This is a genomic window from Achromobacter sp. 1011791174, assembly GCF_059760925.1.
On record NZ_JCBANH010000047.1, the window covers coordinates 1 to 46774 of the forward strand.

The 46774-nt window shown below is 67.2% G+C and carries 43 protein-coding genes and 1 pseudogene; 26 read left to right on the top strand and 18 right to left on the bottom strand.

Features of this window, described 5'->3' with window-relative positions:
* Window positions 1-77 precede the first annotated feature (77 nt).
* From AC6LJ5_RS17050 to mpl, 8 genes are all read right to left on the bottom strand, one after another.
* Window positions 78-1187, bottom strand: coding sequence for an ABC transporter substrate-binding protein (locus AC6LJ5_RS17050; RefSeq protein ID WP_103272337.1), 1110 nt, complete (start codon window positions 1185-1187; stop codon window positions 78-80).
* Between the two features lie 185 nt (window positions 1188-1372).
* Window positions 1373-1654, bottom strand: a complete 282-nt coding sequence (locus AC6LJ5_RS17055; RefSeq protein ID WP_498141101.1) for a helix-turn-helix domain-containing protein — start codon at window positions 1652-1654, stop codon at window positions 1373-1375.
* Window positions 1651-1989: a type II toxin-antitoxin system RelE/ParE family toxin gene (locus AC6LJ5_RS17060; RefSeq protein ID WP_498141102.1), complete on the bottom strand. Its 339-nt coding sequence runs from the start codon at window positions 1987-1989 to the stop codon at window positions 1651-1653. The genes AC6LJ5_RS17055 and AC6LJ5_RS17060 overlap by 4 nt, the downstream gene beginning before the upstream one ends.
* A 58-nt stretch (window positions 1990-2047) precedes the next feature.
* The gene (locus tag AC6LJ5_RS17065; RefSeq protein WP_498141103.1) at window positions 2048-4534 is read right to left on the bottom strand and encodes a sensor histidine kinase; all 2487 of its coding nucleotides are present in this window, start codon (window positions 4532-4534) and stop codon (window positions 2048-2050) included.
* A gap of 3 nt (window positions 4535-4537) precedes the next feature.
* A complete protein-coding gene (locus AC6LJ5_RS17070; RefSeq protein ID WP_498141104.1) occupies window positions 4538-5251 on the bottom strand; it encodes a response regulator transcription factor in 714 nt (237 codons plus the stop codon).
* A 172-nt stretch (window positions 5252-5423) separates the two neighbouring features.
* A complete protein-coding gene (locus tag AC6LJ5_RS17075) occupies window positions 5424-7334 on the bottom strand; it encodes a ribonuclease catalytic domain-containing protein (protein ID WP_103272341.1) in 1911 nt (636 codons plus the stop codon).
* A gap of 77 nt (window positions 7335-7411) precedes the next feature.
* Window positions 7412-8023 (bottom strand): YqiA/YcfP family alpha/beta fold hydrolase, encoded by a 612-nt coding sequence (locus tag AC6LJ5_RS17080; protein WP_103276306.1) that lies wholly within the window; start codon window positions 8021-8023, stop codon window positions 7412-7414.
* Between the two features lie 19 nt (window positions 8024-8042).
* Window positions 8043-9413 carry a UDP-N-acetylmuramate:L-alanyl-gamma-D-glutamyl-meso-diaminopimelate ligase gene (mpl, locus tag AC6LJ5_RS17085; RefSeq protein ID WP_103272342.1) on the bottom strand — a complete coding sequence of 457 codons (1371 nt, stop codon included), beginning with the start codon at window positions 9411-9413 and terminating at the stop codon, window positions 8043-8045.
* Window positions 9414-9532: 119 nt separating this feature from the next.
* Between mpl and AC6LJ5_RS17090 the strand changes: the two genes are divergently transcribed.
* The 9 genes from AC6LJ5_RS17090 (at window position 9533) to AC6LJ5_RS17130 (ending at window position 16536) form a co-directional block, all read left to right on the top strand.
* On the top strand, window positions 9533-10069 hold the full coding sequence (locus AC6LJ5_RS17090; protein ID WP_103272343.1) for a TlpA family protein disulfide reductase: 537 nt from the start codon (window positions 9533-9535) through the stop codon (window positions 10067-10069).
* A gap of 96 nt (window positions 10070-10165) precedes the next feature.
* A complete protein-coding gene (aroQ, locus tag AC6LJ5_RS17095; protein WP_103272344.1) occupies window positions 10166-10600 on the top strand; it encodes a type II 3-dehydroquinate dehydratase in 435 nt (144 codons plus the stop codon).
* An 87-nt stretch (window positions 10601-10687) separates the two neighbouring features.
* Window positions 10688-11146, top strand: a complete 459-nt coding sequence (accB, locus tag AC6LJ5_RS17100) for an acetyl-CoA carboxylase biotin carboxyl carrier protein (protein ID WP_103272345.1) — start codon at window positions 10688-10690, stop codon at window positions 11144-11146.
* 8 nt (window positions 11147-11154) lie between these two features.
* On the top strand, window positions 11155-12501 hold the full coding sequence (gene accC, locus AC6LJ5_RS17105) for an acetyl-CoA carboxylase biotin carboxylase subunit (RefSeq protein ID WP_103272346.1): 1347 nt from the start codon (window positions 11155-11157) through the stop codon (window positions 12499-12501).
* Window positions 12502-12597: 96 nt separating this feature from the next.
* On the top strand, window positions 12598-13521 hold the full coding sequence (gene prmA / locus AC6LJ5_RS17110) for a 50S ribosomal protein L11 methyltransferase (protein ID WP_103272347.1): 924 nt from the start codon (window positions 12598-12600) through the stop codon (window positions 13519-13521).
* A gap of 23 nt (window positions 13522-13544) precedes the next feature.
* Window positions 13545-13973 (top strand): MJ0042-type zinc finger domain-containing protein, encoded by a 429-nt coding sequence (locus tag AC6LJ5_RS17115; RefSeq protein ID WP_498141105.1) that lies wholly within the window; start codon window positions 13545-13547, stop codon window positions 13971-13973.
* Window positions 13903-14922 carry a DUF3426 domain-containing protein gene (locus AC6LJ5_RS17120; protein WP_498141106.1) on the top strand — a complete coding sequence of 340 codons (1020 nt, stop codon included), beginning with the start codon at window positions 13903-13905 and terminating at the stop codon, window positions 14920-14922. The genes AC6LJ5_RS17115 and AC6LJ5_RS17120 overlap by 71 nt, the downstream gene beginning before the upstream one ends.
* 23 nt (window positions 14923-14945) lie before the next feature.
* Window positions 14946-15887, top strand: a complete 942-nt coding sequence (locus AC6LJ5_RS17125; RefSeq protein WP_498141107.1) for a carbohydrate kinase family protein — start codon at window positions 14946-14948, stop codon at window positions 15885-15887.
* A 145-nt stretch (window positions 15888-16032) separates the two neighbouring features.
* A complete protein-coding gene (locus tag AC6LJ5_RS17130; protein WP_212316854.1) occupies window positions 16033-16536 on the top strand; it encodes an outer membrane lipoprotein in 504 nt (167 codons plus the stop codon).
* Here the strand turns inward: AC6LJ5_RS17130 and AC6LJ5_RS17135 are convergent.
* On the bottom strand, window positions 16523-16753 hold the full coding sequence (locus AC6LJ5_RS17135; protein ID WP_498141108.1) for a hypothetical protein: 231 nt from the start codon (window positions 16751-16753) through the stop codon (window positions 16523-16525). The genes AC6LJ5_RS17130 and AC6LJ5_RS17135 overlap by 14 nt on opposite strands.
* A 203-nt stretch (window positions 16754-16956) precedes the next feature.
* Here AC6LJ5_RS17135 and AC6LJ5_RS17140 point away from each other — a divergent pair, with 203 nt between their 5' ends.
* Genes AC6LJ5_RS17140 through AC6LJ5_RS17160 form a run of 5 tightly spaced genes read left to right on the top strand, consistent with a single transcriptional unit; the run spans window position 16957 to window position 21170 of the window.
* On the top strand, window positions 16957-17196 hold the full coding sequence (locus AC6LJ5_RS17140; protein ID WP_103272351.1) for an acyl carrier protein: 240 nt from the start codon (window positions 16957-16959) through the stop codon (window positions 17194-17196).
* Window positions 17174-18352: a D-alanyl-lipoteichoic acid biosynthesis protein DltD gene (locus tag AC6LJ5_RS17145; RefSeq protein WP_392410440.1), complete on the top strand. Its 1179-nt coding sequence runs from the start codon at window positions 17174-17176 to the stop codon at window positions 18350-18352. The genes AC6LJ5_RS17140 and AC6LJ5_RS17145 overlap by 23 nt, the downstream gene beginning before the upstream one ends.
* Window positions 18349-18552 carry a hypothetical protein gene (locus AC6LJ5_RS17150; protein ID WP_199771082.1) on the top strand — a complete coding sequence of 68 codons (204 nt, stop codon included), beginning with the start codon at window positions 18349-18351 and terminating at the stop codon, window positions 18550-18552. The genes AC6LJ5_RS17145 and AC6LJ5_RS17150 overlap by 4 nt, the downstream gene beginning before the upstream one ends.
* A 13-nt stretch (window positions 18553-18565) precedes the next feature.
* Window positions 18566-19693 (top strand): MBOAT family O-acyltransferase, encoded by a 1128-nt coding sequence (locus tag AC6LJ5_RS17155; RefSeq protein ID WP_103272353.1) that lies wholly within the window; start codon window positions 18566-18568, stop codon window positions 19691-19693.
* Window positions 19694-19721: 28 nt separating this feature from the next.
* The gene (locus AC6LJ5_RS17160; protein WP_498141109.1) at window positions 19722-21170 is read left to right on the top strand and encodes a D-alanine--poly(phosphoribitol) ligase; all 1449 of its coding nucleotides are present in this window, start codon (window positions 19722-19724) and stop codon (window positions 21168-21170) included.
* Between the two features lie 285 nt (window positions 21171-21455).
* On the opposite strand, the gene AC6LJ5_RS17165 is transcribed toward AC6LJ5_RS17160, so the two are convergent.
* Complete coding sequence (locus tag AC6LJ5_RS17165) at window positions 21456-22016, bottom strand: YggT family protein (protein ID WP_103272355.1); 561 nt, start codon at window positions 22014-22016, stop codon at window positions 21456-21458.
* Between AC6LJ5_RS17165 and AC6LJ5_RS17170 the strand changes: the two genes are divergently transcribed.
* Window positions 22015-22182, top strand: a complete 168-nt coding sequence (locus tag AC6LJ5_RS17170; RefSeq protein WP_392410438.1) for a hypothetical protein — start codon at window positions 22015-22017, stop codon at window positions 22180-22182. The two genes, AC6LJ5_RS17165 and AC6LJ5_RS17170, sit on opposite strands and share 2 nt — an antisense overlap.
* Before the next feature lie 7 nt (window positions 22183-22189).
* On the opposite strand, the gene AC6LJ5_RS17175 is transcribed toward AC6LJ5_RS17170, so the two are convergent.
* The 4 genes from AC6LJ5_RS17175 to AC6LJ5_RS17190 all read right to left on the bottom strand — a co-directional run bounded on the left by AC6LJ5_RS17175 (window position 22190) and on the right by AC6LJ5_RS17190 (window position 31091).
* The gene (locus tag AC6LJ5_RS17175; RefSeq protein ID WP_498141110.1) at window positions 22190-22789 is read right to left on the bottom strand and encodes a histone H1-like DNA-binding protein; all 600 of its coding nucleotides are present in this window, start codon (window positions 22787-22789) and stop codon (window positions 22190-22192) included.
* 346 nt (window positions 22790-23135) lie between these two features.
* Entirely contained in the window at window positions 23136-24335 is a 1200-nt protein-coding gene (locus AC6LJ5_RS17180) for a ribonucleotide-diphosphate reductase subunit beta (RefSeq protein WP_212316840.1), read from the bottom strand.
* A gap of 20 nt (window positions 24336-24355) precedes the next feature.
* Entirely contained in the window at window positions 24356-27286 is a 2931-nt protein-coding gene (locus AC6LJ5_RS17185; protein WP_498141111.1) for a ribonucleoside-diphosphate reductase subunit alpha, read from the bottom strand.
* Between the two features lie 304 nt (window positions 27287-27590).
* Entirely contained in the window at window positions 27591-31091 is a 3501-nt protein-coding gene (locus AC6LJ5_RS17190; protein ID WP_392410436.1) for an indolepyruvate ferredoxin oxidoreductase family protein, read from the bottom strand.
* Window positions 31092-31230: 139 nt separating this feature from the next.
* On the opposite strand from AC6LJ5_RS17190, the gene AC6LJ5_RS17195 reads away from it, so the two are divergent.
* The 3 genes from AC6LJ5_RS17195 to AC6LJ5_RS17205 all read left to right on the top strand — a co-directional run bounded on the left by AC6LJ5_RS17195 (window position 31231) and on the right by AC6LJ5_RS17205 (window position 33793).
* On the top strand, window positions 31231-31680 hold the full coding sequence (locus AC6LJ5_RS17195; RefSeq protein WP_103272360.1) for an Lrp/AsnC family transcriptional regulator: 450 nt from the start codon (window positions 31231-31233) through the stop codon (window positions 31678-31680).
* Between the two features lie 310 nt (window positions 31681-31990).
* Entirely contained in the window at window positions 31991-32497 is a 507-nt protein-coding gene (locus AC6LJ5_RS17200) for a hypothetical protein (RefSeq protein ID WP_103272361.1), read from the top strand.
* A gap of 96 nt (window positions 32498-32593) precedes the next feature.
* Window positions 32594-33793: an MFS transporter gene (locus tag AC6LJ5_RS17205; protein ID WP_498141112.1), complete on the top strand. Its 1200-nt coding sequence runs from the start codon at window positions 32594-32596 to the stop codon at window positions 33791-33793.
* Between the two features lie 41 nt (window positions 33794-33834).
* Here AC6LJ5_RS17205 and AC6LJ5_RS17210 read toward each other — a convergent pair whose 3' ends face one another.
* Together AC6LJ5_RS17210 and gltX are read right to left on the bottom strand one after the other, a co-directional pair.
* The gene (locus tag AC6LJ5_RS17210; RefSeq protein WP_392410434.1) at window positions 33835-34389 is read right to left on the bottom strand and encodes a hypothetical protein; all 555 of its coding nucleotides are present in this window, start codon (window positions 34387-34389) and stop codon (window positions 33835-33837) included.
* 15 nt (window positions 34390-34404) lie between these two features.
* Window positions 34405-35811 (bottom strand): glutamate--tRNA ligase, encoded by a 1407-nt coding sequence (gene gltX / locus AC6LJ5_RS17215; RefSeq protein WP_498141113.1) that lies wholly within the window; start codon window positions 35809-35811, stop codon window positions 34405-34407.
* Window positions 35812-35943: 132 nt separating this feature from the next.
* Here gltX and AC6LJ5_RS17220 point away from each other — a divergent pair, with 132 nt between their 5' ends.
* The gene (locus AC6LJ5_RS17220; RefSeq protein WP_498141114.1) at window positions 35944-38382 is read left to right on the top strand and encodes a bifunctional acetate--CoA ligase family protein/GNAT family N-acetyltransferase; all 2439 of its coding nucleotides are present in this window, start codon (window positions 35944-35946) and stop codon (window positions 38380-38382) included.
* A gap of 135 nt (window positions 38383-38517) precedes the next feature.
* Here AC6LJ5_RS17220 and AC6LJ5_RS17225 read toward each other — a convergent pair whose 3' ends face one another.
* Together AC6LJ5_RS17225 and yjgA are read right to left on the bottom strand one after the other, a co-directional pair.
* Entirely contained in the window at window positions 38518-39195 is a 678-nt protein-coding gene (locus AC6LJ5_RS17225) for an alpha/beta hydrolase (protein ID WP_103272366.1), read from the bottom strand.
* Window positions 39196-39203: 8 nt separating this feature from the next.
* The gene (gene yjgA / locus AC6LJ5_RS17230; RefSeq protein ID WP_103272367.1) at window positions 39204-39755 is read right to left on the bottom strand and encodes a ribosome biogenesis factor YjgA; all 552 of its coding nucleotides are present in this window, start codon (window positions 39753-39755) and stop codon (window positions 39204-39206) included.
* 58 nt (window positions 39756-39813) lie between these two features.
* On the opposite strand from yjgA, the gene pmbA reads away from it, so the two are divergent.
* The 7 genes and pseudogenes from pmbA to AC6LJ5_RS17265 form a co-directional block, all read left to right on the top strand.
* Window positions 39814-41178: a metalloprotease PmbA gene (gene pmbA / locus AC6LJ5_RS17235; protein WP_103272368.1), complete on the top strand. Its 1365-nt coding sequence runs from the start codon at window positions 39814-39816 to the stop codon at window positions 41176-41178.
* A gap of 194 nt (window positions 41179-41372) precedes the next feature.
* Window positions 41373-42470 carry a TRAP transporter substrate-binding protein gene (locus tag AC6LJ5_RS17240; protein ID WP_498141115.1) on the top strand — a complete coding sequence of 366 codons (1098 nt, stop codon included), beginning with the start codon at window positions 41373-41375 and terminating at the stop codon, window positions 42468-42470.
* A 257-nt stretch (window positions 42471-42727) separates the two neighbouring features.
* Window positions 42728-43882: an ABC transporter substrate-binding protein gene (locus AC6LJ5_RS17245; protein WP_103272370.1), complete on the top strand. Its 1155-nt coding sequence runs from the start codon at window positions 42728-42730 to the stop codon at window positions 43880-43882.
* 253 nt (window positions 43883-44135) lie between these two features.
* Window positions 44136-45017 (top strand): branched-chain amino acid ABC transporter permease, encoded by an 882-nt coding sequence (locus tag AC6LJ5_RS17250; protein WP_103276307.1) that lies wholly within the window; start codon window positions 44136-44138, stop codon window positions 45015-45017.
* Window positions 45018-45022: 5 nt separating this feature from the next.
* Complete coding sequence (locus AC6LJ5_RS17255; protein ID WP_103272371.1) at window positions 45023-45889, top strand: branched-chain amino acid ABC transporter permease; 867 nt, start codon at window positions 45023-45025, stop codon at window positions 45887-45889.
* Entirely contained in the window at window positions 45882-46670 is a 789-nt protein-coding gene (locus AC6LJ5_RS17260; protein WP_103272372.1) for an ABC transporter ATP-binding protein, read from the top strand. Before AC6LJ5_RS17255 ends, AC6LJ5_RS17260 begins: the two co-directional genes overlap by 8 nt.
* Window positions 46667-46774: pseudogene (locus AC6LJ5_RS17265) on the top strand (ABC transporter ATP-binding protein); the annotation flags it as partial. The gene AC6LJ5_RS17260 and the pseudogene AC6LJ5_RS17265, both read left to right, overlap by 4 nt.

Here is a 46774-nt window from a genome sequence, read left to right on the forward strand (position 1 = left end):
GGGCAGGGGCGGCGGGTCGCCGCCCGACGCGTGTCAGGCGCTGCCGGAACGGCGCTCGCGTCCCGGCGGCGGCGGGCTTATTTGCCGGCCGCGGCGCGCCACTGCTTGATGAATTCCAGGCGCTTGTTCTGCTCCAGGTAGTCCAGCAGCGTTTCGTTGACCGGGATCGGCTTGAGCGAGGCGCCCAGCTTCTTGGTCATGCCGTCGACGTCGTTGTCGCCGGGGATGTCGTCGCGCACCGAGGCCAGGTCGGCCTGGTTGGCGATGATGTCCTGGCCCTTCTGCGACAGCATGTAGTCCATCCACAGCTTGGCGGCGTTGCGGTTCTTGGCCTTCTTGCTGATGAAGGCCACGCGCGACAGCACCAGCGCGTAGTCGGTCGGGTAGGCGATGCCCAGCGACGGATCGTTCTTGGCGCGGGTCTCGGCGTATGAACCCAGGATGTTGTAGCCGATCAGGTTCTCGCCCGAGGACACGCGTTCCATCATGGTGCCGGTGGACGACTGCACGATCAGGCCGCCCTTGGCGATGTCCTTGAGCGTGTCGAAGTACTTGGGATCATTGGCCTTGTCCTGCACGGCCAGCATGAAGCCCACGGCCGACTTCTCGATGTCGTAGGTGGTGACCTTGTTCTTGAACTTGTCCGGCTGGCTCGCGATCAGCTTGGCCAGCGCGCCGTGCGTGGTGGGCACTTCGGCGGCCGGGATCAGGCGCTTGTTGTAGATGAACACGGCCGGCTCGAAGGTCGTGCCGTAGGCCGAATCCTTCCACACGGCCCAGGCCGGCAGCTTGCCGATCTCGGGCGACTTGTACTGCATCGCGTAGTCGGTGGCCAGCTTCAGCGCCGAGTCCATCGACGAGCTCCAGACGATGTCGCCGCTGCTGCCGCCGGCGGCCTGCTCGCTGATGTAGCGGTTGTACAGCTCGGTGCTGTTCATGTCGTTGTATTCGACCTTCACGTCCGGGTACAGCGCCTCGAAGCCCTTGATGATGGGGCCGGCGGCCTTGGTGTCGGTGGTCGAATAGATGATGACCTTGCCTTCCTTCTTCGCGCCGTCCAGGATCTTCTGGTAGTCGGCGGGATACCCGGCCGGCACCTGTTGCGCGTAGGCGCTGCCGGCGGCGAGGACGAAGGTGGCGGCGAGCAGGGCGGCGCGCGGCGCCGCCAGTTTGGACTGGGCAAGCATGGGTGTCGTCTCCAGAGGGATGTTGTACGAGCGGACTCTCGGTCCGGCTTGCGGGCATCTTAGGAGGCGGCGTCTGTCGGCGTCCTGTCATGGGACGATGGGGGGGGTCGGGGGAAACCCTGAGAGTGTGACCGTTGCGCGCCTGTCCGCCGCGTCGTGCGTGCGGCCTGGCCGCCCGCGGGCTTCTAGGCCGCTTCCTGTACCCGCATTTCGATGTGCATGCCAGCGGCGGCAATCATGTTCACCAGGGCATCCAGCCCGAACAGGTTGATCTTGCCGCGCATCAGGTCGGAGACGCGAGGCTGCGTGACGCCGAAAATCTGCGCAGCCTGCGCCTGGCTCAGTGCGTTGCGCTCGATGTGACGCTTCAGCGCCATCATCAGGACCGAGCGCAGTTTCATGTTCTCGGCGACTTCAGCGGTGTCTTCGAGCGCATCCCAGATGCTGTCGAATCGTTGGTTGCTCATGATCCTGGTTCCTTCAGTAGATCGCGATAGCGGCGCGCCGCGAGATCCTGGTCAGCCTGGCCGGTCTTCTGGGTTTTCTTTTGGAAGCAATGCAGCACGTATATGGCGGCTGGCAGGCGCGCGAGGTAAATGATGCGGAACGCGCCAGAAGCGTCACGTATCCGGATTTCTTGCACGCCCGGGCCGATGATGGTGAACGGCTTCCAGTCGTCAGGGTTCAAGCCATGTTGTATCCGGTCGAGCTGATAACCCGCCTGGCGCTTTGCTGGCAGGGGAAAGGCGCGTAGGTCTTCAAGGGCGCTGCCGCAGAACACGATGGGCTTGGGATCGGTCACATTGAAAATATATAAAATCTTATATATTTTCGCAAGCGCGGTCCGTGCTTGATGAGTCCTATTTGTGCGGCGGCGTATCCGTCACCAACCGGATCCAGTTCTGCACGAAGCGCGAATGGCGGCGCTGGTCCAGGCCCACCAGCAGGGCGGGGCTGAGCACCACGGGCTGCACGATGCCGCGCGAGCGCGCCAGCACGGCTTCGGAAGTCCAGCGACCCGGCGTGTCTTCCATGATGGAGCCGAGCGCGGCGTGGCTGGAGGCGACCTGCTGGCCGGCCGGCGACAGCAGCCAGTCGACCAGCTGGCGGGCCAGGTCGGGGTTGGGCGCGCGCCGCGCGATCAGCACCGAGCGCGCCAGCACCAGTACATAGTCCTGCGGGAAGACCACGCCGATGTCGCTGCCGGCGGCCTGGCGCGACAGCGCGTAGGAGCCCAGCATGTTGTAGCCCAGGTCCAGTTCGTCGCGTTCGATGGCGTCCAGGATCTCGGCGCTGGTGGCGGCCAGGCGCACGCCCACCTGGCCGAAGGCGTTGGCCAGGCCCCAGAAGTTGGACGAGACCAGTTCGTCCTGCTCGGCCATCAGGTAGCCCACGCTGCTGGCCGAGATGTCGTAGGTGCCGACGCGGCCGTGCAGCTTGTCCTTGTCGCGCTCCAGCGCGCGCAGCAGGTCCTGGCGCGATCGCGGCACCGTGGCCTCGGTGTAGCGTCTGGGGTTGTAGACGATGACGGCGGGCTCGAAGGTGAAGCCGTAGACCTCGTTGCGCCAGACCGCCCACGACGGCAGCTTGGCGGCGTAGGGCGAGGCATAGCGCTGCGCGTAGCCGTCGTTGGCCAGGCGGATCTGCAGGTCGGCGGCCGAACTCATCAGCACGTCCACGTCCTTCAGCTCGCCCGCGATCATGGCTTCGTACAGTTCGCGGCTGCCCATTTCCCGGTAGACCACGTTCACGTCCGGCCGCTGCGACTGGAAGCCCTGGATCAGCGGCGCCACTACTGGCGTGTCGGTCGGGCCGGCGATGGTGAGCACGCGCGCCGACGGCTGCGGCGCGGGATAGCGGGTCACGGTCTCCGGGATGCCGGCGGCCCGCGCGTCGCCGGGCGCGCCGGCCAGCATCAGGCCGGCGACGCAGGCGGCGCCAAGCCAGGCCGCGAGCCTGCGGCCCGCGTGATGGCGCGCCAGCGGCAGGATGACGCGCGCGCTCAGGCCGCCGCCGGGACGGTCCTGCAGCCACAGCGAGCCGCCGTGGGCGACGGCCACGGAACGCACGATCGCCAGGCCCAGGCCCGAGCCCGGCAGGGATTCGCCGGCGCGGCCGCGGGTGAAGCGCTGTTGCACGGCCTCCTTTTCATCGTCGGCGATGCCGGGGCCGCGGTCGGACACGGTCAGCGCCACCCGGTAGCCGGCCACCGGCGTGGCCTGGATGTCCACCGGACCGTCGGGAGCGTAGCGCAGCGCGTTGTCGACCAGATTGCGCAGCATTTCGCGCAGCGCCACGCGGTCGCCGGCGATGCGGGCGCGCCGCACCTCGGGCGCGATGTCGATGCGCAGCCGCCGCGCTTCCAGCGGACCGATGCGGCGGCGCGTTTCATTGACCGCCTCGGCCACGCCGACCGGCGCGCGCGCGCCCTTGCCGAGCCGGTGCGTGATGGTGGCGTCCATCAGCAGCTGGTTGATCAGCTGACTGGCATGCGTGGCGTTCTGGTGGATGCGCTGGATGCGGGCGTGCAGGCGCTCGGGGTCGGGTTCTTCCAGCGCGACCTCGGCCTGCGCGCGCAGCGAGGCCAGCGGCGTGCGGACCTGGTGGGCGGCATCGGCCACCAGCGTGTTCAGTGTGTTCATCAGGCCGGACAGGCGGTGCATGAAGGCGTTCAGCGCCTCGACCAGACGGCTGACTTCCTGTGGCACCGGCGCGGAGACGGGTTGCAGATCGTCCGGCGCGCGGCGTCGCAGTTCGCGCTCGACCACGGCCAGGGGCGCGAAGGCGCGCTGCACGCCGAACCACAAGAGGCCCAGCGCCACCAGCGCCACCGCCACCAGCGGCAGCACGCTGCGGCCCAGGATCTCGTCGGCCAAGGCTTCGCGCGAGCCCAGCGTCTCGGCCACGCGCACCGTCACCCAGCCGGCGTGCTGGCTGGCGGATACCAGCCTGCCCACGGTGGCCACGCGCACCGGTTCATCGTGATAGTTCAGATAGTCGTAGACCGGCGTGGCCGATTGCGCCAGCGGCAGGCCGGGCGCCAGGTCGCCGTAGCCGGTGATCAGCCGGCCGTTCGAGGCCAGTGCCTCGTAGAACACCCGTTCGCTGCCGGAGAGCATGGCCAGCGAGGAAACGGGCGGCTCCACGGTCACGCCGTCATCCTCGATCTGGACCGAGCCTGCGATGGTCAGCGCCGACGCCGCCAGCAGGCGGTCGAAGGCCTGCTCGGCGGCGCGCTGGGCGTAGCCGCGCAGGAAGAAGAACAGACCGATGAGGGCGCAGGCCAGCAGCGCCACGCCCAGCGCGAACACCCGGCGGCGGATCGAGAAGCCTGCGGCCGGCTTCATCGCCTAGCCCGGGGTCGACGGGCCGGCGCCGGCGTCGTTCCGCGCGGCCGGCGTCTCGTGCAGGCGGGCCAGGTAGCCGACGCCGCGCACGGTGACGATATCCACCGAGGCGCCCGCCAGCTTCTTGCGCAGGCGCGAGATCAGCAGTTCCAGCGCATTGAGCGAGCCGTCGTCCAGGTCGAAGAGCTGGTTCATCAGGCGTTCCTTGGCCACGGTCTGGCCGAATTTGCCCAGCAGGATCTCCAGCAGGCGGAATTCGCGCCGGCCCAGTTCCACCGGCGCGCCGTCCACGCTGACGCCCCGGGCGGCCAGATCCAGGCCCAGGTTGCCGTAGGTCGTGACGCTGCTGGTCTGGCCGGCGGGGCGGCGCATCAATGCGCGCAGGCGGGCTTCGAGTTCGCGCAGGTCGAAAGGCTTGACCAGGTAGTCATCGGCGCCCAGGTCCAGCATGTCGATCTTGTCCTCGATCTCGGCGCGCGCGGTCATGACCAGCACGGGCGCTTCCAGTCCGGCCGCGCGCAGTTCGCGGATGACCGAGAAACCGTCCTTGCCGGGCAGGTTGATGTCCAGCACCAGCGCGTCCCAGGTTTCGTCCAGCCCGCGCCGCAACGCCGTCAGGCCGTCGCGCGCCCATTGGACGCTGTGGCCGGCCAGGCGCAGCTTGCTTTCCACGGCATCGCCCAGGTCGAGGTTGTCCTCGACCAGCAGAATGCGCATGTCGTTCCTCCATCTGATGATTGTTCTGTGCCGCGGGCGGCAAGGCGGCCGCCGCCCGGGGCGGGCAGCGGTCCGCGTCGCGCGGGGCTTTTTGGGAGGAAGTGTACCGGCAGCGCGGCGGCTGCGGGCAGTCGCGGGCCGCCGTCCCGCCGGAGCGGGATGGCGGGCGCGGTCAGGCTTGCGGTTCCGCCTGGGCGGCGGGCGCCAGCTGGCCGAGATAGCGGCAGTCCAGTTCGAGCGAGAGCTCGTCCATGCCGAGGATGTCGATCTCCACGGCGGTGCCTCGTTCCAGCTCGGGCATGCCGCCCACGCGGGTGACCAGCGGCGCGTTGCCGAAGCGCACCAGATCGTCGCGCAGCACATGGGCCACGGTGCGGGTGATGTTGTGCTGCTTGAGCCAGCGCAGGCACCAGTAGCGCTCCATCGCGCTCTGGAATTCGGCCCAGGTCGCGTATTGCGCGTCGAAGGCGCCGATGATGGCGAACAGGTCGGCGTCGCGCGGCTTGAAGGGCGCGACCAGGCGCGCCGACACGCCGTGCTCGACCGCCGCGATCAGCTGCCACTGGTTGACCAGGTCCACGTAGCGGCGCAGCGGTGACGTGCTCCAGGCGTACTGAGGCACGCCGATGGCCTCATGCGGCAGCGCCTGCGTGCTCATGCGCACGCGGCCGGCCTGCTGGGAACGGTAGATGCCGGGCACGCCGTGCTGGTGCAGCAGTCCGCCCCAGAGGTTGTTGGCCAGGATCATGTACTCGGCCACCATGCGGTCCAGCGGCGCGTTGCGCTGGCGCGGCACCAGCCGCACCGGGGTGTCCGGGTCGTCGGGGTTGCCGTCCAGGTAGAAGCTGTATTCGACGCGCGAGTTGTTTTCGGGCTTGCCGCGCACGTTCTCGCGCTGCGCCGACAGCGCCTGCGCCAGCTTCCAGAGCGGGCGCAGCCAATGGCCATAAGGCAGTTCGGCGGCGGGATCGGCCAGGCTGGCTTCGGTGACCTGCGCGTCCAGCATGTTGTGGCGCAGGTTCTCGCGCACCATCACGCGTTCGAGGCGGGTTTCCGATTCGAGGACCTCGCCGGTCTCGGGGTCGGCCGTCACGTACAGCGACAGGGCCGGCACCGCGCGCCCGGCGTCCAGCGAGAAGGCGCTGATGATGCTGTCCGGCTGCATGGGGATTTTGTCGCCCGGCATGTAGACCGTGGACAGGCGCGCGCGCGCCAGCTTGTCGAACTCGCTGTCGCGCGTGACCAGGAGGCCCGGCGCCGCCACGTGCACGCCGACGCGCAGCTTGCCGTCGGGCAGCGTGGTGACGGAGAGCGCGTCGTCGATTTCGGTGGTGGTGATGTCGTCCACCGAATAGATCTCGGCGTCCGCCAGCGGCAGCTCGCGCTCGATGGCGGGCAACGGCAGGTCGGGGAAGGCCAGCCCGCGCGGGAAGTTCACCGCCAGGAAGCGGCGCTTGTGCAGCGCCAGTGCGTGCGGCCAGGCGCCCAGGTCCAGCAGCAGGCGGTCGGGCGTCTTGCCCAGCTTGGCGCAGGCCGCGTCCAGCGCCTTCCACTGCTGGGAATTCTTGTCGGGGCGCACCAGCAGCGATTCCGCCGCCTGGGCGATTTCCTCGGGCAGGCGGCCGGCGGCCATTTCATCGACCCATTCCTGCTGCTGCTCGGCCTGACGCTGCTTTTTCTCCAGCGCGGCCAGCGCGGCGGCCAGGATGTCGGGCGGGGCGGGGCGATAGCGGCCCTTGCCGCGGCGGTGGAAATAGGCGGGCGCGCCGTGCAGCCGCATCAGCAGCGCGGCCTGTTCGACCGGCGTGGGGGCGTGGCCGAAATAATCGGCGGCCAGGGCGGGGGAATCGAATTCCTCCTGGGGCGCGCATTCCCACAGGAACTGCAGGTCCAGCGCCTCGGCGGCGGCGGCCGCCTGGCTCATCAGCGCGGCGGGTTCCGGCGCGGCGAATGTGAACAGCGTGTTGGCGCGCTTGATCTTGCTGCGCTTGCCGGATTCCGATTCCACCTGCAGGCTGGCGTCGGTTTCGGACAGGATGTTGCCGGCCTTGAAGCTGCCGTCGTCTTCGTAAAACACATACATGGTGGTGGATCGTCCTGGACGGCGCGCACGCGCCGCCGTGGTGCAGCTGTCGTTATGGAGTTCGGGGCACAGATGGATTATTGGGGGCGAACGGGCTCCGCGCCAAGCGCGAATTCGAGAACCTCGGGCATCCAGCGGGCGAAGTCGGACAGGCCGTGGTCGCTGCCCTGCACGATGCGCTGGCGGCAGCCCGCGTAGCGGTCGCGCATTTCGCGCCAGTCCAGCACTTCGTCCCCCGTGGCCGCCACCAGGAAGTAGCGCTCGGGTCGCGTGATGGCGGGCGCGTGGATCGCCGTCAACTCGTCCACGTATTCCGGCAGGAAAACGAAGGGTTCGTCCGAATGATACATGCGGTGTTCGCCGACCTGGGTGGCCAGGTCGCGCGGGGCCTGGACGGCCGGATTGAGCAGCACGGCCTGGCAGCCCAGCTGCTCGGCCAGCCAGGTGGCGTAGAAACCGCCCAGCGATGAGCCGATGACCGTCAGCGCCCGCGGATCGGGCGCGCCTTCCAGCTGGCGGCGGGCGATATCCATGGCCAGGTCGATGGCCTGGCGCGGGCTGGCGGGTAGTTGAGGGCAGGCCCAGGCGCCGGCCAGGCCGCGTTCGGCCATGGCGTCGGCCATCAGGCGGGCCTTGAACGAGGTCGGCGACGAGCGAAAGCCATGCAGGTAGAGGATCGAGCTGCTCATCGCGTCGTCCTTGCGCGCCTCAAGCGCGTCGCTCCAGCGCATCCAGCAGCTTGCCGTGGATGCCGCCGAAGCCGCCGTTGCTCATGACCAGCACATGGTCGCCGGGTCGGGCAGCCTGGACCACCGCGTCCACCAGCGCGTCGATGTCGTCGCGATGGCTGGCGCGCGCGCCCAGCGGCGCCAGCACCTCGGCCGGGTCCCAGCCCAGCGCGTGCTTGCCGGACTTGGCGCCGAAGCAGAACACCAGGTCGGCGCCAGCCAGCGCATCGGGCAGGCGGGCGGCCATGGTGCCGAGTTTCATGGTGTTGGAGCGGGGCTCCAGCACGGCCAGGATGCGGGCCTGCCCCACCTGACGGCGCAGGCCGGCGATGGTGGTGGCGATGGCGGTGGGATGGTGCGCGAAGTCGTCATAGACCTTCACGCCCTGGACCGTGCCGCGCAATTCCATGCGGCGTTTGACGCCGCCGAAGCGGCTCAGCGCCTCGATGCCCTGGGCCGCCGGCACGCCGGCATGGTCGGCGGCGGCCAGCGCGGCCAGCGCGTTCATGCGGTTGTGTTCGCCGCCGAGCGACCAGCGCACCGTGCCGATGTCCTGACCGTCGCGGCGGACGATAAAGGCGCCCTCTGCGTCGGGTTCGGACGCCTGCCAGCGGCCATCGTCGCCGAACGTGACCGTTTCCGACCAGCAGCCGCGCGCCAGTACGCGGTCGAGCGCGTCGGAATGCGTCGGGCGCAGGATGCGGCCCGAGCCGGGAATGGTGCGGACCAGGTGATGGAATTGGGTTTCGATGGCGGCCAGATCGGGAAAGATGTCGGCGTGATCGTATTCGAGGTTGTTCAGGATCGCGGTGCGGGGGCGGTAGTGCACGAACTTCGAGCGCTTGTCGAAGAAGGCCGTGTCGTACTCGTCCGCCTCGATCACGAAATGTCGCTGCGTGGGGCTGTACCGGGCCGAGACGTGCAGGTCGGGCGCCACGCCGCCGATCAGGAAGTTGGGCGCCAGGCCCGCCGCTTCCAGGATCCAGGTCAGCATGGAGCTGGTGGTGGTCTTGCCGTGGGTGCCGGCCACCGCCAGCACATGGGCGCCGGGCAGGATGTTGTCGCCCAGCCATTGCGGGCCGGAGACATAGCGCGCGCCCGATTCCAGGATGGCTTCCATCAGCGGGTTGCCGCGGCTGACCACGTTGCCGATCACGTACAGGTCGGGCTTGAGCGCCAGTTGCTCGGGGCCGAACCCTTCGATCAGCTCGATGCCTTGTTCGGCCAGCTGCGTGCTCATGGGCGGATAGACGCCCGCGTCGCAGCCGGTGACCTTGTGTCCGGCGGCACGCGCGATCAGCGCCAGCCCGCCCATGAACGTACCGCAGATGCCAAGAATATGCAGATGCATTGAAAAACTCTCCTGTGCTGCATTGTATATATAGAGGCGGGCCAGGCTGCGCCGCATGGCGGTGGGCCGGACTGTGCCGGCGCAAGGCGCAAACCCACGGCAGCGGTTATGATCGCGCCATGAATCGACGTCTCATTCTTTCCGCCGGCGTGGCCGTCGCCGCCACCGCGGCCGGCGTGTTCACCTGGCTGGGTCGCGGCAAGTCGCAAGCGCCGCAGGCCGCCGACGCGCAGGTCGATCCCGTCGCCTCGCTGATGGCGCTGCGCCTGCCCGACCTGAGCGGCGCCTCGCATTCGCTGGACGCCTGGAAAGGGCAGCCCATGCTGGTGAATTTCTGGGCGACCTGGTGCGCGCCTTGCGTCAAGGAGATGCCCGAGCTGGATGCCTTGCAGAAAAAATATCCGAAAGTGCGCTTTGTGGGTATCGGCGTTGATTCAGCCGCCAATATGCAGAAATTTGTCGAGAAAGTGCAGGTTTCGTATCCGCTGTGGGTGTTGGGCGCCGGTGGCATCGATGTGTTGCGCAAGCTGGGCAATCCTAGCGGCGGCTTGCCTTTTACGGTTGTTTTCAATGCAGATGGTGGAATTAACCGGAAGATCCTGGGTGAAATTCAGCCCCAGGACCTGGATCAGACTTTGGCCGGTTTGAAGGCGTAAGTCTGTTGGACAAATGGTGGGAATTGGCGTAAAAAGCTGGTTTATCGGCTGTTTTGCCAACAAATCAAGATTGGCAATCCACTCATTGGCAAGCGCATGGCGCAAAACATACTGGTATTGCATGGCCCGAATCTGAACCTGCTAGGCACCCGGGAACCTCATATCTACGGCAGTCTGACGCTGCAGCAGATCAATGAAAACCTGGAACGGCTTGCAGGGGAACTGGGCGCCACGCTCACGGCGTGGCAGAGCAATCACGAGGGCGCACTGGTCGATCGCATCCAGGCGGCGCGGCAAGACGGCACGGACTTCATCATCATCAACGCGGCGGCTTACACGCACACCAGCGTCGCGGTTCGCGATGCGCTGGCCGGGGTCGCGATCCCATTTATTGAAGTACATTTGTCCAACCTGTATAAGCGGGAGCCCTTCAGGCATCACTCGTATCTGTCCGATCTGGCGGTAGGCCTCATCAGCGGCCTGGGCGCGGACGGCTACGAGGCGGCCCTGCGCTACGCGGTGCGGCACTGATCTCGCTCCAACACATCGCTTTTACATCTTAAACGGCGCGGTCCCGACGCAGGGACGTTGCCGACACTATTTCGGGAAGCAGCTTCTATGGACCTTCGAAAACTCAAAACCCTGATCGACCTGGTGGCTGAATCGGGCATCGCCGAGCTGGAAATCACCGAAGGCGAAGGCAAGGTTCGCATCGTCAAGTTCTCGCAGACCCTGCAGCCGGTCGCGTACCATCAGCCCGAGGCCGGCGTGGCCGCTGCGCCGGTGGCCGCGCCTGCGCCCGCCGCTGCCGCGCCCGCCGCGCCGGCGCCGGCCGCGATCCAGGGCCATGTGGTCAAGGCGCCGATGGTCGGCACGTTCTACCGCTCGCCGAACCCGGGCGCCGCGCCGTTCATCGACGTCGGCCAGAGCGTCAAGGAAGGCGATCCCCTCTGCATCATTGAAGCCATGAAGCTGCTCAATGAGATCGAAGCCGACAAGTCCGGCGTGATCAAGGAAATCCTGGTCGAGAACGGCGAACCCGTCGAGTACGGCCAGCCCCTGTTCGTCATTGGCTGATCGCTGATATGTTCGAAAAAATCCTGATCGCCAACCGGGGCGAGATCGCCCTGCGCATTCAGCGCGCTTGCCGCGAGCTGGGCATCAAGACCGTGGTGGTGCACTCCGAGGCCGATCGCGAAGCCAAGTACGTGCGCCTGGCCGATGAGTCCGTGTGCATCGGGCCCGCGCCCTCGCGTGAAAGCTACCTGAACATGCCGGCCATCATCTCGGCCGCCGAAGTCACCGATTCCGAGGCGATCCACCCCGGCTATGGTTTCCTGTCGGAAAACGCCGATTTCGCCGAGCGCGTCGAGAAAAGCGGCTTCGTGTTCATCGGTCCGCGTCCCGACACCATTCGCCTGATGGGCGACAAGGTCAGCGCCAAGCGCGCCATGATCGAGGCCGGCGTGCCGGTGGTGCCCGGTTCCGAGGGCGCGTTGCCCGACGATCCGCAGGAAATCGTGCGCATTGGGCGCGAAGTCGGCTACCCGGTCATCATCAAGGCCGCGGGCGGCGGCGGCGGCCGCGGCATGCGGGTGGTGTACACGGAAGCCGCGCTGCTGAACGCCGTCACGATGACGCGTTCCGAGGCCGGCGCCGCGTTCAACAATCCCGAAGTCTATATGGAGAAGTTCCTGGAGAATCCGCGCCACGTGGAAATCCAGGTGCTGGCCGACGGCGGCCGCAACGCGGTCTGGCTGGGCGAGCGCGACTGCTCCATGCAGCGCCGCCACCAGAAGGTCATCGAGGAAGCGCCGGCCCCCGGCATCGCGCGCCGGCTGATCGAGCGCATCGGCGACCGCTGCGCCGACGCCTGCCGCAAGATGGGCTATCGCGGCGCGGGCACGTTCGAGTTCCTGTATGAAAACGGCGAGTTCTATTTCATCGAAATGAACACCCGCATCCAGGTCGAGCATCCCGTCACCGAGCTGATCACCGGCGTGGACCTGGTCCAGCAGCAGATCCTGATCGCCGCCGGCGAGAAGTTCACGCTGCGCCAGCGCGACATCGGCTTCAAGGGTCATGCGATCGAATGCCGCATCAACGCCGAGGATCCGTTCCGCTTCGTGCCCAGCCCCGGCCGCATCACCAACTGGCACACCCCGGGCGGCCCTGGCGTTCGTATCGATTCGCACGCGTTCAACGGTTATTTCGTGCCGCCGAACTATGATTCCATGATCGCCAAGGTCATTACCTACGGCGATACGCGCGACCAGGCGCTGGCCCGCATGCGCACGGCCCTGTCGGAAATGGTGGTGGAAGGCATTTCGACCAACATCCCGCTGCATCGCGAGCTGTTGCAGGACGCCCGCTTCATCGAAGGCGGCACCAGCATCCATTATCTGGAAAACAAGCTGGCCCAGCGGCCTTGATCCGCTTTTTCCGGGGCCGCGAGGCCCCTTTTGTGTTTTTACGGTCGAACGGGCCGCGGCGCATGCCGCGGCCCGTCGTCCAGATGGAAGAATCTCATGCGTGAACTCGTGCTCCATTGCCTGGAAGCCCAGGCCGAAGCCCTGTCCGACGCGCTGCTGGAAGCCGGCGTGCTGTCGGTGTCGGTCGAGGACGCCGATTTCGGCACCGACGACGAGCGTCCTTTGTTCGGCGAACCGGGCACCGAGCCCGACGTGCAGGCCTGGGACCGCAACCGCGTCGTGGCCTTGCTGCCCGACGGCGCCGACCCTGCCCAGATCATGGCAGAGGCGGCCGAGGCCGGCGAGCTGGACCCCGCGCTGTTCCAGGACTGGAGCCTGCGCGACGTGCCGGACGCCGACTGGGTGCGGCTGACGCAATCGCAGTTCGGCCCCATCCAGGTCGCCGAGCGGCTGTGGATCGTGCCCAGCTGGCACCGTGACAATCCGGACGTGCCGGGGCTGGACCTGGATGCCGCCGACGGCGCCATCCACATCGAACTCGATCCGGGCCTGGCTTTCGGCACCGGCAGCCATCCCACGACCCACCTGTGCCTGGCCTGGCTCGAAGCCGAGCTGCCGGCCGGCGCGACGCTGCTGGACTACGGCTGCGGCTCGGGCATCCTGGCCATCGCCGCGCGCAAGCTGGGCGCGGGGCCGACCCAGGCGGTGGACATCGATCCGCAAGCCGTGCAGAGCACCGTGTTCAACGCCCAGGTCAACGGCGTCGAGCTGGACGCCATGCTGCCCGACGGCCTGAAGGACGGCACGTTCCAGGTCGTGGTCGCCAATATCCTGTCGAACCCGTTGAAGGTGCTGGCGCCCATGCTGGCCGGCCGCGTCGCGCCCGGCGGGCAACTGGTGCTCTCGGGCGTGCTGGAACGGCAGGCCGAGGAAGTCGCCGCCGCCTATGCGCCGTGGATCGCCATGTCGGTCTGGCGCGCGCGCGACGGCTGGGTCTGCCTGCACGGCCGCAAGGCCTGAACGCATAGCTGCCGCGCAACGCCATGGCTTTGACCACCCGCTGCCCGCATTGCGGCACCGCCTTCAAGGTGGTGCCGGACCAGTTGCGGATCCGCAATGGCCTGGTGCGCTGCGGCGCCTGCTCCACGGTGTTCGACGGCCGGGCCAGTCTGGTGCCGCCCGCGGACGTTCCCGGGCGGCAGGCCGAGACGCCGGTCGCCATGCCGGCCGCGACTGCGGCCCCGGGCCGCCGAGCCGGCCCATGCGGTTCCTCCCTTGGTTCGGCCCGAGACTCCGACTGCCCGGGCGTCCGAGCCGGTGCCGCCGTGGGAAGACGAGCCTGCTTTCTCGCAATCCCCGGCGCGGCCTTGGGCGCAGCCGCCATCCGCGACGCCGCCCGCCGTGCTGCGCAGCCGCGAACAGATCCGCCGGCAGGCGCAGGACCAGGACGCGCGCGCCGACGAGCTGGATGACGATGAGCTGCATGATGACGAATCGCAGGACGATGAACCACGGGGCGGTCGTCGTCACGGCGAGGACGGGCATGATGATGCGAGCGGCTGGCGCGACCGTGCTGATGAGCGCTATCCGCACTCGCGCCCCGCGGCTCCACGATTCGAGGAGCGTCGCGGCGAGGCGTTCGTAGCCGACGACCGGCGCGGCGAGCCGTCGCTGTCCTGGAGTGCGCCGGTGCGCGCCGAGGCGGTGCGTGAGCCGGCATTGCGGGCGCGCGTAGAGGACGACGGCGCCCTCGACGACGGCCGCGGCCATGCCGATGAAGACGCCACTGACTTTGAAGACGCCGACGGCGACGCGCTACAGGATGGCGCGCCGGTGCTGGGCGAGTCTCGCACCCGCTATTCCAGCGCCACCGACGTGGGACGCGCTCCGCCGGAATTCCTGGACCAGGACCGGCAGGCGCGCCGGGGCCTGCTGCGCCGGCTCTGGGGCTACGGATGCCTGCTGGGCCTGATCGCGCTGGGCCTGCAACTGCTTTATGCCTACCGCGTGGATATCGCCAATTCCGTGCCGGCGCTGCGTCCGGCGCTGGAAGCCGCCTGCCGCTCCATGGGCTGCACGGTGGGCTACGCGCGCCGCCTGGAGCGCATCGCGATTTCCGCTTCTTCGCTGCAGCCGCCGCCGGGCGCTGCCGCCATCGATGACGGCCGCAGCCGCCTGGTGCTGAACCTGATGCTGCGCAACCGCTATGACAAGCCGCAGCATTGGCCCGCGCTGGTGCTGGATCTGACCGACCTGTCGGATACCGTGGTCGTGCGCAAGGTGCTGCGGCCCGAGGATTACCTGACGCCGGAGCAACTGCGCGGCCCCTTCGGCCCGGCCGGCGAGCTCAATATCTCGGTGCCCATCGAAGTGGCGGGCGTCCAGGTCAACGGCTATCAGCTCGACAAATTCTTTCCCTAAATTTTTCTTCAAGGATGACAGGCATGACGAATTCGGTCCTGGTCTGCGGTTCGATGGCTTTCGACACCATCGCGGTATTCGAGGGGCGCTTCAGGGAGCACATCCTTGCTGACCGCATCCATGCGCTGAGCGTCTCGTTCCTGGTGCCCAGCATGCGCAAGGAATACGGCGGTTGCTCGGGCAATATCGCCTACAGCATGCAGTTGCTGGGCGGCAAGCCCGTGCCGGTCGCCACCGTCGGCGAGGACGCTGGCGAATACCTGGAGCGGCTGCAGGGCCTGGGCATCGACGTCAGCCGGATCAAGACGATTCCCGAGACCTTCACCGCCCAGTGCTTCATCACGACCGACCTGGACGACAATCAGATCACCGCGTTCCATCCCGGCGCCATGGCTTTTGCCGCGCAGAACGACGTGACCGGCGCCAAGGCGGCCTGGGCCATCGTGGCGCCCGACGCCAAGGAAGGCATGTTCGCCCACGCGGAACGGCTGAACAAGAGCGGCATTCCGTTCATCTTCGATCTGGGCCAGGCCATGCCCCTGTTCGACCGCGATGACCTGGAGCGCATGCTCAAGATGACGCAGGCGCTGACGGTCAATGACTACGAGGCCAGCGTGGTCGAGCAGCGCACCGGCCGCAGCATCGAGGACATCGCGCGCGACCTGACCGCCGTGGTCGTCACCCGCGGCGCCGAAGGCGCCACGCTGTATACCGAAGGCAAGACGGTCCAGATCGCGCCCGTGCGCGCGGCCCAGGTCGTGGACCCCACCGGCTGCGGCGATTCGCAGCGCGGCGGTCTACTCTACGGCCTGACCTGCGGCTGGAGCTGGGAAGACAGCTGCCGCCTGGGCAATGTCATGGGCGCCCTCAAGATCGCCTCGCGCGGTCCGCAGAACTATGCGCCGTCGCGCGCCGAGATCGACGCGGTGCTGCATGCCACCTACGGCATTCATCTGCCTGCCTGAACCCGCGTACAGGGTGGGGAACCGGCGCCCGTGGCGCCGGTCGAAATGGACGATCGCGTTTCACTGTGTTGCAGGCTGCTCCATCACCGTTTTCGGGCTGGAGTATGATCAAAATTCGTCGGCGATGCCCGATCGAGGAGTCCAAATGAACCAAACCAAATCCATTTCCCTGGTCTCGCCGCGCGCCGGCCGCTGGCTGGCCGTCGCCGCCGTCGTCACGTCGATGGCCGTGCTGGGTGGCTGCGCCAACCGCAGCGCCTCCAGCGGCGTGTACAGCTATGACCAGGCTCAGCGCGAGCAGATCGTCCGCACGGGCACAGTCACCGGCGTGCGTCCCATCGTGATCCAGAACGACAAGTCCAGCGGCGCAGGCATGCTGGCCGGTGGCGCGCTGGGCGGCGTTGCGGGCAACGCGGTCGGCGGCGGCACGGGCCGCACCATCGCCACGGTTGGCGGCGCCATCCTGGGCGCGCTGGCGGGCAATGCCATCGAGAACTCGGTTGGCAAGTCGTCCGGCTACGAAATCACGGTGCGCCTGGACAACGGCGAAACCCGCGTCGTGGCCCAGGAAGCCGATGTGCCCATCAGCGTCGGCCAACGCGTCCAGGTGATCAGCGGGGCAGGCCCCACGCGCGTCACCCCGATGTAAATCGTCGTCGCCAGAGAAAAGCCCGCGCAAGCGGGCTTTTTTCATTGGCGCGGGCCGCGCAGGAAAGCCGCTGGAACACCGCGGCGTCGTGCTGTGGGTGCCGCTGGCGCAGGGTTCCTCGCGCAGTCTGTCGTTCCGCCGCAACGTGGTGCACCGTGATTACCCTCGAAATGCCGTACTTTTTGTGTTTTTCCGCGATTTCGGCCGGAAGTTTCATGGCGATTCAACGGTTGAAGTGCCATGATTCGCCTGCCACGCCGACAAGGGCCGGAATGATGTTGTAACGGCTTGCATCGGCGCCACCCGGGAAGCCGGTCGGCATCGTCAGTTAATTTTCAGGTTTTTTCTGTAGACTCGCCGTCCTGAATCTCGGGGCGGGGGATGTTGTGCCTTTCGAGGCGACATAACGCTGCACTATCTATGCATACCGAGCAAGAACTCCACACCAAGATCGGCGAGATCGTCGAGTCGATCGTCCTCAAGAAAGTCACTCCCGACACGCAGTTGATCGCTACCGGCCTGGTGGATTCGCTCGCCGCCGTGGACATCACGCTGGCTGTCGAGTCCGAGTACGGCTGCAGCATACCGGCTCCGGAGATCGCGGAGCATTTACAGTCGGTTCGCACGCTTGCCGGCTATGTCGCTGCCCATACTTCGTAATTCCCGGCTGCTGTCGCACGTCGCGGCCGCCACCACGGCGGTTGCGCTGGCCATCGGCGCGTACCTGGGCGCGGACGACGTGCTCAGCCGCATCGTCCTGCCGGTCGCCGCGCCCGCCGCGGACAAGAGCAACTACCTGCCCAATCTGGGGCCGGATTGGGGCACCCAGCACGTCAACCTGAACCGCCTGGGCAATGCGCTCAGCGACGGCACGCTGGTGGTGCTGGGCTCGTCCGAGCTGTCCAGCCACGATTTGCGCTTCGTGCCGTACCGCTTCTTTCCCGAAGAGCTGAAGGTGCCGACGCTGGCCTATGGCCACGCCATGTTCCAGTCCTACGGCATGGTCAGCGTGCTGGAGTCCGTGGCCGATTCGCTCACGCCGAACACGCGCCTGGTCATCATGGTGTCGCCCGCCTGGTTCGCTTCTGGCGGGCAACTGCCGCGCAGCGCCTTCGCCGAGCATGTCACGGGGCCGGTCTGGAACCGCCTTTGGGACAAGCCCAGCACGCGCGAGCAACTGCAGACCTGGATCAGCGACAACGCGAACTGGGGCCTGCTCTGGCTCATCGCGAACGGCCAGGTGGCCGAGCTGAAGGACAAGGTCTCGTTGTGGTGGAACGCGCGCCAGGAACCCGCGCCGGACAAGCCGCGCAGCAAGCTGTCCGTGCCGGCGCACCGCTATGTGGTCTGGCCCTCGGCTGCCCGCCTGAACGCCGGGCACTGGAGCCGCCTGACCCAGGAGGCGCGCGAAGTCGAGCACAAGCTGGGCGGCAATAATCCCTACGATGTGCGCGACGACTACTACAAGCAGTACCTGGCATCCCTGTACTCGCCGGCGCGCAACGAATTCGCCAATGTCGACCCGCTTACCCGCACCGAACTGGGCGACCTGTCGCGCCTGATGGCGCTGCTGCAAAAGCGCAAGGTCAAGGCGTACTTCGTAATCCAGCCTTTCAATCCCAAGCTCATCCTGGACATGGAGCGCTTCGATCCGGTGGTGGCCGCCATCACCGGCATGTGCACGCGCTACCAGATGGGCTGCCTGGACCTCTACAGCATTCCCTTCGAGCCCGGCATGGTGCGCGACGACATGCACCTGGCCGAACTGGGCTGGGCCATGGCCGACCAGGGCATTGCGGAGTATTTTTCCCGATGAAGCAATTTTTTTGCAGGGCATTCGCCAAGCCGGATGACGCGGCGGCGCCTGACCGGGATGCCGGCAAGGGCTGGGGCCGGCGGTTCCTGTGGCACCTGTGCCTGTACCTTGGCGTGATCCTGGTGTTCGTGCTGCAGGCCCAGCCCACCACGGGTAGCGGCGGACCGATCAAGGTCGAATTCCAGTACCAGCAATTCTGAGCGCGGCCACAGCATGGAATTGTTCGCAAGCTTGAGTTTTTTTGGCGGCGCCCTGTTCGGCGGACTGGGCCTGTTGGCCTATCGCGCCTTCGGCATGCCGTTGCGCATTGGTTATCGCCACGTCATCGCCGCGATCTGCCTGGCGGTGTGGATGGCGGTGTTCTGGCACCGGCCCTGGCAGCCACTGGCGCTGCTGGCCATTTCCGGCGCCGCGCTGTGGGCGGTGCGCCGCAAGTACATTCCGACCTGGCTCGCGGTCATCATCACGATGACGCCCTTGCTGCTGGTCAAGACCGGCGTATCGCACCTGGCGGCGATGCTGGGCCTGTCCTTCGCGACCTTCCGCGCCATCGATGTGCTGCTGTTCGCGCCGCGCAACGAACGCATCTCGCTGCTGGACTACTGCATCTACGTGTTTTTCCCGCTGACGCTGCTGGCCGGTCCCATGTACCGCTGGCGCAACTTCCAGGCCGACCTGAAGCGCGGCTATGAAGGCGTGAGCCTGAACACCTGGCTTTCGGGCCTGGAACTGATCATGGTCGGCGTGATCCAGAAGTTCGGCCTGGCCGAGTTGATCTGGCGCTACGGCCTGTCGACGCTGGACGCGCACGATTATTCGTTCACCGGCGTGGCGCTCAATGCCTCGCTGTACAGCGCCTACCTGTTCTTCGATTTCGCCGGCTATTCGACGATGGCGATCGGCATCGGCATGCTGTTCGGCTTCAATCTGCCGATCAACTTCCGCAATCCGCTGGCCACGCTGAATCCGCAGGATTTCTGGCGGCGCTGGCACATCAGTCTGTCCGAATGGCTGCGCGACGTGGTGTTCATGCCCATCTACAAGGCGCTGAGCAAGACGGCGTTCTTCGGGCGGCACCGGATGGCAGCGCAGAACATCGGCATCTTCGCCACGCTGCTGGCCATGGGCGTGTGGAACGGCCTGTCGCCGCACTACATCGTCAGCGGCCTGATGTTCGGCGCCTATTCGGTGGGCCACAACCTGCTGGTCAATGCCGCCCGCACGCGACCGGGGCTGCAGGCCGCGCTGGCCCGGCCCCTGATGCGCTTCGCCGGGCGCGTGTTCACCCTGATCCTGGCCGCGCTGGCGCTGTACGTGTTCAGCGGCCGCAGCCCGATCTGATCCATTTTCATACGCCGGGAGCATCGGCATGCGTTTCGACCTGAAATCCTTCGACTTCGTGGAATGCGAGCGCGCGCCCGATGCGCTGGCGGTGGCCGCGGCCGACCGGAACCTGAGCTGGGCGCAGCTGCGCGCCGAGGCGCTGGCCTGGGCCGACGCCGCGCGCGCGCATGGCGCGGCGCCGGATGTGCCGGTGGCCATCTATGGCCACAAGCAGGCTTCGTTCTTCGTGGCCATGGTCGGCGCGCTGCTGGTCGGCGCGCCGTTCGTGCCGGTCGACACGATCTATCCGCCCGAGCGCCTGCGCCGCATCGTTGAGATCGTGCGGCCGGCGGCGGTTTTCGATGCGGCCGCTGGCCGTTTTGAACCCGGCCACGGCGCGCCGCTGGCCGAACGCGGCCTGGCCTATGTCATGTTCACTTCGGGCAGCACCGGCGATCCGAAGGGCGTGCAGATCGGACGCGAGAGCGTGGGCTTGCTGGGCGACTGGATGCTGGGCAGTTTCGGACTGGGCGATGCGCCGGTGTTTATGAACCAAGCGCCGTTCAGCTTCGACCTGTCGATGTACGAAGTCTTCGCCACGCTGGCGTCCGGCGGCGCCTGCGTGCTGAACTCGCGTGAACTGATCGCCACGCCCGCCGCGTGGATAGCCAGGCTGGCCGAACAAGGCATCACGGTATGGGTATCGACGCCGTCCTTCGCGCATCAGCAGCTGGCCAACCGGGATTTCTCGCCCGCGACGCTGCCTACCTTGCGCACGTTCCTGTTCTGCGGCGAACCCTTGCCGGCCGCCCTGGCCAAGAAGTTGCGCCAGCGTTTCCCGGATGCGGCCATCCTGAATACCTACGGTCCGACCGAGGCCACTGTTGCCACGACCTGGATCGAGATCACGGACGCGGTGCTGGCGCAGCACGATCCGCTGCCGGTCGGCCACGCCAAGCCGGATTGCGAGCTGCTGGTGACGGACGGCGAGATCTGCATCGTCGGCGACCATGTCATGCGCGGCTATCTGAACCGTGCGGACCTGAATGAGCAGAAGCTTTTCGTCCACGCTGACGGCCGCCGGGGCTTTCGCACCGGCGACCTGGGCCAGATGGAGGAGGGCGGCCTGCTGTTCTGCCGTGGCCGCATGGACGATCAGATCAAGCTCAACGGTTATCGCATCGAACTGGCGGAAATCGACGAGGCGCTGCACGGGCTGCCCGGCGCGGAGGGCGGCGCCTGCGCCGTGCTGCGTCGTCCGGATGGCACGGCGGTGCGCCTGATCGGCTTCGTCACGGGGGCGGCGGTGGCAGGCGAGCAGCCCGCCTTCCTGGACGCGCAGGCGCTATCGAACTGGAAAGATCTGCTGGCCCAACGCCTGCCGCCCTACATGGTGCCGTCCGAGCTGGTGGCCTGCCCGGCCCTGCCCATGTCGAACAACCACAAGATCGACCGCAAGAAGCTGATCGATATCTATGCCGGGATACCCGCGTAGGGGCAGCGTGGCCGCATGCGCCGATGAGGGGTGGCCGCAAGTAAGGGTGAGAGGGGCGCGATATGTGCCGTCAGCTCGTCGGGGACCGCTTGATGTGGGCGGCTTGGTGTGGGCGCCGAGCAGCTGGCGCTGAAGCGATCCGCATGGCATCTACGCCGTCGTTTCTCTTTGAGGAAGTGGCTTCCCAAGCAGCACTGCCTCCCCAAGCCGGGCAGCGCGGATCCGGCTCCGCCGGTCAGCAGCTGCGCCCCTGGGGGAAGGCGCGCAGCGCCTCGGGGGGGCCTTCTACACCCCCATCAGCGAATAACTGAGGCGGGCCAGGACCATCAGCACGATCTGCGCGACCACCAGCAGGACCAGCGGCGAGAAATCGATCGAGCTGCGCGGCAGGATGCGGCGGATGGGATCGAGCAGCGGCGCGGTCAGGGTCGAGAGCAGCGGCATGAGCGGCGCCATGGGGTTGACCCAGGACAGCACGGCCTGGATCAGCGTCAGCCAGACGATCAGGTTGAGCGCCCACTTGATCGCCATGATCAGCGCCGAACCCATGGCGGCGGGCAGCAGGGCTGCGGGGATCAGCGCGCCGATGGCCACCAGCCAGATCAGCACCAGATAGACCAGCGCCGACAGCCAGGTCGCCACCAGGCTGGTCCAGTCGATCTTGTTGCCGGCGGGAATGATCTTGCGCAGCGGCAGCACGAGCCAGTTGGTGGCTTGGTAGATCGCGCGCGCCAGCGGATTGAACGGCGGCAGCCGAATCGCGTGCATCCATGCCCGTGCGATCAAGGCGGCGCCGAATAGCGTGAAGACGATTTCGAGCAGGAAGCGAAGGATTTCACCGAGCATGGACGGGATCTACCAGAAAAAGACGGATTCCATTGTCGCACGGGCAGATGAAAAAGTGCCTCCGCGCGGTGACGGTCAGCGCCAGGGATGGTCCGGCTTGCGAGACGGCCTCAATGAAAAAGCCGCCTGGCCAGGCCAGGCGGCTTCAGTACCGCTAGACGGCTGAGTCCGGATTAGGGACGGCCACCGGTCGGGAAGGGCCACGACGCGGCGGGGTTCAGCGCGGTCTTCGCACCCGGGGCAGCAGCCGTGGACGGCGGCGTGGCGGGCTTCTTCGGAGCGGCTTTCTTCGCAGCGGGCTTCTTGGCGGCCGGGGCCTTCTTGGCAGCCGGGGCAGCCTTCTTGGCTACGGCCTTCTTGGCAGCAGGCGCCTTCTTGGCTACGGCCTTCTTGGCTGTCGGTTTCTTGGCGACAGCCTTCTTGGCAACCGCCTTCTTGGCGACGACCTTCTTGGCTACCGCTTTCTTGGCGACGGCCTTTTTGGCGACGGCCTTCTTGGCTGCGGGCTTCTTGGCCGCGACCTTCTTGGCGACGGCCTTCTTGGCTACCGCTTTCTTGGCGACCTTCTTGGCTGCCGGCTTCTTGGCGGCGACCTTCTTGACTGCCGGCTTCTTGGCGGCAACCTTCTTCACCGCCGGCTTCTTGGCGGCGACCTTCTTCACTGCAACCTTCTTGGCGGCAGCTTTCTTGGCCGGGGCGGCCTTCTTCGCTACTGCCTTCTTGGCGGCGGGCTTCTTCACCGCTTTCTTTACGGCTTTCTTGGCTGTTGCCATGGTCATGCTCCTTAGGTTCAGGGGTCCCAGAACTTAAACCCGTGCCCCGACCCGCCAACAAAGCGGACCGTGCCCGGGCTATTCATCGGCGCATGCCGCTGTTCTGTGCGAGCAACAGCTACTACGGTTTGCGCTAATGAATTCGGCACAGCCATTTGATATGGCCCCCGCTCCTTTGGCGCGAGCCATTTCAAATGGCGCCGGCAGGTCAGCCTGAAACAGGCCGCCTACCGCTAGTCTTGCGTGTTCGAAGCACCCTGACCGGGGAGCGCGCCGCCATGGCCTGTCGCGAACGCGACGCCTCGTGCTTGAGGCGTGCCCGCGCCGGGCCTGGCGGCGTACGGCTTTACTCCCAGCTCAGCGTGCCACCGGTTTGGTATTCGATCACGCGAGTTTCAAAAAAGTTGCGTTCCTTCTTAAGGTCGATCATCTCCGCCATCCACGGGAAGGGATTCTCTTCCTGGGGGAACAGCGGTTCGATGCCGATCTGTTGGCAGCGACGGTTGGCGATGAAGCGCAGGTAGGACTTGAACATCGGAGCGTTCAGGCCCAACACGCCGCGCGGCATCGTGTCTTCGGCGTAAGCGTATTCGAGTTCGACCGCTTTGCGGAAGAGTTCTCTGATTTCTTCGCGGAATTCCGGCGTCCAGAGATGCGGATTCTCAAGTTTGATGGTGTTGATCAGGTCGATGCCGAAATTGCAGTGCATGGATTCATCGCGCAGGATGTACATGTACTGCTCGGCCGCGCCGGTCATCTTGTTCTGGCGACCCAGCGCCAGGATCTGCGTGAACCCGACGTAGAAGAACAGGCCTTCCATCAGGCACGCGAAGACGATCAGCGACTTCAGCAGCGTCTGGTCGGCTTCCGGCGTGCCGGTCTTGAAGTTCGGGTCGGCGATCGCGTCGATGAACGGGATCAGGAATTCGTCCTTGGCGCGGATGGATGGGACTTCGTTGTAGGCGTTGAAGATCTCCGCCTCGTCCAGGTCCAGGCTCTCGACGATGTATTGGTAGGCGTGCGTGTGGATCGCTTCCTCGAACGCCTGGCGCAGCAGGAACTGGCGGCATTCGGGCGCCGTGATGTGGCGGTAGGTACCCAGCACGATGTTGTTCGCGGCCAGCGAGTCGGCCGTGACGAAGAAACCCAGGTTGCGCTTGACGATGCGGCGCTCGTCCTCGGTGAGCCCGTTCGGGTTCTTCCAGAGGGCGATGTCGCGCGACATGTTGATTTCTTGCGGCATCCAGTGGTTGGCGCAAGTGGCCAGGTACTTTTCCCAGGCCCACTTGTACTTGAACGGCACCAGCTGGTTGACGTCGGTCTGGCCGTTGATGATGCGCTTGTCGGCAACCTTCACGCGGTGCGAGACGGCATCGCCGCTGGCCGCCAGGCCGGCCGCGTGTTCAGGCGCGGCGGGCGTGGGCAGGGCGGAGTCGCCGAACACACCGGTCGCCGCCCGGACTGCGGGCGCGCCCTGCGAGCCCGCCGCGGGCGCGGGGGCTTGTGCAGGTTGCGTGGCGAGGTTGTCGTCTTCCCAATTAATCATGGTTCATTCTCCGGAGGCGGTTATTGGCAGGCTTCGCACTCTTCGAAGCCGGGATCGCCCGGCCGCATGGTGCAAACCGCCCCGAGAACTTCGGGTTCCGGCAAAACAGGTGCAGCGGCCACAGGCGAGGCGGCGGATTGGCCGCCGGCGCTGACGGCGTTCAGTTCGCCGCCGCGGCCCGTGGATTTCTCGGCGCTGGTCGCGCCCAGGGTACGCAGGTAGTACGTGGTCTTCAGGCCACGCTTCCACGCCAGCTTGTAGGTGTCGTCGAGTTTCTTGCCCGATGCGCCGGCCATGTAGATGTTCAGCGACTGGGCCTGATCGATCCACTTCTGGCGACGCGACGCGCATTCCACCAGCCAGCTCGGTTCGACTTCGAACGCGGTGGCGTAGAGTTCGCGGAGTTCGGAAGGTACGCGATCGATGCGGGACAGGCTGCCGTCGAAGTACTTGAGGTCGGCGACCATGACTTCGTCCCAGAGACCGAGTTTCTTCAGGTCACGCACGAGGTAATCGTTTACGACCGTGAACTCGCCGGAGAGATTCGATTTGACGTACAAGTTCTGGAAAGTGGGTTCGATGCATGCAGATACGCCAATGATATTGGAAATAGTGGCGGTTGGGGCAATTGCGATGCAATTGGAGTTGCGCATGCCATGTTGTTTGATGCGCGCGCGCAACGTATCCCAATCGAGCGTGCTCGATTCATCGACCTCGACATGACCACCGCGTTCATCGCGCAGCATCTTCAACGTGTCTTGCGGCAGGATGCCGCGCGACCACAGCGAGCCTTCATACGATTGATAGCGGCCGCGTTCCTCGGCCAGCAGGCTCGAGGCCCAGTATGCGTGATAGCACACCGCTTCCATCGACGTGTCGGCGAATTCGACGGCGGCTTGCGAGGCGTAAGGCACTCGCATCATTTGCAGGCAGTCCTGGAAGCCCATGATGCCCATGCCCACCGGACGGTGGCGCAGGTTGGAATTGCGCGCCTTGTCGACCGCGTAGTAGTTGATGTCGATCACGTTGTCGAGCATGCGCATGGCGATGCTGACCGTGCGCTTGATCTTCTCGTGGTCGAGTTCGAAACCGCCGCCGGCGGCCGGCTTCATGTGCGCGACCAGGTTCACCGAACCCAGGTTGCACACCGCGATTTCGGAGTCGTTGGTGTTCAGCGTGATCTCGGTGCACAGGTTCGAGCTGTGGACCACGCCGACGTGCTGCTGCGGCGAACGGATGTTGCACGGATCCTTGAACGTGATCCAGGGGTGGCCGGTTTCGAACAGCATCGACAGCATCTTGCGCCACAGCGTCAGCGCCGGCATCTTCTTGAACAGCTTGAGGTCGCCGCTGGCCACGCGGGCTTCGTAGCCCAGGTAGGCTTTTTCGAACTCATGGCCGTACTTGTCGTGCAGGTCGGGGCAGTCGGAGGGCGAGAACAGGGTCCATTCGCCGTTTTCCATGACGCGCTTCATGAACAGGTCGGGAATCCAGTTCGCCGTGTTCATGTCGTGCGTGCGGCGGCGTTCGTCGCCGGTGTTCTTGCGCAGTTCGAGGAATTCCTCGATGTCCAGGTGCCAGGTTTCCAGGTACGTGCAGACCGCGCCCTTGCGCTTGCCGCCCTGGTTCACCGCCACGGCGGTGTCGTTGACCACCTTCAGGAACGGGACCACGCCCTGGCTTTCGCCGTTGGTGCCCTTGATGTGGCTGCGCAGCGCGCGCACCGGGGTCCAGTCGTTGCCCAGGCCGCCGGCGTACTTGGCCAGCAGCGCGTTTTCCTTGATGGCGTCGTAGATGCCTTCCAGGTCGTCTGATACCGTGGTCAGGTAGCACGACGACAGCTGCGAGTGCAGCGTGCCCGAGTTGAACAGCGTGGGCGTGGAGCTCATGAAGTCGAACGAGGACAGGATCTCGTAGAACTCGATGGCGCGCGCTTCGCGGTTGGTCTCTTTCAGCGCCAGGCCCATGGCCACGCGCATGAAGAAGACCTGCGGCAGTTCGATGCGGGTGCCGCGGATGTGCAGGAAGTAGCGGTCGTACAGAGTTTGCAGGCCGAGGTAGCCGAACTGCAGGTCGCGGCTGGCGTCCAGCGCCTGGCCCAGCTTGGCCAGGTCGTATTGGGACAGGTCGGGCGACAGCAGGCCGCCTTCGATCCCGCGCGAGATGAAGGTGGGGAAGTAGTCGGCGTAGCGCTGGCTCATGTCGGCCTGCGAGACTTCCTGGCCCAGCACTTCCTTGCGGATCGTGTGCAGCAGCAGGCGGGCGGTGACCTGGCTGTAGGCCGGGTCTTTCTCGACCAGCGCGCGGGCGGACAGGATGGCGGACTTGAACACTTCGTCCACGGGGATGCCGTCGTACAGATTCTTGACGGTTTCCTTCAGGATCGCTTCGGTGTCGATGAACTCGGTCAGGCCCACGCCGGCGGCTTCGATGGTGGCGCGCAGGCCGGCGATATCGAGCGGACGGCGCACGCCGTTGTCGGTCACGTTCAGCGACGGGCCGGCTGCGGGGGTGGCGGCCTGCTGCTGCGCGTCGGCCGCGGCGGCCGCCGCGCGTTCCTGGGTGCGCTTCTCGCGGTACAGCACGTAGGAGCGGGCCACGTCATGCTCGCCCGAGCGCATCAGCGCCAGTTCGACCTGGTCCTGCACGTCTTCGATATGGAAGGTGCCGCCGCCGGGACGGTTGCGCACCAGCGCGTTGACGACCTGCTTGGTCAGCGATTCGACCAGCTCGCGCACGCGGGCCGAAGCCGCGCCCTGGCCGCCATTGACGGCCAGGAAGGCCTTGGTCATGGCGATGGCGATCTTGCTGGGCTCGAAACCGACCACCGAGCCATTGCGGCGGATCAGGTTGTAGCTGCCCCACTGACCGCCGTTGGCGTCGGTCGAAGCATCGGTTTGGGAGGGCGGCACGGCCGTGGGCCGGGTCACAGAGGCGATCGTAGTCTGCATGGAAGCTCCTGTGTGGAAAGCGCGTAGATAGGGCGCGACGGCATCGCGCCGGATACGGAATGGGTTCTGTTTTGAGGGGGATCGCGACGCTGGGACGGTGTCGTCCGGATGGCGTGGCCGACGGGAATCAGCGCTTGGGCGACCACAACATGTAGTGTAGCACCCCTCATTTCGCACTAATTCTAGTGATCGACTAAGACAGCTACAAGAAGAAGATGTGACCATGCCTCCAAAAGATTGTTACGAAATGCACTGGGCGCGCCCAGCAAGGCGCGCCCAGGATCGGACTCGTGAGAGCGAGTGTTTACGCGGTTTTGCGCAGGGGCATGTCGCGAGGCGCAGGCGCCGTATAGCTTTGCATCAAGCGCGCCAACTCGGTCCGGTACTTCTCGACGTTCGCGGCCTTCACGTGGCCGAAGCCGCGTACCGTTTCCGCGAGGGCGGCGATGGTGGCCGCCTGTCCGAGCTTGTCCGCGTTCAAGCCGTCGAGCAACTGATCCACGGTCTGGCGGTACTCGGCGATCAGGGCGCGTTCCATCTTGCGTTCGGCGGTCCGGCCGAACGGGTCGAGCCAGGTGCCGCGCACACGCTTGAAGCGGGCCAGCAGCTTGAGCGCGGTCATGGTGCGCGGACCCAGCGTCATCTTGCGCGGCACGCCGGTGCGCGGATCCTTGCGCGCGAAGATCGGCGGCGCCATGTGGAAGCGCAGGCTGTATTCGCCTTCGAACTGGTCCTGGAGCTGGGCCCGGAACGCGTCGCCGGTGTAGAGCCGCGCCACTTCATACTCGTCCTTGTAGGCCATGAGCTTGAACAGGCTGCGCGCCACCGCCAGCGCCAGCCGCGGCTTGGCGTCGGGCGCCAGTTCGCGTTCGCGCGCCGCGACCCGCTCGACCACGTCCTGATATTGACGGGCGTAGTCGGCGTCCTGGTAGGCGGTCAGGTCGGCCAGGCGGCGCGCGACGGCGTGCTCGAACGATTCCGGCACATGCAGTTGCACGACTTGGGCGCGCGGACGCAGCGCGGTCGAGAGCGCGTCGGGCTGGTGCGCCGCCAGGCGGCCGCTGTCGAAGGCGGCCCGGTTCGCGGCCACGGCCACGCCGTTCAGCTCGATGGCGCGGTTGATGGCGGCGTGCGACAGCGGCACGCCGCCGCGCTGCCAGGCATAGCCCAGCATGAACATGTTCGACAGGATGCTGTCGCCGAACAGGGCCAGCGCGGCCGCGTGCGCGTCGATCGCGGCGGTATGCGCATCGCCGGCGGCGTGGCGGATCTTGGCCAGCAGCGCCTCGGGGCGCATGGCCGCGTCCGGATTGCGGGTGAACTCCGACACCGGAGCCACATAGGTGTTCACGGTGACCTGGGTGTGGCCGTGGCGCAGCGCGCCCAGCGAGTCCGGCGCCACCGAGGCCACCGGGTCGCACAGGATGGCGGCGTCGGCCTGCTGCCAGTCCAGCCGCACGGGGCCGGGCTGGGCGCCGGCCGGCGCCAGCCGGATGTGGCTGACCACGGTGCCGCCTTTCTGCGCCAGGCCGGTCAGGTCGAGCACGGCGGCCGACAGGCCTTCCAGGTGCGCGGCCATGGAAATGATCGCGCCGATGGTGATGACGCCGGTGCCGCCCATGCCCGCCACCAGCAGGCGGTACGGCCGGTCCAGCGCGGCCGGCGCGGGCGCCGGCAGTTGCGCGATGAGCTGCTGCAGCCGCTCCTGGTCGGCCTTGGGCGCGGCGCTTTTCCTCGGCTTGCCGCCCATGACGGACACGAAGCTGGGACAGAAACCCTCGGCGCAGGAGTAGTCCTTGTTGCAGCTGGATTGGTCGATGGCGCGCTTGCGGCCGTAGGGCGTTTCCAGCGGCACCACCGACAGGCAGTTCGATTGCACGCCGCAGTCACCGCAGCCTTCGCAGACCGCGCTGTTGATCAGCATGCGGCGGGCCGGGTCGGGGAACTGGTTCTTCTTGCGGCGGCGGCGCTTTTCGGCGGCGCAGGTCTGGTCGTGGATCAGCACGGTGACGCCGGGAATCTCGCGCAGTTCGCGCTGCAGCGCGTCCAGCTCGCGGCGGTGGTGCACGCGGATGCCGCCCAGGTCCACGCCCTGGTATTTCTCGGGTTCGTCGGAGGTGACGACGATGCGGGCCACGTTCTCGCCGCGCAGTTGCTGGCAGATCTGCGGCACCGAGATCGGGCCGTCCACCGGCTGTCCGCCGGTCATGGCCACGGCGTCGTTGAACAGGATCTTGTAGGTGATGTTGGCGCGCGCCGCGACCGCCTGGCGGATGGCCAGGTAGCCGGAGTGGTAGTACGTGCCTTCGCCCATGTTCTGGAACACGTGCGGCATCTTGGTGTAGCGGGACAGACCGATCCAGTCCACGCCTTCGCCGCCCATCTGGGTCAGGCCGCCGGTGTCGCGGTCCATCCAGGCTGCCATGTAGTGGCAGCCCACGCCCGACAGGGCCTGGCTGCCCTCGGGCACCTTGGTCGAGGTGCTGTGCGGACAGCCCGAACAGAAGTAGGGGCGGCGGCGCATGCCGTCGGCCTCGTTGGACAGCGGCGCCTGGCACTCGAAACCGGCCAGGTCGCCGGCGGCGGGCAGGCCGGCCGCGCGGGCCAGCCAGGCTGCCAGCGGCCGCGCCAGCAGCGACGGGCGCAGCTGCCCGGCCGAGGGCACCAGCGCTTCGCCGTCAAAGCCTTTCTTGCCGATGACGGTGGGGCGGTCTGGCTGGTTGAACAGCAGGTCCTTGATCTGGCTTTCGACCACCGCGCCCTTTTCCTCGATCACCAGGATGTGCGAGAGGCCGCGCGCGAATTCCAGCAGGCGCCCGGCGTCCAGCGGCCAGGTCAGGCCGGGCTTGTAGATGCGTACAGGCGCGTTGGCGGTGACGGTGTCCACGCCCAGCCGCGCCAGCGCTTCCATGGTGTCCAGGTGCGCCTTGCCGACCGTGACGATGCCGGCCACGGCCTTGGGCGCCGGACAGGCGAGCTTGTCGATGCTGTGGCGGCGCGCGAAGGCGGCCACCGCCTTCATGCGCAGGTTCATGCGCGTCTCGACCGCCAGCGACAGGAAGTCGCGGGCCGAGTACTCCAGCATTTCGGGCGGCAGGTCCGGATCCGCCGGCATGTCGTAGTGTTGCGGCGGCGCGGGCGTGAAGGAATGGCCGCATTCGATGGTCTCGGACACGGCCTTGAACGCCACCCAGGCGCCCGAGTGGCGCGACAGCGCCCAGCCCCATAGCGCGAAGGTCTCGTATTCGTCGATGGACGAGGGATGCACGATGGGCATCTGCCAGCCGATCAGCGAGGCCTCGCTGGCGTGCGGGATCGAGGACGAGACGGCGGTATGGTCATCGCCCACCACCACCAGCACGCCGCCGTTGCGCGAGGCGCCCGCGGCATTGCCGTGGTGCAGGGCGTCGCCGGCGCGGTCCACGCCCGGACCCTTGCCGTACCACATGGCGAACACGCCATCGACCTTGCGGTCCGCGCGCATGCCGGCCTGCTGCGTGCCCATGACGGCCGTGGCCGCCAGGTCTTCATTGATGCCGGGCAGGAAGCTGATCTGGTTGGCGTCCAGCGCCTTCTGCGCCTTCCACATGGCCATGTCCACGCCGCCCAGCGGCGATCCGCGGTAGCCGGACACGAAGCCGGCCGTGTTCAGGCCGCGCTCCTTATCCATCCGGCGCTGCGTCAGCATGATGCGCACCAGCGCCTGGGTGCCGGTCAGGAAAATGCGGCCGGTGCTGCGCGTGAGGTTGTCGCCCAGCTGGTAGTCCAGATCCAGCTGAGGTTCGGGGGCGGGGGTGCCGTCCATGGTTGATGCTCCTAGTTTGGCACCATGATAGGTTCGCGGAGCATCGGGTTTATTGCGTTATCGGATCGTGCTATCCCTATAATTCGCAATGAATATTTCGTTTTACCGATAATCAGATCAAAACAGGAGACAAGCCCATATGGACAAGACCGACATCAACATCCTCAAGGCCCTGCAGGAGGACGGCCGGGCCTCGGCGCAGCAGCTGTCGGACAAGGTCGGCCTGTCGGCCGCTCCGGTGTGGCGGCGGGTCAAGGCGCTGGAAGCCAGCGGCGTGATCCAGGGCTACAGCGCGCAGGTGGACCGGGCCAAGGTCGGATTGGGTTGCATGTTCGCGCAGATCAGCCTGGAGCGGCATTCCGCCAACACGGTCGAGAACTTCGAGCGCTCGGTGCGCGACGCGCCCGAGATCCTTGAATGTTATGCGGTCACGGGCGACTCGGATTTCCTGTTGAAGATACTGGTGGAAAGCCCCGAAGCCTACGACCGCTTCCTGCACCGCTTCCTGTTCAACATGCCGGGCATCCGCCAGACCCGCACCATCGTGGCGCTGCGCGAGATCAAGCACGAGCAGCGCCTGCCGTTGTGAGGCGTGGATGTCGCGGCGCTCTTCCGCTCTATTTAAAGAGCACCGCGACGTGGCAGGGCGGCGCATGCAGCGCGTCGACATCGTGCGCGCCCCGAGGCCGTGTCGCTTGAAACCAACGCATTTTTGCGGGTTCCAGCGCTAAAACTGGCGCCGCGCCAGCTCGACTGTTGCGCAATTGCACTAGGCGCGCGCGGTCGCAGCAATCGTCGTTGATTCTTCATCTTGCCCTCTTTAGAGTGCCTGATGTTTGTCGCGCGAGGGGCGCGCCGGGGGATCGGCGCGGCGCGTCGGCGGACGTGTTGAGGAATTCATGAGCAGTCTGTATTTGCGTATGGCCGGCGCGTTTGGCGTCGCCCTGATCCTGGCCGGCTGCGCCGCCAGGAAGCCCGCCGCCATCACGGAGGCCAAGCCCGAGGGACCGCCCAAGCCGCCGGCCTGCGTGCCCGTCAAGAGCGGTGATCCGATGGTCGGCACCTGGTATTCGAGTTCCAAGCCGCGTGGCGTGAGCGGCGACTTCCAGTCGCTGACCGTGCTGCGCGCCGACGGCACCATGGCATACGAGACCCAGCTCAAGATCGGCCGCAAGACGCGTCCGGCCTTGCGCGAGAGCGGCTGTTGGACCGTGGCCGACGGCGTCTACACCATGCGCACCACCGTCTCGAACGGCGAGATCGTGGACTTCGACGATCCCATCTACCTGAACCGCTACCGCGTCGAGAAGGTCGAACAGGCCAAGCTGACGTTGCGCGAGCTGAAGTCCGGCGGGCAGGTCGTGACCGCCCGCCGCATGCCGCAGGGCTACCGCCTGCCGTATTGAGCGTTGCGCCGGGCGGACATTTCGCCCGGCGGCCGGGTCGGCCGCGGCGGGCTGCGGTAAGGTGCGGGTTTCGCCTGCCACCACGTCCCGGCCATCATGCCCGCCCTGTCCTCCGAAGCGCGCGCCATCGCGCTGCTCGCCCTGGCTGCCTTCGTCAGCGCCAGCGCCTTCCGCATCTGTGATCCCATGCTGCCGCAGCTCGCGGCCGAGTTCGGCACCACCACCGGGCAGGCCGCGCGCGCCGTCACGGCCTTCGCCGTGGCCTATGGCGTGCTGCAGATGTTCTTCGGTCCCGTGGGCGACCGCTATGGCAAGTACCGCGTGGTCAGCGTCGCCACCTTCGCCTGCGCGCTGGGCAGCGCGGGCGCCGTCATGGCCCAGTCGCTCGATATGCTGGTGCTGTGCCGGGCCCTGTCGGGCGCGGCCGGGGCCGGCATCGTGCCGCTGTCCATGGCCTGGATCGGCGACACCGTTCCTTATGAGCGCCGGCAGGCCACGCTGGCGCGTTTCCTGACCGGCACCATCCTCGGCATGTCCGCCGGCCAGCTCGCCGGCGGCCTGTTCGCGGACACGGTGGGCTGGCGCTGGGCCTTCGCGGCGCTGGTTTGCGGCTATCTGATCGTCGGCCTGTTGTTGCGCCAGGAAGTCCGGCGCCAGCAGGCGGCCGGCCTGGGCGCGGGCCTGGCCGCCGGCGCGCGCCAGGGCTTTGTCGCGCAGGCGCGGTTGGTGCTGGCCGCGCCCTGGCCGCGCGTGGTGCTGGCGACCGTATTCATCGAGGGGCTGCTGGTGTTCGGCGCGCTGGCCTTCGCTCCGTCCTATCTGCACGAGCGCTTCGATATTTCGCTGACCGCCGCCGGCGCGCTGGTGGCGGTCTATGCGGTGGGCGGATTGCTATACACCGTGGTGGCCGGTCGCATCCTCAAGCGGCTCGGCGAGCGCGGACTGGCGGTGGCGGGCGGGCTGGTGCTGGGCGTGGCCTTCTTGTCCTATCTGCTGGGGCCGGCCTGGGTGTGGAGCCTGCCGGCGAGCGTGCTGGCGGGCTTCGGCTATTACCTGCTGCACGCTACCTTGCAGACCAATGCCACCCAGATGGTGCCGTCCGCGCGCGGCACGGCAGTGGCCTGGTTCGCGTCCTGCCTGTTCATGGGGCAGGCCGCCGGCGTGGCGCTGGCCGGCGCGGTGGTGGACGAGATCGGGGCGGCCGCGCTGTTCGGCGGTTCGGCCGTGATGCTGCCCGTGCTGGGCGCGGGCTTCGCCTGGGCTCTCAAGCGCCGCGCGGCGCCGGCCACGGCCTGAGGCGGCGGGCGCGCCCAAGCGCGGCCTGCTGGCCGCGCGTTTCAGTCTTCCCAGTGGAACAAGGCGTCGAACACGGCGTAGGGCGGATCGGACAGTATCGTGGGGATGCTCAGATCCGGCGGCAGCGGCGCTTCCAGTTCGGCACGCCTGGCGCGCGCCAATCCGTGTCGCTCCAGCACGGGCTGGGCGCGCTCGGCCAGGGCCGCGACCGCCGGCGAGTCCAGCCGGTCGACCATGTCCAGCGCGGGCAGGTAGCTGCTGCCGCCCGTGGCATGGCGCCATTTCTCGCCCTGCATGAAGACGAAGCAGGGCGCCAGCCGGCACAGCAGGATCACCAGGCCGATATGCTGGTCGCCCTTGCCCGTCTTGAAATCACGCTCCTCGCGGTAGAACCAGGCGTCGACGAAGGACGCGTAGCCCGATCCATAGTGTCCCCAGGCGATACGCGAGGCCGCGGGCAGCGTCCGCTCCAGTTCGGCGCAGACGCGGCGGTAGAAACCATCGACCTGGGCTTCGTCGTTGCTGTCCCAGGGATGGCGGCCGCCGATCGGGCGTTGTGACGCCAGATTGGTCAGGTCGTCCAGGGACAGTTGCATGGCCGGGCGCGCGCCTCAGACCGAGGCCAGGCGCGCCAGCACCGTTTCCTTGCCCAGCAGCGCCAGCACGGCGTCCACCGCCGGCGTCTGCGTCTGGCCCACCACCGCCACGCGCAGAGGAATGGCCAGCTGCGGCATCTTCAGGCCACGGTCGGCCAGCACGGCCTTGATCAGCGCGGACAGCGCCTCGCGGGTCCATTCGGTGCCCTGGGCGCGTTGCGCGAAGTCCGCCAGCGCCTCGCGCGCGGCCGGCGTCAGGTGCTGTTCGGCCAGCTCGGCGGAGGCCGGCTTGAATTCGCCGCAGAACAGCATGGCGCCGTCGGCGAGCTGTTCCAGCGTTTCGGCGCGGTCCTTAAGCAGGCCCATGATGCCGGGCAGGTTGGTCTTTTCCGGGTGGCCGCCGCGCTTGGCCACGCGCGGGGCGACGCGCTCGGCCAGCTCGGCGTCGTCCATCTGCTTGATGTAGTGGGCGTTGACCCAGTTCAGCTTCTTCGGGTCCCACTGCGAGGCGGACTTGGACAGGTGGCGGGTGTCGAACCAGCTCACCAGCTGCTCGCGGCTGAACAGCTCGTCGTCGCCGTGGCTCCAGCCCAGGCGGGCCAGGTAGTTGATCATGGCCTCGGGCAGGTAGCCCTCGTTGTCGTATTCCATGACGTTGACCGCGCCGTGGCGCTTGGACAGCTTCTCGCCGTCCGGGCCCAGGATCATGGGCACGTGGCCGTATTCGGGCAGCGCGGCGCCCAGCGCGCGCAGGATATTGATCTGGCGCGGGGTGTTGTTGACGTGGTCGTCGCCGCGCAGCACGTGGGTGATGCCCATGTCCCAGTCATCCACCACCACGCAGAAGTTATAGGTGGGCGTGCCGTCGGGACGGGCGATGATCAGGTCGTCCAGCTCGGTATTGTCGAAGCTGATCACGCCCTTGACCATGTCGTTCCACGAGGTGGCGCCGTCCTGCGGGTTCTTGAAGCGGACCACGGGCTGGCGGCCGGCGGGCACCGGCGGCAGGGTCTTGCCCGGCTCGGGTCGCCAGGTGCCGTCGTAGCGCGGCTTGTCGCCACGGGCGCGGGCGGCCTCGCGCATGGCTTCCACTTCCTCGGGCGAGCTGTAGCAATGGTAGGCGGTGCCGGCGGCCAGCATCTGCGCGACCACTTCACGGTAGCGGTCCATGCGCTGCATCTGGTAGAACGGGCCTTCGTCGGGCTGCATGCCAAGCCAGTCCATGCTGTCCAGGATCGCCTGCACCGCCTCGGGCGTGGAGCGCTCGACATCGGTGTCCTCGATGCGCAGCACGAAGGTGCCCTGGTGGTGGCGGGCGAAGGCCCACGAGAACAGCGCGGTGCGCGCGCCGCCCAGGTGCAGGAAGCCGGTGGGCGAGGGCGCGAAGCGGGTGCGGATGGGGGAGGAAGCGTTGGCGGTCATAGGAAGCGTAGCGGTGATGGCGGCGACGCCACAAAGCGGCGTCCGGCAGGGGCCACATCAAACATGCGGCGGGCTGGTCTTGTTACGATGGACGCTATTTTAGATTAGCGCCCGAATCGCGCCCGCCACCCCATGCTGCGACACGCCCTGGCCCCGATGTTCGAACCCGGTTCGCTGGTGATCGTGGCCGACCGGCCCCTGCCGGCGGCGGGATCCCTGTCGCCGGCGCTCAAGGCCCGCTGCACGGTGGTCGATTGCGCCGTGGGCGAGGCGCCCGAGCTGCCCGCCAGCCTGAACGGCCTGGCGCCGGGCGAGCGTCCCGACCTGGCCCTGGTCTGCGTGTCGCCGGCAGTGCTGCCGGAAACGCTGCGCCGGCTGGCGGCGCTGTCGCCCCGCTCCGTCATCCTGCTGCCGCACGAACTGCCCGATCCGTATCCGCGCGGCACGCTGGCGCTGTGCCGCGCCTGGGCCGAGGAAAACCGCTGCGAGCTGCTGGGGCCGCGCTCCTTCGGCGCGCAGCGCCCGCACGCCGGCCTGAACCTCAGCCAGCACCCGGTGCTGGCGCGCCCGGGCCGGGTGGCCCTGCTGGCCCAGTCGCGCTCCATCATGGCGGCGGTCATGGACTGGGCCGAGGACGTGCACATCGGCTTTTCCGTCGCCGTCTCGCTGGGCGACGAGGCCGTGGTCGGCCTGTCCAAGGTGCTGGACTACCTGGCCAGCGACCCGCGCACCGACAGCATCGTGCTCTATCTGGAGGACGTCGGGCCGGCGCGCGAGTTCATGAGCGTGCTGCGCGCCGCCGCCAGCGTGAAGCCGGTCATCGTGCTCAAGGCCGGCCAGCACGGCGCCGACAGCAGCGATGCTGTGTTCGACGCCGCGCTGCGGCGCGCCGGCGCGGTGCGGGTGCGCTACTTCGTGCAGCTGTTCTCGGCGGTCAAGGTGCTGGGCTATACCCGGCGGCCGAAGGGGCGGCGCGTGGCGCTGATCTCCAACGGCAACGGACCGCCGCAGCTGGCCCTGGACCTGATCGGCCCCGACGCCGCCGTGCTCAAGGCCGAGCTGACGCCCGCGACACAGCGGGCGCTGGCGGCCATGCTGGAGCCGGACGCGGCCATCGCCAATCCCGTCATCACCTATGTGCCGCTGACGCCCGAGCGCATCCGCGCGATCCTCGACGCCGTGCTGGACGATGCAGGCGTGGACGGCGTGCTGGTGCTGCTGGCGCCGGACGCGCTGGCCGACATGCCGGCCGTGGCGCGCGAGCTGGCTCAGGTCGCGCCCAAGGCCAGGAAGCCCGTGGTGACCTGTTTCATGGGCGACGCCGGCATGCGGCCGCTGCGGCGCATGCTGGACGATGCCGGCACTTCGGCGTTTCGCACGCCAGAATCCGCCGCTGACGCCTTCGGCGTGCTGGCCACGCATCACTACAACCAGCAGCTGCTGTTGCAGACCCAGCCGCCCGAGCCCGCCAGCCATGTTCCTGACCTGGTCGCGGCCCGGGACCTGCTGGCGCGGGTGCGCGCCGAATGCCGGCGCGAGCTGAACACGTCCGAGATCCGCTCCCTGCTGGCGCTGTTCTACGTGCCCTTGCGCGATGCGCCGCTGGAGGTGGCCTCGGCCGAACCCGAGTCGCGTCCCATGGCGGTGCGCGTGCGTCGCGATCCGCAATTTGGCCCCGTGATCCGCTTTGGCGCGGGCGGCCCGGACGCCTTCCTGTCGCAGTCCGATCGTGGCATGGACCTGCCGCCGCTCAACGGCTTCCTGGCGCGCCAGCTGATCGAGCGCAGCCGGCTATGGCGCCGCGTGCTGGCGCCGCGCGTCGGCCATCTGGCGGCCGAGGCGCTGCAGCAGGCGCTGGTGCAGGTGTCCGAACTGGTCTCGGAATTGCCGGACATCGAATCGCTCGACATCGATCCGCTCTACGCGGGCGAAACCCAGCTGCGCGCGGGCGGACTGCGCATGACGCTGACCGAGACGCCCGGCTGCGCCACGCCGCAGACCGCCGGCTACCCGCACATGGCGATCCACCCGTATCCGGCGCGGCTGGTGCAGGTGCGACGCTTCAACGACGGCATCCCGTGGGTGCTGCGGCCGATCCGTCCCGAGGACGCCGAGTCGTTGCAGGAGTTCATCCGTGGCCTGTCCGAGCGCTCGCGCTACATGCGTTTCGTGTCGATGATGCGCGAGCTGACGCCGCGCATGGTGTCGCGCTATACCCAGGTGGACTATCACCGCGAGCTGGCGCTGGTCGCCGCCACGCTGGTGCCCAATCCCGCCAATCGCGGCCATCCGAGAGAGGTGCTGGTGGGCTTCGCGCACTATCTGCGCAACCCGGACGGGCGCGGCGCCGAGTACGCGCTGGTGATCGGCGACGACTGGCAGCGCCGCGGCCTGGGGCGTCAGCTGATGTCGGCGCTGATCGACGCGGCGCGCGAGCAGGGGCTGGAATACATCGACGGGCTGGTGCTGTCGACCAACCGGCCCATGCTGGCGCTGATGACCAGCCTGGGTTTCACCAATGATCCCGACCCGGAAGACCCGACCATGCGGCGGGTCTGGCTAGAGGTTTAGTCCCCCCCCCGAAGCGCTGCGCGCTTCCCCCCCAGGGGGGCGCCGCTACGGACCGGCGAAGCCGGCTCCGTGCGGCCCCGATGGGGCGGCGTTTATAGGCTCTGATGGCGTATCAGGGGGCTGCCGTTGACTTGCTCAGCTAAGCACTTCGCGCAGGAAGCGCGAGATGTCGGCCACTTCCTCGGCGCACACGGAATGCGGCATGCCATAGGTGTGCCAGCGCACGTCGCAGCCCAGGCGCTGCAGCTCGGCCAGCGTGGCCTTGGCGCGCGCCAGCGGCACGACCGGATCGAAAGTGCCGTGGGCCAGGAAGATCGGAGTGCGCGCATTGGCGCCGTGGCGCTCGGCCTCGGCGGTGTCCAGCAGCGGCAGGTAGCCCGACAGGCCCATCATGCCGGCCAGCTTCTCGGGCAGGCGCAGGCCGGTGTGCAGCGTCATGGCGCAGCCCTGCGAGAAGCCGGCCAGCACGATGTTGGACGTGGGGATGCCGCGGGCGTTCTCGCGCGCGATCAGCTTGTGGATCTCGGCTTCCGAGCGGCGGATGCCGGCGCCGTCCTCGACGCGCACCAGGTCCATCACCAGGATGTCGTACCAGGAACGCATGGCCATGCCATTGTTGATGGTCACCGGCTGCACCGGCGCGTTCGGGAACACGAAGCGCACCTTGCTGCCGGCCGGCAGGTCCAGCTCCGGCACGATGGGCGCGAAGTCGTTGCCGTCGGCGCCCAGCCCGTGCAGCCAGATCACGGCGTGCGTGGGATTGGGGGCGGTTTCGATCTCGATGCAGTCGAGCAGGTCGGTCGTGGCGGTCATGGATGGAATCAGTGGATGAGGGCCTTGAGCGCCTGGAACAGCGCCCGGTACTGCTTCTTTTGCGGCTCCTGGCCTTGCAGCAGGGCGGCGTTGGCCTGTTTTTCCTTGCGCGCGGCCCGGATCACGGCGCGCAGGTGCTGCACGTCGGCCTGCGGATTGTTCTCCAGCAGGCGGGTCAGGGCCTCGTCGTCGTCGAGCAGGCGGTCGCGCAGGGTCTCCAGCCGGTGCATGGCGGCGGTTTCCTCGCGCGAGCCGTTTTCCCAGACGTCGAGCTGGGCGCGGATTTCCTCGGCGGGGGCGTCGCGCATCAATTTGCCCACGAAATGGGTCTGGCGGCGCAGGCCCTCGCGGCTGGTGGTGCGCTGGGCCATGCGGATGGCTTCGTACAGGCGTTCCGCCAGCGGCAGCTGTTTCAGGCGTTCGGGCGACAGGGCGATCAGCTGCTTGCCCAGGTCCAGCAGCGCGTGCATCTCGCGCTTGACCTGGGATTTGCTGGGACGGTCGTAGCCGTTCTCGTCGTAGCCTTCGTCGACGGATTCTTCTTCGGGATGGGAATTCATGGAAAACTGCGCAATGACAGACTTGGCTATGATAACCGTCTCTGCAAATTGGACAGCAATGGTCAAACCCTCCTCATCCCTGCCGCTGGCGGCAAATCACGCGCGTTTTTCCGAACTCGTCGAGCAAACCCTCGCCTACGCGCGCCAGATCGGCGCCTCGGACGCGGCGGCTGAAGTCTCCGAGAGCCTGGGGCTGTCGGTCTCCGTGCGCAAGAACGACATCGAAACCGTCGAGCAGACCCGCGACCGCTCGCTGGACCTGACGGTCTACGCCGGCCAGAGCCGAGGCTCGGCCTCGACCTCCGATTTTTCCGAGGCGGCGCTGCGCCAGACCGTGGAAGCGGCCTGGCACATTGCCCGCCATACCGCCGCCGACCCGGCGGCCGGCCTGCCCGACGCCGATCAGCTGGCCACCGAATTCCCCGACCTGGACCTGCACCACGCCTGGCCGGTGTCCACCGAAGAGGCGGCCGAGCTGGCCCTGCGCGCCGAGCGCGCCGCCCGCGAGGTCGATTCCCGCATCACCAATACCGATGGCGCCTCGGTGGGCACCTACGAAGGCCAGTTCGTCATGGGCAATACCCGTGGCTTCCTGGGTGGCTACGCCTATTCGCGCCACAGCCTGTCGGTGGCGCCGATCGCCGGCCGCGGCAACGGCATGCAGCGCGATTACTGGTACACGTCCGAGCGCGATCCGGCCAGCCTGGCCTCGCCCGAGGCCGTGGGTCGCTATGCCGCCGGGCGCACGCTGTCGCGCCTGTCGGCGCGCCGCATCCGCACCGGCAAGTTCCCGGTGCTGTTCGAGGCGCCGCTGGCCCTGGGCCTGGTCGGCGCCCTGACGCAGGCGGCCAACGGTGGCGCGCTGTACCGCAAGGCCAGCTTCCTGCTCGACGCCCTGGGCAAGCCGATCTTCCCGTCGCACATCAACCTGACCGAGGATCCGCACGTGCGTGGCGCCATGGGCAGCTCGCCGTTCGACGACGAAGGCGTGCGCACGCGCAAGCGCAGCGTGGTGACGGCCGGCGTGCTGGAAGGCTATTTCCTGTCCTCGTACACCGCCCGCAAGCTCGGCATGACCACCACCGGCAACGCCGGCGGCTCGCACAACCTGACCTTCAGCTCCACCCAGACCCAGGCCGGCGACGATTTCGAAGCCATGCTGCGCAAGATGGGCACGGGCTTCCTGGTCACCGAGCTGATCGGGCAGGGCGTGAACTACGTCTCCGGCGACTATTCGCGCGGCGCGTTCGGCTATTGGGTCGAGAACGGCAAGATCCAGCACGCCGTGCAGGAAGTGACCATCGCCGGCAACCTGAACGACATGTTCCGCCAGATCGTGGCGGTGGGCGCCGACGTCATCTCGCGCGGCACCAAGACCACGGGCTCGATCCTGATCGAGCAGATGGCCATCGCCGGCGTCTGATCCCGTTGGCCGGGGCGCGGCCCCGGCCAACGCCGCCTTGCCCGGCCGCCCGCGCCGTCGCGTCTTTGCAATCCCGCCTTTGCAATCCCTTACCTGCTCGGGAATTCCTCTAGCAATCCCTGACCGCGCCAGCGTGTAATATCCGGCGGGTATTGCTGGAAGTCCCTGGTGTTGCTGTAAAGAAGGAGCAAGAGATGCAACGACGTTCATTCTTGAAACAGGCGGGGCTCGGCGCCGTGGCAACGGGCGCGGCCATCGCCGCGCCGGCATATGCCCAGGATTCGCCGTCGTTGAAGTGGCGCCTGGCCTCCGGTTTCCCCAGCGCCCTGGACCTGCGCTTCGGCGCGGGCGAGACCTTCTGCAAGTTCGTTTCCGAATCCACCGGCGGCAAGTTCAGCATCCGCCACCTGCCCGAGGGCGAGGTCGCGCCCGCGGCCGAGCTGGTCGACGCTGTCGGCGCCGGCAAGGTCGAATGCGCCCACGCCTCTTCCGCGCTGCTGCACGCGCGCAATCCCGCCTTTTGCTTCGATGCCGGCATGCCTTTCGGCCTGACCGCGCGCCAGATGGACGCCTGGATGATGGAAGGCGAGGGCCTGCGCCTGACCCGCGAGCTGTTCAAGCCCCTGAAGGCCGTCAACTTCCCGTTGGGCAATACCGGCGGCCAGATGGGCGGCTGGTTCAGGAAGGAGGTCAAGCGCGTGGGCGACCTGAAGGGCCTGAAGATGCGCGTGGACGGCCTGGCCGCCGACGTGCTGGCCCGCCTGGGCGTGGCGCCGCAGCAGGCGGCGCTGGCCGAGCTGGGGCAGGCGGCCGAGAAGGACGGCCTGGAGGCCGTGGCCGGATCCGGCGCCTACGATGACAGCAAGCTAGGGCTGAACAAGTTCGCCAAGTTCTATTACGGGCCGGGCTGGTGGGCCGGCAGCGGCCAGCTGTCGCTCTATATCAATGACGAGGCCTGGAGCAAGCTGCCCAAGAACTACCAATCGGTGGTCGAGGCCGCCGCCCGTGCCGCGCACGCCGCCGCCTCGGCCCGCTATGACGCGCGCAATCCCGGCGCCCTGGCGCAGTTGACGGCCAATGGCGCGCAGTTGCGCGCCTTTTCCCGCTCGATCATGGACGCGGCCTTCGAGGCCACGCAGCAGCTCTACAAGGAACTGGGCGACAAGGACCCGGCCTTCAAGGCGCTGCACAGCAGCTATATGGGTTTTCGCGACAGCGAGATGCCCTGGTTCCGCCTGACCGAGGGCGCCTACGGCCAGTACCTGGGCGTGGCGCTGTCGGCCAGGAGCTGAGCAGGAAGCCGATGCCGAATGGCATTCGGCAAGGAGTGGGGTTTTCACTGATTTCCCCTGGTTTTTGACTAGAAATCGGGCGGTTTGGCGCCTTTTGTTGAACGGCATTCAAGTTTCGGCCTGATACAAAAGGAGTAATATGCCGGGTCTTGACGCGCGAACGCGCCGCCTTCGAGCGGCAACCGCTGTCAATCCGGCAGGCCTGGCCGACCCGGATTACCAAACATTCCGAGACAGACTTTAGGGTGGTATCAACCATGCAATCGAAGACCAAGAAGCTGCTGGCCGCGCTGATCGCGGCCGGTGTCGTTCCGGCTGCCCACGCGGCCGACCTCAAGCTGGGCGTGGCCGAGGCCCTGTCGGGCGGCGCCGCCCAGTACGGCGCGTCGATCCGCAACGGCTTCCAGCTGGCTGCCGATGAAATCAACGCCGCCGGCGGCATCAACGGCAACAAGGTCGTGCTGGTGATCGAGGACGAACAGGGCAAGAAGGAAGAAGCCATCAACGTCTTCAAGAAGCTGATCTTCAAGGACAACGTCCTGATGGTCTTCGGCCCGACGCTGTCGAACTCGGCCCAGGCCGCCGACCCGATCGCCCAGGCCGCCAAGACGGTCGTCTTCGGCACCTCCAACACCGCCGATGGCATCACCTCCATCGGCAACTACGTGTTCCGCAACTCGGTCACCGAAGCCGACGTGCTGCCGGCCACCATCTCCACCGTCAAGGCCAAGACCGGCCTGAAGAACGTGGCGGTGCTCTACGGCAACGACGACGTCTTCACCAAGAGCGGCTACGACAACTTCAAGAAGGCCCTGGAAGACCAGAAGATCCCGGTCACCACGACCGAGACCTTCGCCAAGGGCGACGTGGACTTCAAGGCCCAGCTGACCAAGATCAAGGGCACCAACCCCGACGCCATCGTGCTGTCGGCCCTGCTGGCCGAAGGCGCCCCGATCATGGTGCAGGCCCGCCAGCTCGGCATCAACCTGCCGGTCATCGGCGGCAACGGCATGAACTCGGTCAAGATCTTCGATCTGGCTCCCGGCGGCGCGTCGAACAACCTGTGGATCGGCAGCCCCTGGTCCATCGAGAACAAGTCGGCCGAGAACGTGAAGTTCATCGACGCCTACAAGGCCAAGTTCAACGGCGCGCCCGACCAGTTCGCGGCCCAGTCGTACGACGCCATGTACATCGTCGCCCAGGCCCTGAAGAACACCAAGATCAGCGGCGACCTGCCCAAGGACCGCACGGCACTGCGCGACGCGCTGCCGTCGGTGCAGTGGACCGGCGCCACCGGCGCCTTCAAGTTCCGCCAGGCCAACGACCGCGCCGGCAAGCCCGCCGGCTACGACGCCGACCAGGCGCCGATCGTCAGCGTGACCAAGGACGGCAAGTACGTCATCGAGAAGTAATCGGCACGCGTCCCCCTGATGGGGGATGCGCCTGGCGCGCGGCCTGGACGGGGCGTGCGCCAGGCGCTTTTCATAGCAGGGCCGCCCCAAGACAAGAACATCCCCCGGGGGCAGCAGGCCCGCGCGGCGCAAGCGGCGCGGGAGCATTTCCTTGTCGCGGGAGCGCTTCAAGCAGAAGCGCATCCGCGGGGCGCAGGCCCGCGCCATCAGCGCGGCGCGGCGGTCCTTTCGGTTTTATCTGGAACGTCCAATCATGTTGGAACAACAATTCGTCAACGCCTTGTCGCTGGGCTGCGTCTACGCCCTGTTCGCGCTGGGCTTCACGCTGGTCTTCGGCGTGCTCGGGGTCATCAATCTGGCGCATGGCGCGGTTTTCATGGTGGGGGCCTACGCGGCGCTGACCGTGGTGCAGAACCTGGCCCTGCCGCTGTGGGCGGGACTGGTGGCGGCCTTCGTCGTCGCGGGCCTGACCGGCGTCATCATCGACTACCTGGTGCTCAAGCCGCTGCGCAAGCGCAACGCGCCTCACCTGATTCCCATGATCGCCACCATCGGCGTGGGCATCATCCTGAACAACGCCGCGCAGGGCATTTTCGGCGCCAGCAACCTGCGCTTCCCGCACGGCACCGTGCCCGAGGAAGTGATCGAGGTCGCCGGTCTGCACCTGACCGTGATCGAGCTGGGCATCATCTTCATGTCCTTCGCGCTGATGGCCGTGCTGATGTTCGTCATGCGCCGCACGCAGTTCGGCCGCGCGCTGCGCGCCATCGCCGAATCGCCCAAGGCCGCCTGGCTGCTGGGCATCAATGTTGAAAAACTGTTCATCACCACTTCGTTCGCCGCCGCGGCGCTGGGCGGCGTGGCCGGCGTGCTGATCGGGCTGTACTCGAACGCGCTCTTCCCGCTCATGGGCCAGCCCATGCTGCACAAGGGCATCGCGGTCATCATCCTGGGCGGCATGGGCGACATCCGCGGCGCCATGCTGGGCGGCCTGTTCCTGGGCTTCGCCGAGGTGCTGTCGGTGGCCTATATCGGCTCCACCATGCGCGATGCGGTGGCATTCGGCCTGCTGTTCCTGATCCTGCTGGTGCGTCCGCAGGGCCTGTTCGGCAAAGTGGTTCAACGCAAGGCGTGAGTGTGATGAGCGGATTCGAAAATTTCTGGGCCATTTATGGCAACCTGGTGCTGACGCTGGGCACCAATGCCCTGCTGGCCCTGTCCATCTGGCTGACGCTGGCCTGCGGCATGCTGGCCATGGCCAATGCGGCCTTCATGGGCATCGGCGCCTACGCCGCCGCCTTGCTCACCATGAACTACGACGCCTCCTTCCCGGTGGCGCTGGCCGGCGGCATGCTGGCGCCGGCCCTGGTGGCGGCGCTGATCGGCCTGCCCACGCTGCGCTTGTCCGGGGTCTACCTGGCCATGGCGACGCTGGGTTTCGGTGAGGTGGTGCGCGTGACCGTGCTGAACACCGAGTCCATCACCGGCGGCGCGCTGGGCCTTAACGGCATTCCGCAGCTGACCCAGTGGTGGCACGTGATCCTGGCGGTCGTCATCGTGCTGTTCGTGCTGTGGCGCGTGCGTGTGTCCAAGATCGGCCGCGCCTTCGACGCCATCCGCGGCGACGAAACCGCCGCCGGCCTGATGGGCATCGACGTGCGCGCCAACAAGATGCTGGCATTCGTGGCGGGCGCCATGATCGCCGGCCTGGCGGGCGCGCTGAACGCTCACCTGACCTTTTTCATCGGACCCAACGAATACGGCTTCGACCGTGGCGTGGAAATCCTGACCATGGCGATCCTGGGCGGCATCGGCGGCCTGGCGGGCCCGGTGCTGGGCAGCTTCATCATCACGGTGCTGCCCGAGATGCTGCGCGGCTTCGCGGATTTCCGCCTGGTCGTCAATGGAGTGATCCTGGTGGTGATCGTGTTGTTCCTGCCGCAAGGCATCTGGGATCCGGCGCGCTTCAAGCGCTGGATGCGTCAGGGAGGCAAGCGCCATGCTTGAGCTTTCCTCCGTCTCCAAGAGCTTTGGCGGCCTGCATGTGCTGCATGACGTCAATCTGTCCGTGCCCCAGGGCAGCATCTACGGCCTGATCGGCCCGAACGGCGCCGGCAAGACCACGGTGTTCAACCTGATCACCGGCCTGCTGCCGCCCAGCGGCGGCGCCATCACGTTCAACGGCGACAGCCTGCTGCGGCGCGCGCCGCACCAGATCACGCGCATGGGCATCGCCCGCACGTTCCAGAACATTCGCCTGTTCAAGGAGATGACGCTGCTGGAAAACGTGGTGGTCGGCGCCTACCGCCACATGAACTACGGCTTCCCCAGCCTGCTGCTGGGCCTGCCGGGATTCCGCGAGCACGAGAAGCGGGCCCGCGAACGCGCCCACGAGCTGCTGACCTGGATGCGCCTGGACCACAAGGCCAATGACCTGGCCGACAACCTGTCCTACGGCGAACAGCGCCGGCTGGAGCTGGCGCGCGCGCTGGCCACCGAGCCCAAGCTGCTGTTGCTGGACGAGCCGGTCGCGGGCATGAACACCGGCGAGCGCGCCGAGCTCATGCGCGAGATCCTGGCGATCCGCGAACGCGGCTACACCATTCTCATGATCGAGCACGACATGCGCTTCGTCATGGGCCTGTGCGAACAGATCGCGGTGCTGAACTTCGGCAAGATCATCGCCTGCGGCGGGCCTGAAGAGATCCGCAACAACGAGCAGGTCATCGAGGCCTACCTGGGCCGCGAAGACGATGAAGACGCCGAACACGCGGAGGCCGCAAAATGAGCGCAATGCTGGAAGTCCGCGGACTCGAGGTCAACTACGGCCATATCGAAGCCGTCCGCGGCATCGACCTGGACCTGAACGCCAAGGAAATCACCGCCCTGGTC

Coding starts and splice junctions, on each gene's coding strand:
- AC6LJ5_RS17050 (WP_103272337.1), bottom strand. CDS start 1,187: ATGCTTGCCCAGTCCAAACTGGCGGCGCCGCGCGCCGCCCTGCTCGCC.
- AC6LJ5_RS17055 (WP_498141101.1), bottom strand. CDS start 1,654: ATGAGCAACCAACGATTCGACAGCATCTGGGATGCGCTCGAAGACACC.
- AC6LJ5_RS17065 (WP_498141103.1), bottom strand. CDS start 4,534: ATGAAGCCGGCCGCAGGCTTCTCGATCCGCCGCCGGGTGTTCGCGCTG.
- AC6LJ5_RS17070 (WP_498141104.1), bottom strand. CDS start 5,251: ATGCGCATTCTGCTGGTCGAGGACAACCTCGACCTGGGCGATGCCGTG.
- AC6LJ5_RS17075 (WP_103272341.1), bottom strand. CDS start 7,334: ATGTATGTGTTTTACGAAGACGACGGCAGCTTCAAGGCCGGCAACATC.
- AC6LJ5_RS17080 (WP_103276306.1), bottom strand. CDS start 8,023: ATGAGCAGCTCGATCCTCTACCTGCATGGCTTTCGCTCGTCGCCGACC.
- mpl (WP_103272342.1), bottom strand. CDS start 9,413: ATGCATCTGCATATTCTTGGCATCTGCGGTACGTTCATGGGCGGGCTG.
- AC6LJ5_RS17090 (WP_103272343.1), top strand. CDS start 9,533: ATGAATCGACGTCTCATTCTTTCCGCCGGCGTGGCCGTCGCCGCCACC.
- aroQ (WP_103272344.1), top strand. CDS start 10,166: ATGGCGCAAAACATACTGGTATTGCATGGCCCGAATCTGAACCTGCTA.
- accB (WP_103272345.1), top strand. CDS start 10,688: ATGGACCTTCGAAAACTCAAAACCCTGATCGACCTGGTGGCTGAATCG.
- accC (WP_103272346.1), top strand. CDS start 11,155: ATGTTCGAAAAAATCCTGATCGCCAACCGGGGCGAGATCGCCCTGCGC.
- prmA (WP_103272347.1), top strand. CDS start 12,598: ATGCGTGAACTCGTGCTCCATTGCCTGGAAGCCCAGGCCGAAGCCCTG.
- AC6LJ5_RS17115 (WP_498141105.1), top strand. CDS start 13,545: ATGGCTTTGACCACCCGCTGCCCGCATTGCGGCACCGCCTTCAAGGTG.
- AC6LJ5_RS17125 (WP_498141107.1), top strand. CDS start 14,946: ATGACGAATTCGGTCCTGGTCTGCGGTTCGATGGCTTTCGACACCATC.
- AC6LJ5_RS17130 (WP_212316854.1), top strand. CDS start 16,033: ATGAACCAAACCAAATCCATTTCCCTGGTCTCGCCGCGCGCCGGCCGC.
- AC6LJ5_RS17135 (WP_498141108.1), bottom strand. CDS start 16,753: ATGAAACTTCCGGCCGAAATCGCGGAAAAACACAAAAAGTACGGCATT.
- AC6LJ5_RS17140 (WP_103272351.1), top strand. CDS start 16,957: ATGCATACCGAGCAAGAACTCCACACCAAGATCGGCGAGATCGTCGAG.
- AC6LJ5_RS17145 (WP_392410440.1), top strand. CDS start 17,174: ATGTCGCTGCCCATACTTCGTAATTCCCGGCTGCTGTCGCACGTCGCG.
- AC6LJ5_RS17150 (WP_199771082.1), top strand. CDS start 18,349: ATGAAGCAATTTTTTTGCAGGGCATTCGCCAAGCCGGATGACGCGGCG.
- AC6LJ5_RS17155 (WP_103272353.1), top strand. CDS start 18,566: ATGGAATTGTTCGCAAGCTTGAGTTTTTTTGGCGGCGCCCTGTTCGGC.
- AC6LJ5_RS17160 (WP_498141109.1), top strand. CDS start 19,722: ATGCGTTTCGACCTGAAATCCTTCGACTTCGTGGAATGCGAGCGCGCG.
- AC6LJ5_RS17170 (WP_392410438.1), top strand. CDS start 22,015: ATGGACGGGATCTACCAGAAAAAGACGGATTCCATTGTCGCACGGGCA.
- AC6LJ5_RS17165 (WP_103272355.1), bottom strand. CDS start 22,016: ATGCTCGGTGAAATCCTTCGCTTCCTGCTCGAAATCGTCTTCACGCTA.
- AC6LJ5_RS17175 (WP_498141110.1), bottom strand. CDS start 22,789: ATGGCAACAGCCAAGAAAGCCGTAAAGAAAGCGGTGAAGAAGCCCGCC.
- AC6LJ5_RS17180 (WP_212316840.1), bottom strand. CDS start 24,335: ATGATTAATTGGGAAGACGACAACCTCGCCACGCAACCTGCACAAGCC.
- AC6LJ5_RS17185 (WP_498141111.1), bottom strand. CDS start 27,286: ATGCAGACTACGATCGCCTCTGTGACCCGGCCCACGGCCGTGCCGCCC.
- AC6LJ5_RS17190 (WP_392410436.1), bottom strand. CDS start 31,091: ATGGACGGCACCCCCGCCCCCGAACCTCAGCTGGATCTGGACTACCAG.
- AC6LJ5_RS17195 (WP_103272360.1), top strand. CDS start 31,231: ATGGACAAGACCGACATCAACATCCTCAAGGCCCTGCAGGAGGACGGC.
- AC6LJ5_RS17200 (WP_103272361.1), top strand. CDS start 31,991: ATGAGCAGTCTGTATTTGCGTATGGCCGGCGCGTTTGGCGTCGCCCTG.
- AC6LJ5_RS17205 (WP_498141112.1), top strand. CDS start 32,594: ATGCCCGCCCTGTCCTCCGAAGCGCGCGCCATCGCGCTGCTCGCCCTG.
- AC6LJ5_RS17210 (WP_392410434.1), bottom strand. CDS start 34,389: ATGCAACTGTCCCTGGACGACCTGACCAATCTGGCGTCACAACGCCCG.
- gltX (WP_498141113.1), bottom strand. CDS start 35,811: ATGACCGCCAACGCTTCCTCCCCCATCCGCACCCGCTTCGCGCCCTCG.
- AC6LJ5_RS17220 (WP_498141114.1), top strand. CDS start 35,944: ATGCTGCGACACGCCCTGGCCCCGATGTTCGAACCCGGTTCGCTGGTG.
- AC6LJ5_RS17225 (WP_103272366.1), bottom strand. CDS start 39,195: ATGACCGCCACGACCGACCTGCTCGACTGCATCGAGATCGAAACCGCC.
- yjgA (WP_103272367.1), bottom strand. CDS start 39,755: ATGAATTCCCATCCCGAAGAAGAATCCGTCGACGAAGGCTACGACGAG.
- pmbA (WP_103272368.1), top strand. CDS start 39,814: ATGGTCAAACCCTCCTCATCCCTGCCGCTGGCGGCAAATCACGCGCGT.
- AC6LJ5_RS17240 (WP_498141115.1), top strand. CDS start 41,373: ATGCAACGACGTTCATTCTTGAAACAGGCGGGGCTCGGCGCCGTGGCA.
- AC6LJ5_RS17245 (WP_103272370.1), top strand. CDS start 42,728: ATGCAATCGAAGACCAAGAAGCTGCTGGCCGCGCTGATCGCGGCCGGT.
- AC6LJ5_RS17250 (WP_103276307.1), top strand. CDS start 44,136: ATGTTGGAACAACAATTCGTCAACGCCTTGTCGCTGGGCTGCGTCTAC.
- AC6LJ5_RS17255 (WP_103272371.1), top strand. CDS start 45,023: ATGAGCGGATTCGAAAATTTCTGGGCCATTTATGGCAACCTGGTGCTG.
- AC6LJ5_RS17260 (WP_103272372.1), top strand. CDS start 45,882: ATGCTTGAGCTTTCCTCCGTCTCCAAGAGCTTTGGCGGCCTGCATGTG.